Below are 57127 nucleotides of genomic sequence, written 5' to 3'. Positions count from 1 at the left end.
CACGTTGACGATTTCGCTGCCTTAAGGAACGTTAAAGGCCGTTAAGGGACCCTTTGTGCCCGGACGCGTCGGCACGCGACGTCGTTAATACACCGCTGCCCGGCGCACGGCCCTGTATGACAGGTCAATGGCTGATCATCCACGGCCGGCCGCCAGGATTGGTCTTGAGGCCGCCCGGGGCCGTCGCGCCCGCGGACGCCTTCGACCCGCATCCGCACCCCGGCCCATGACGGTGCGTGTACTCGCCCGAACGCTGCGGCGCATGCGCGGAGCGCTCGTTGATCTGGTGACCGGCACGCGCGGCCGTCGGCATCAGCGACAACGCAGGCAGGCTCAGCATGCGCTGTGCCGGTGCGGCGCAAGCAGGACACGCGCAGGCCATATCGCGCTCGGCGACACGGCGTATCGCGGCAAAGGGGCCGCAGGTATCGCAACGGTAGTCGTAAGTCGGCATGGTGCTGTCCTCTGAATATCTGTAGATCTGTATTTGCGCCGCCCGTATGCCGGGCGGCCGCCGTACCGAAGACGCGGCGGCCTCGTCACGCGCTATAGCGCCCGCTGAACCAGACACGCGTCAGACCAGATCCGGCGACAGCGGCAGATCCACCCCACCCGCAATGTGCCTGACCGGCCCAGCCGAACTCGGCCGGATATCGAAGTCGAAGATCTGCGTGGGCAACCAGAGCGTGGCGCACGCATTCGGCACATCGACCACGCCGCTGATATGCCCTTGTACAGGCGCAGTACCGAGAATCGAATAGGCCTGTGCGCGCGAATAGCCGAACTTCGTCAGATATTCGATCGCGTTCAGGCAAGCCTGCCGGTATGCGATATGCACGTCCAGGTAGTGCTGCTTGCCCTGCTCATCGACCGAGATACCTTCAAAAATCAGGTAGTCGTTGTAGTTCGGCGTGATCGGGCTCGGTTTGAAGATCGGATTCCTGATGCCGTACTTCGCCATGCCGCCCTTGATCAGCTCGACCTTCATATGCACCCAGCCGGCCATTTCGATCGCGCCGCAGAAAGTGATTTCGCCGTCGCCCTGACTGAAGTGCAGGTCGCCAACCGACAGGCCGGCACCGTCGACATACACCGGGAAGTACACCTTCGAGCCTCGCGACAAATCCTTGATGTCGCAATTGCCGCCATGCTCACGCGGTGGCACGGTGCGCGCCCCTTCGGCAGCAGCTTTGGCGTGATCGTCGCCAGCGAGTCGGCCCATGTGCGCCGTCGCCGCGAACGGCGGATTGGCGAGGCCGGGCACGCGTTGCGGGTCCGTGGCGATCAGCGCCGCCTCGCGTTCATTCCACGTCGCCAGCATCTTCGGATCGGGCAGGCACCCGATCAGCCCCGGGTGAATCAGCCCCGCGAAGTTCACGCCGGGAATATGCCGCGAACTGGTGTAGAGACCATGGAAATCCCAGATCGACTTTTGCGCCTGCGGGAAATGATCGGTCAGAAAGCCGCCGCCGTTCTTCTTCGAGAAGAAGCCGTTGAAGCCCCACTGGCTTTCCTGCTTGGCACCGATATCGAGCAGATCCACCACCAGCAGATCGCCCGGCTCCGCGCCCTTGACGCCGACCGGTCCCGACAGAAAGTGCACGATCGACAGGTCGATATCGCGCACGTCGTCAGCGCTATCGTTGTTCTTGATGAAACCGCCGGTCCAATCGTAGGTTTCGAGAATGAAATCCTCGCCGGGATTGACCCAGCAGGCCATCGGGATGTCCGGGTGCCAGCGGTTGTGGACGTTTTCGTTGTCGTAGGCCGACTGTTTCAGGTCGACCTTGATTAGCGTTTCAGCCATTGCAAACCCTCCTCCAGGAAATGACAGACAGTCGGCTCACACCGACAGATATTCGCGAATCTTTGCGGTGTCGACGGCACTGCGCGGACTCTCATGCACGAGCCGGCCGCCTTCGATGACGAACAGCCGATCCGCGACGTCGAGCGCAAAACTCAGCACCTGCTCCGACACGACGATCGTGATATCGCGCAGCTTGCGGATCTCGTTCAATGCTTTGGCAATGTCCTTGATGATCGACGGCTGGATGCCCTCGGTCGGCTCGTCAAGCAACAACACTTTGGGCCGGGTGACGAGCGCGCGGGCAATCGCCAGTTGTTGCTGCTGGCCGCCGGACAGGTTGCCGCCCTTGCGGGTGCGCATGTCGTAAAGCACTGGGAACAGTGCGTAGATCTCCTCGGGTACCGTCTTCGTGGGGGCATTCTCGAGACCGGTCTGGATATTCTCTTCGACACTCAGCGTGGCGAAAATCTGCCGGCCTTGCGGCACATAGGCGATGCCTTTGGCGACCCGTCGGAAACTCTCGTCACGCGACACCTCCTCACCGTCTACCTGCACCAAACCTGCCTTAAGCGGCAAAATGCCGATCAGCGACTTGAACAGCGTGGTTTTGCCCATACCGTTGCGCCCCATGATCGCCACAGTTTCGTTGTGGGCGGCGTTGAAGCTGATGCCATGCAGCGCTTCGCTCTGGCCGTAACTGACGAATACGTCGTCGACATTCAACATGCTGGGCTCCTCCGTGAACGACTCGATAGCCAGCTCAGTGGCCGAGATAAACGTCGATGACGCGCGGATCCGCCTGCACCTGTTCCATCGCCCCTTCGGCGAGAATCTTTCCCTGGTGCATCACGGTGACCTTGTGGGCGATCTGCGCGACGAACGCCATGTCATGCTCGATCACGATCATCGAGCGGTTCTGGCAGATCCGTTTGAGCAGCTCGGCCGTAACCTCGCGCTCGCGCACGCTCATGCCGGCAATCGGCTCGTCGAGCATCAGCAGCTCCGGCTCCTGCATCAGCAACATGCCGATTTCCAGCCACTGCTTCTGCCCGTGCGACAGCAGCCCGGCCTCGAGATCGAGCTGGTTTTCAAGGCCGATTTCGCCGGCCACGCTGCGCACGCGGTCGAGCACATCGCCGGTGCGCCGGAACGTCAGCGCGCCAAAGACGCCCCGCCCGCGCGGGAACGACACCTCGAGGTTCTGGAACACCGAGAGGTTTTCGTAGATCGACGGCGTCTGGAACTTGCGGCCAATCCCTTTGCGCACGCGGCGAAACTCCGGCAGCCGCGTCATCTCCTCGTTGCGAAACTTGATGCTGCCTTCGCTCGCCCGCGTCTTGCCGCAGATCAGATCGAGCAGCGTCGTCTTGCCCGCGCCGTTCGGTCCGATCACCACGCGCAACTCGCCGCGATCGACGTACAGGTTCAACGAATCGATGGCCTTGAAACCATCGAACGACACGCTCAGGCCTTCGACGGCCAGCACGAAATCGGTATTGCTCATGAAGCGCTCCTTGCGCCGAGGCGCGCGAGCCATGGTTTGACGTGGCTGTCGTAGAGACCCGCCAGCCCGTTCGGAAACGCCATCACGACGCCGATGAAGAGCGCGGCCATCAGGAACAGCCACAGGTTCGGGAAACTCTCGGAGAACCACGTCTTGCCGAGGTTGACGAGCACCGCGCCGTAGACCGCGCCCACCAGCGACATGCGCCCGCCCACCGCGGCGTAGATCACCATTTCGATGGACGGCACGATGCCCACGAACGACGGCGACATGAAACCAACCTGCAGCGTGAACATCGCCCCGCCGATCGCCGCAAGCACAGCGGCGATGCAAAACGCGAACACCTTGAACATGGCGACGTCGTAGCCGGAGAAGCGCACCCGGTCTTCCTTGTCGCGCATTGCGAGCAGCAAGGTGCCTAGCTTGCTGCGCTGAATCTGCCGGCAGCAGACAATGGCGACGAGCAGCAGCACCGCGTTGACGAAGTACAGGATCAGCTTTGCTCCATCGCCGCGAATATCCCAGCCGAGCAGCGTGCGCAGATCGGTGATGCCGTTCACACCGCCGGTATAGCCCTGCTGGCCGATGATCAGCACCGACAGGATCAGCGCCACCGCCTGCGTGATGATCGCGAAGTAGACGCCACCCACGCGCCGCTTGAACATCGCGAAGCCGACCACGAACCCGAGCGCGCATGGCACGGCCAGTACCGCCGCCAGCGCAAACGGCAGCGAATGAAACGGCTTCCACCAGAACGGCAAGGCGGTCAACTGATTCCAGTCCATGAAGTCGGGAATGCCCGGCGTCGACTGGATCTTTGTGCTGATCGGGTCCGAAGCTTCGAGCTTCAGGAACATCGCCATGCAGTAGCCTCCGAGGCCGAAGAACACGCCCTGCCCGAGGCTAAGCACACCGCCGTAGCCCCACGCCATCACGAGCCCAACGGCGACGAACGCGTAGGTCAGATACTTGCCCATCAGGTTCAGGCGGAACACATCGAGCGCGAGCGGAAACACCACGAGGATCAGCAGCGCCAGCACGACGATGCTGCCGTAGCCATCGCCCGTCAGCCAGCGCTTCAGCGCGGGCCGCAAGCCGGCGCGGGCTGGAGCGGGGTCCGGCGCGACGGACGCGCCGGCGGAAGGGTTTAGCTGGTCCATATTCGTTTCTCCGGGCTGAAGCGATTGAAAGGGCCGTTCAGCGACGCAGTCGATGAGTGCTCAGGCACGGCGCACCTTCGAAGCGAAGAGCCCTTGCGGCCGCAACATCAGCACAACGACGATGGTGAGCAGCGTCACCACGCGAGCGGATGAGCCGGTCATGAAGAATTCGCTGATCGACTGCATCTGCGCGATGCCGAACGCGGACGCCACCGTGCCGAGCAAACTCGCCGCGCCGCCGAACGTCACCACCAGAAACGAATCGACGATGTAGAGTGACCCACTGGTCGGTCCCGTCGAGCCGATCGCGGTGAACGCCGCGCCCGCCACACCCGCGATCCCGCAGCCGATCGCGAAGGTCAGCCGGTCGGTCTTGCGGGTATCGATGCCAGCCGCGTTCGCCATCTGCCGGTTCGCGACGGTGGCGCGCACCCGTAGTCCCCAGCGCGAGCGATACAGCGCCAGCAGTACGCCGCCGGTCATCAGCACCGCGAGGCTCATCACGAACAATCCGTTGATCGGGATGTCGAGACCCGGCTTCGGCGACCACGAACCCATCAGCCAGTCCGGCAGCGTGGGGCTCACCTCCTTCGGGCCGAACACCGAGCGAAACACCTGCTGCATTCCGAGGCTCAGGCCCCAGGTCGCCAGCAGCGTGTCGAGCGGACGCCGGTACAGATGGCGGATCAGCGCCCACTCCGCCACCCAGCCTGCCGCGAACGCCAGCACGAAGGCCGCGCAGATCGCGATCGGAAAGTACACCGGCGCGTAGCCATGCCAGTAGTTGTCGGCCAGTTGCGAGAACATGTAGATCGTGTACGCGCCAATCGTCATGAACTCACCGTGCGCCATGTTGATGACGCCCATCTGGCCGAAGATCACCGCCAGCCCCAGCCCCATCAGCAGCAGCACACTGAACAGGCTCAGGCCGGCAAAGCCCTGCATCAGCGTGACGTTAAGAATGTCCGAAGCCGACATGGCTCTCTCCTCGAAATGATCCGCGCGCTCACGTGGCGGCAACGCGCCTGATTCGCGGCTGATCCGCGTTTCACTGATAACCCTTGGGGAACGGGTTCGGTTCAATCAGATCGGGCGACTCGGCCACCACCTTGAACTGGCCGTCCGCCTGCGCCTGACCGATGCGCGTGCGGCTCCACAAGTGATGGTTCGCGTGGATCTTCACGTAGCCTTCCGGCGCGGTCTTCAGCTCGATGCCAGGCGATGCGGCGACGACCTTGTCGACGTCGAAGCTGCCGGCCTTTTCCACCGCCGCTTTCCACAGCCATGGCCCGAGATAGGCGGCCTGGGTGACGTCTCCGATCACCGACTTCGGTCCGTACTTGGCCTTAAATGCCGCGACGAATTTCTTGTTGTTGTCGTTGTCGAGCGATTCGAAATACTTCATCGCCGAATAGAATCCCGCGACGTTTTCGCCGCCGATCCCGAGCACTTCGTCCTCGGTCACCGAGATGGTCAGCAGGAACTGCTTGTCCGCAGTAATGCCGGCCGCTTTCAGTTGCTTGTAGAAAGCCACATTGGAGCCGCCGACGATGATCGCGTAGATGCAATCCGGCTTGGCGATCTTGATCTTGTTGATCAACGAGTTGAAGTTAGTGGTGCCGAGCGGGTAATACTCTTCGCCGACTACTTTGCACCCGCTCAGATGCTGCTCGATATGCTTGCGCGCAATCTTGTTCGACGTGCGCGGCCAGATGTAGTCGGAGCCAATCAGGAAGAAGCTCTTCGCCTTCTTCGTCTGGTTCGCCCAGTTCAGCCCCCAGAGAATCTGCTGGGTCGCTTCCTGGCCGGTGTAGAACACGTTCTTCGATTGCTCGAGCCCTTCGTAGAACGTCGGGTAGTACAGGAGGCCGTTATCGCGTTCGAAGATGGGCAGCACAGCCTTGCGCGACGCTGAAGTCCAGCAACCGAATACGGCCGCCACGTGATCGTTTTCGAGCAGCTTCTTCGACTTCTCCGCGAAGGTCGGCCAATCGGACGCGCCGTCTTCCTGAATGATCTTGATCTGACGGCCGAGAATGCCGCCTGCTGCGTTGATCTGTTCGATCGCGAGACGCTCCGCCTGAATCGAGCCGGTTTCGGAGATCGCCATCGTGCCGGTTGCCGAATGCAACTGACCGACCGTCACTTCCGTATCGGTCACCGCGAGGTGCGTGGTGTTGACCTTCGCGGTCGGATACTGCTGGGCCCGCGCGATACCGGAGATGGCGAGCGCGGGCGCGGCGGCGAGGCCCATCAAGAGTTTGCGGCGCAGCGCCGAAGACATGCCAGGCTCGTTCTGGTCGTCGTGTGACATCGAATTCTCCTTGTGGTCGTGGTCGGGCGACCCGCGCTGGGAACCGGCTGGCGGTGTCGACGGAACGAAAGGTAGGTAGCCAATTTGCGCGGCCCAATACGTCAGTTGACGTAGGGCGCGGTAAAAATCCGCTCCCTATAATCGCGTCGGCATGGCGCGCGAACCGTGCCGACGCCGCGCCGCCCATGGCATGACGGTGTCGCGCCGGCTTCGAATGGAATGCAATTTGCATGGCCGCACCGTTAGCCCCGGAACCCGTCGACGACAAGCCTCGATGCACCAAACAGAGTCACAGCCCCCGCGCCCCGCCGACCCGGCCACCCAAGCTGGGGCATCGCGCCCACCGTCCGGCGGCACACAGCGCATCGTCAAGATTCGCCGCGACTACAACGCATGGGTCGGCGACGAAACGCTCGAGGATTACGCGCTGCGCTTCACGCCGCGTACATTCCGGCGCTGGTCGGAGTTCCGGGTCGCGAATACGGCGATTGGTGCGGTATCGTTCCTCGTGCTGGAAGCAATCGGCGGTGCGCTGGTGGTGAACTACGGCTTTACGAACGCGGTCTACGCGATCCTCGCCGTCTCGGTCCTGATCTTTTTGACCGGCATGCCGATCAGCTACTACGCCGCGCGCAACGGCGTCGACATGGACCTGCTTACGCGCGGCGCCGGCTTCGGCTATCTGGGCTCCACACTGACGTCGCTGATCTACGCGATCTTCACCTTTGTATTCTTCGCGCTCGAAGCGGCCATCATGTCGCTCGCGCTCGAGCTCTATTTGAAGGTCCCGCTATCGGTCGCCTACGTGATCAGCGCGCTCGTCATCATTCCGGTGGTGACCTTCGGCATCACCTTCATCAACCGCTTGCAAGGCTGGACCCAGCCTGTGTGGCTCGTGCTGCTCGTCGTGCCCTACGCCGTGGTGCTGTGGCGCGAACCGCACCTGCTCGCCGAATGGGTCACCTTCGGCGGTCTTTCGGCGGACGGTCGCGAGTTCAACCTCGTCTCCTTCGGTGCCGGCTGCACGGTGGTGTTTTCTCTGATCGTGCAGATCGGCGAACAGGTCGACTATCTGCGCTTCCTGCCGCCGCGCACACGTGCAAATCGCGTGCGCTGGTGGGTCGCGCTGATTTCGGCCGGTCCTGGCTGGATCGTGCCTGGCGCTTTGAAAATGCTGGGCGGGGCGTTTCTTGCCTTCCTCGCAATCGAGCACGAAATCGACCCGGTGAAGGCCGTCGAGCCGACCCAGATGTATCTGGTCGCGTATCACTACGTGTTCCACTCGCCTGAAGGCGCACTCGCCGCGATGACGCTGCTGGTGATCGTCTCGCAACTGAAAATCAACGTCACCAACGCCTACGCCGGTTCGCTCGCGTGGTCGAACTTCTTCGCGCGGCTCACGCATAGCCACCCGGGGCGCGTGGTATGGCTGGTGTTCAATGTGCTGATCGCGCTGCTGCTCGTCGAGATGGGCGTATTTGAAGCCATCAGCAAGGTGCTCGCACTCTATGCGAACGTAGCGATTGCCTGGATTGGCGCGGTGGTCGGCGACCTTGTGATCAACAAGCCGCTCGGTTATAGCCCTCGCGGTATCGAGTTCAAGCGGGCACACCTGTACGACATCAATCCCGTCGGGGTGGGTGCCATGGTGATCGCCTCGCTGATTGCCGCGCTGTCCCATGCGGGCGTCTTCGGCGCAATCGCTGAAGCACTGGCGTCCTTTATCGCGCTGCTGGTCGCCTTCGTCTGCTCGCCGTTGCTGGCGATCGCCACACGCGGGCGCTTCTATCTGGCGCGCGACGGTCGCGACCTCGAAGCGGGCGCGGTACTGCGCTGCGTGATCTGCGAAAACAGCTTCGAGCGTGAAGATATGGCGCACTGCCCGGCCTACGCCGGGTCGATCTGCTCGCTCTGCTGCTCACTCGACTCGCGCTGCAACGACTCCTGCAAACCTCACGCGCGACTGCCGGCCCAGTTCGGCAAGTCAATGCATGCGCTGTTCCCGCGGCTCAGGCTCGGAGCCGCCGGCCTGCGGCTCGCGCAGTACGCCGGTCTGCTGATCGTCGTGCTCGCGCTGCTTGGCGGCGTGCTTGCCGTGCAGTGGTATCAGAGTGTGCGAACCCTGCCCGATCTCGACGCCACTGTCCACGACGTACTGCTGCAGGGGTATCTGAAGGCCTTTTTCGCACTCGCGCTGGTCGGCTGCATCGCCGCGTGGTGGCTGGTGCTCGCCAACGAGAACCGCAAGGTCACGCAGGAGGAATCGCAGCGGCAAGCGGAACTGCTGATGCAGGAAATCGAGGCACACCGCAAAACCGACGCCGCACTCCAGCAGGCGAGCGCCGCCGCCGAATCGGCCAACCGCGCGAAGAGCCGCTATGTGACGGGTCTCAGCCACGAGTTGCGCACACCGCTCAACAGCATCCTCGGCTACGCGCAACTGCTGCTGCAAGGCACTGATAAACTGCCTCCCGCCCGCCACCACGCAGTGGCGACTATTTATCGCAGCGGCGAGCATCTTTTGGCGCTCGTCGACGGCCTGCTCGACGTCGCCCGCATCGAGGCGGGCAAGCTGCAACTGAACGTGACGGAGATTTCGCTGCCGGACTTCGTCACGCAACTCTCGGCGATGCTCGAACCGCAGGCCACCGACAAAGGACTGCACTTCGATTTCCAGACTACCGGCCGCATTCCGGAAGTCGTACGCGTCGACGAGAAGCGGGTGCGGCAGATTCTCATCAATCTGATCGGCAATGCGATCCGCTTTACGTCGAGCGGTTCGGTGAAGGTGCGCGCCGGCTATGCGTGGGAGACCCTCACCTTCGAGATCATCGACACGGGCCCCGGCATGCCGGCTGCCGAACTGGAGCGCCTGTTCCTGCCGTTCGAGCGCGGCGCGGCGGCACGCGAACACGACCACGGTGCCGGGCTCGGCCTGACGATCTGCCGCCTCCTTACAGAGCTGATGGGCGGCAACCTGCAGGTGCAAAGCGAGGTGGGCAACGGGACCCGCTTTATCGTCAAGCTGTTCGCACCGGAAGTGCGCGCGCCGCAGTTGCTGGCAAGCGGCCCGCTCAACGTCAAGGGGTACGACGGGCCGCGCCGCACGGTGCTGGTGGTCGACGATCTCACCGAGCAGCGCCGTATCGTCACGCATACGCTTGCGCCGCTGGGCTTCCTGGTGGTCGAAGCAGCCAGCGGACCGGAAGCGTTGCAATGGCTCGGCACGGGATCGGCCGACCTCATCGTGATGGATGTGTCGATGCCGGATATGGACGGCTTCGAGGCGAGCCGCCTGATTCGCGACAACCAGTTGTCGGCGGCGCCGATCCTGATCCTGTCGGCCAACGCCTTCGCCGACGATCGAGACAAAGGGGCCGCGGCCGGTTGTGACGACTACCTCGCCAAACCGCTGCACATTCCGCTCCTGCTCGACAAACTGGCTGCATTGCTGCAACTGCAGTGGATCGTCGAGTCAACCGACACAGCGCTGCCCGCTTCCGCCGTTTCGCTGACCGAAGTGCCGGCAAGCTTGCCCGCCACCCTGCGCGAGAAACTGCATGCCCAGCTTGAAATGGGCTACGTGCAGGGCTTCATCGAACAACTCGACGCGGCAGAGAGCGGCGCGCCGGAGTTGGCTACCCTGCTCGAACCGTTGCGCACCCTCGCGCGACGATTCCGGCTGACTGAACTCGCGCAGTTGCTCGCGCCTACCCAGCAGGTCAATCCCGATGCATGGTGAATCCCTGCTCCTGCCCCCTGACACGCAACCGGAACTACCCGACGACAAGCCGGTTGTGCTGATCGTCGACGACACGCCCGACAACCTCGCGCTGTTGTCCGATACGCTACAGGCGTCCGGCTACGCGGTGCTGGTTGCGCTCGACGGACAGTCCGCCTTGCAACGCCTCGCGCGCATCACGCCGGATGCCGTGCTGCTCGACGCGTTGATGCCCGGCATGGACGGTTTCGAAACCTGCCGGCAGATCAAGGCCGATCCCCGCAACCGGCATCTGCCGGTGATCTTCATGACCGCGCTGACCGACAGCGAACACGTCGTGCAAGGCTTTCGGGTCGGCGGAATCGATTACGTGACCAAGCCCGTGAAGCCGAGCGAGGTCAGCGCGCGCATTGCCGCGCATGTGCAGCGCTCGCGCCAACAGCGTCAGGCGGACATGGTGCTCGATATCGGCATGCGCGCGGCGCTGATTGCCGCCGCGAGCGGAGAAATCAGATGGCAGAGCGACCTTGCGCGGCAGCGGCTTGCGCGTTACGGATCGAGCGATGCGCAAACTGAGGAGAGGAATGGAAGCGCGAGGGGCGACGTGAAGGACAATCTGGCGGACGACGGCGCGCGGCTACCGGCCCCTCTTGCCGAAGCCGGCCCGCGTCTGCCGCAGGTGCTGAGTCAATGGCTGGCGCGCTGGATCGAAACGGGCTGCGACCTGCAAGCCGCCTTCGAGACGGCTGCAGACGGCGCGCGCCGCGTCGCGCGGGTACTCGGCCGCGCGACGCGTGGCGACTGGGTGATCCTGCTCGAAGAATTCAACGACGCCGCGCACACCAGCGCGCTCGGCGCGCAATTCAACCTGACGGCCCGCGAAGCGGAAGTCCTGCTATGGCTTTCGCGCGGCAAGACCAATCGCGATATCGGAGACATCCTCGGCATGGCGCCGCGCACGGTCAACAAGCACCTCGAACATGTGTTCGGCAAGTTGCATGTGGAGACCCGCGCGGCGGCGGCGGCGATCGCCGCCAAGGCGAGCACGCGGTATTGAAGATCCCCGCCCTGCGTCAAGCCGCTCGACCCGCTTACTGCGACTCTTCCGCCCACACGGCGTTTTCACGCGCCATCAGCGCCGTCGACGCAGCCGGCCCAAACGTGCCTGCCGTATAACCACGCGGCTTGTCGCCCGACTTGGCCCAGCCGTCCAGAATCGGTTCGGCCCACGCCCATGCGGCTTCGAGTTCGTCACGGCGCATGAAGTGCGTGAGGCGTCCGCGAATCACGTCGATCAACAAACGCTCGTACGCTTCCGCGCGACGCTCGGTGAAGGCCTGCTGCAAGTCCAGGTTCAGATTCACCGGCAGCATGTGCATGCCGCTGCCCGGCTCCTTCGCGAGCATCTGCAACTGGATCGATTCTTCCGGCTGCAACTGGATCACGAGACGGTTGCCGTAATTGCGCCCACCGCTCGGAATGATCGAGAACGGCAATTCGGAAAACTCGATAACGATTTCCGATACCTTCTTCTGCAGACGCTTGCCGGTGCGCAGGTAAAACGGCACGTTGGCCCAGCGCCAGTTGTTGATATGCGCGCGCAACGCGACGAAAGTCTCGGCGCGGCTGCCGGCCGGCACATTGTCTTCCTCGAGGTAGCCCTTCACCGGCTCGCCGTTTACCGCGCCGGCCGTGTACTGGCCGCGCACGGTATCGCGCGCGATATCCTCGGGTGTCATGGGGCGCAGCGAGCGCAGCACCTTGAGCTTCTCGTCGCGCACCGCATCCGGATCGAGCGACACCGGCGGCTCCATGGCGACGATGCACAGCAACTGCAGCAAGTGGTTCTGCACCATGTCGCGCAGCGCGCCGGTTTTATCGTAGAAGCCCGCGCGGCTGCCCACCCCGACCTCTTCGGCCACGGTGATCTGCACGCGCTTGATATACGGCGCCTGCCACAGCGGACCGAAAATCGCGTTGCCAAAGCGCAGCACCATCAGGTTCTGCACCGTTTCCTTGCCGAGGTAATGATCGATCCGATAGATCTGCGCTTCGCTGAAATGCTTGCCGACCGCCGTGTTGATCTCCTGCGCGGACGCCAGATCGTGGCCCAGCGGTTTCTCGAGCACCACCCGCGAGTTCTCGTCGACCAATCCCGCCGCCGAAAGGTTTTCGCAGATATTCGTGAACAGATCCGGCGAGGTCGCGAGATAGAACACGCGCCGCACGCCTTCGCGCGACACTTCCTTCAGACGCTGGTAGTCCTCGACCGAATCGACGTCCATGCGCACGTACTCGAACAGCGCGAGGAATTTGTCCCAGGCGGTGGCATCGAACGCCTTCTTTTCGATGAAGGGCTTCGCCTTCGCTTCCATGAATTCGCTGATGTACTCCTCACGCGACCACGGCTTGCGGCCGATTGTGAGAATGCGGGTGTCCGGCGGCAGATTGCAGTGCAGATGCGCCATGTAGAGCGCGGGCAGCAGCTTGCGAAATGACAGGTCGCCGGTGCCGCCGAAGATGATCATGTCGAGCGGCAGGTTGGGAGTGGCTGAAGCGTGTTGGGTCGTCATAGCGCGATCGCAGCGTCGTGGTAGGCGTCAAGTCAACAGACAAAGGGCAAAAAACGCCGGCGGACCGGCGCTTTTTTCTGGCAAACGCCTATGGTGCAACGTTTTGAGATTGTTTGCACGGCAACATGTGCCGCAGGTTGGCGCAAGATGCCAACCAGGACCTGCGAACCGCAACGCGCCGGGCGCTGCGAACAGTCCGCGATCAGCCGCCTGACAAGGCTTCGCGCGCCACGCGGCAGGCCGCCAGATCCCACGCCGCGCAGCCGACACTTTTAAAAACAATCGGTTGTTTCGACGGCAACAAAGCGGCGTTGTCCACCACGGTGGCAATTCCACCGACCCGCGCCCAATCGACACCGGCCTGAATGAAATCACCGGCTTCATGCCTCGCGCCGGCTTCGTCGTCGACGAACAGCGCGCTGCCTGCGATCGTGTGCGCGCCGATCTCGACCATAGCCGGCGTGAACGCGCCGACGCCGATCACGAGCCGGTCCGCGCGCGCGGCTTCGTCGTAGACGGCCTGCTTGCTGGTGGTCAGCGCAATCACCACGTCGACCGAATCAGGGATGGCCGCGTTGGAGTCGGTCAGCGGTCGCAGTTCGCGCGCCTTGCCACCATGCGCACCCTGCGCGCCATGTGCGGCGCAAAACGCCTCGGCCCGCGCGGGCGCACTGCCCTTCACCCACACGCGAGCGCCGGGAAACAATTCGCCGATCGCTTCCAGGTGATTCACCGCCTGCGTGCCCGTGCCGATCAGCAGGAATTCGCGCGGCGTTGCCGGCGCGAAAGTGCGTACGCCGAGCATCGACATCGCCGCCGTGCGGCGCCCGGTTACCGTCGGGCCGTCGAGAATGAAGAGCGTCTCCCCGGTATCGGCGTCGAAGGCCATCACCTGACCGTGGATCGTCGGGATGCCGCGCTGCCGATTGCTCGCGCATACATTGACCAGCTTGTGGATCGCGAGATCGGGCGCGGTGGCCGGCATCGATAGCATGATGCCGCCCTCGTTGAGCGGCACGACGAGCCGTTCAGGACTCACAATGCGTTGCTGTGCGTAGTCGATGCTCGCACGCCTCAATGCGTCGACGAGCGTCGCGTACGGAATCAGCCGCGCGGTGGCGGCAGCGTCGAAAATCTGTGTGGTCGGGCGGGTCATAAGCGGGCTTTTCCTGTCCAGGCGAGTTGATGCGTTCGATTCAGCGCACCAGACACGCGGCTGTTCCGGGAATCGGGAACAAGCGATTCTACGACGCGCTGCGCGCCGTGGGGCCGGATCGCGGGCACGCGGCTGCAGCGCAGGAATGGGCCTGCCTTACCGAAAAGCAGCGGCGCGCCGCCGCTAGGGTCATTGCGAAACGGCGTCGTCTTTGGCGTCGTCTTTCTTGCCGTCCTCGAACATCGCGCGGCACGCCGGACTGAGTTCGTCGAGGTGCTGCCTCATGCAGGCGGTGATTTTTGCCTTGCTCGGGATGTGGGCGGCGCAGAAATGCATCGCGTCGCCGCGACAGGCGCGGGCCCGGTCGTCCTGGGTAGCCGCATGCGCTGCGGTGACGGCGCCGAGCGCGACGAGGCCGGCGGCAAGCACGGCATAGGTTCGCTTCATGACGGGGTCCGGTATCGCAAAAGTCGATGTGAAGCTCCTCAGCAGAAAACGGGCCCGATCATTGCGTTCGCCGTGCGGCTTGCCTGCTGCCGTGTCTAGCGCACGCTGCGGGTGAGCGTCATGCCACGCCCTGCGTAGAAACGCGCCATCGTGGCGAACGGCAAATAGACATCCGCCTGGTGAGGCGCAATGCCCGACGGATTATGAAACCATACGCCATCGCGATCGCGCCCGTGCAGCAGGATCAGATGCCCGCCCTGGCTCTGATTCGGCCGCTCCGGATAACGGATCTCAGGACTCACGGAAACGATCGCCAGCGTGTCGCCGTCGATGCGCACGGCGATCTCTTCGAGCGGCGCCTGCGGCAGCACTTCAACCTGAATACCGAATGCTTCGCCGAGCCAGGCGGCGAACGGCCGGTAGGTCAAACCGTCGACGCCACCGTCGTCACGCAGCCGGTACACGCCGTGGCGCAACGCTTCGTCCAGCAACGCGGCGCGCGGCGCGTGTTCGATGCGCCAGTAGTCGAGCGCGGATTCGAGGCAGGTCAGACCGCACAGGCGTTTCGCCCAGAAACGGTAACGCTCCGGGTCGGCAAAACCGCTCTGCTGCCAGTGTGGATCGTCGCATGGGTCGCCCTCTTGTTCGACGATGTGGCGCACCCATTCGGGGCTGCCCCATTGCGTGTGGTACGGCACGTCGGTGTGGCGTAGTGTCGGTTGGTTCATGAATCGCGCGGAGTCGGTGGAAAATATTTTCACAGCATGCTACACGGCCGGCCCAGCGGAGCGCACGCATACGGAATTTATTCGTCATGCGGATATTTGCCGTTTATTCGCCAGACAGATATTTGTCGAATATGCGTCACACGAATATTTGACAAATATCTGTGTGACGCATAAAGTGTGTTTATTCGTCTCGCGGATAATTTGCCATGATCCACCTTGTCGCCACGCCGGACCAAATGGCCCAACTGCTCGCTGCCGGCCGGCGCCAGGCCGGCCTCACCCAGGCTGACGCCGCCGCGCGCATCGGCGTGAGCCAGAGCCGCATCTCGGCGCTGGAAACCGACGCCACCGCCCTTACCCTCGCACAATTGCTGGCGCTGTGCGGCGCCTACGGCCTGCAATTGCAGGTACGCGACAAGAACCAGCCGGTGCCTGAACCGGCGCCTTTGGTCGAGTGGTAAGCATGGGCCGTCAAACGCATTCACGGGCGCTTTCGGTGTGGGCCAACGGCGAGCGCGTCGGCGTCTGGCGCCTGCCCACCCGCGGCCCCATGGAGTTCGCTTACGACCCCGCATGGGTCGCCTCGCCCGCAGGCCGGCCGCTTTCGCTCTCGCTGCCGTTCGCGCCGAGCAACTTGGCGAACAAAGGGCCACGGGTGCTCAACTATTTCGACAATCTGCTGCCCGACAGCGAGGCCATCAGAAAGCGCATCGCCCAGCGCTACCAGACCGATACGCTCGATGCATTCGATCTGCTGCAAGCCATCGGCCGCGATTGCGTGGGCGCCGTCCAGTTGCTGGCCGAAGACGACGCGCCGGCCGGCGTCGAACGCATCGAGGGCACGCCGCTCTCCGACAGCGAGATCGAGACCATGCTGGCGCGCACCGTCAGCAACCCCGCCCTCGGCGCAGCCGACGAAGCAGACGACTTCCGCATCTCGCTAGCCGGCGCGCAGGAGAAAACCGCCCTGCTGTGGCACGACGGCAAGTGGCAGCGCCCGCATGGCGCCACGCCCACCACGCACATTTTCAAGCTGCCGCTCGGGTTGGTCGGCAACAAGCTCGCCGACCTCAGCACCTCGGTCGAAAACGAATGGCTGTGTCTGCGGATTCTGCGCGCCTACGGCCTGCCGGTGGCCAACACCGAGATCATGACGTTCGGCAAGCAGCGGGTGCTGAGCGTCGAACGCTTCGACCGGCAACTGCATTCGAGCGGGCAATGGCTGCTGCGCCTGCCGCAGGAGGACTTCTGCCAGGTGTACGGCGTGCCGTCGCATCGCAAGTACGAAAACGAAGGCGGTCCGGGCGTGCTGGACCTCGCGCGGATTCTCCAGCAATCGGTGTCGGCGCAACAGGACATCGAGACGCTGCTGGCAAGCCAGATCCTGTTCTGGATGCTGGCGGCGCCGGACGGCCACGCCAAGAACTTCAGCATTCGCCTGCTGGCGGGCGGTCAGTACCGTCTCACGCCGCTTTACGACGTGATGTCGATCTGGCCGGTGGAGGGTAACGGCCCGAACCAGTGGTCATGGTTCAAGGCCAGGCTCGCCATGGCGATGTGGTCGCGCAGCAAACACGACTCCTTCCGCGACGTGCAGCGGCGCCACTTCAACACCATGGCGCCAAGGTGCTCATACGGTGCGAACGCCGAACCGTTGATCCAGCGGCTGATCGAACAGACGCCGGCGGTCATCGCGCGGGTCTCGGCCGAATTGCCCGAGCGCTTTCCGGGCAAAGTTGCCGAGCGGATTTTCAAAGGCCTGAAAAACTCGGCGGCCAAGCTCGACACAATGCCGCCGGCGTAACGGCCGGAGAGGAAAAATTCAATCGGAATTACTTACAGATTCCGCCCGGTTTAATCGGTAAAATACTTCGATGCTAAAAGCATAAACAGATCGCCGAATGTGTCCGTTCGCACCTCGCACCGACAGGTTTGGCGGCAGTCATACCAAAACACAGGCCGTGAGACTTTTTGCGGTACATTTGCTGTCCCCCGCGTAGCCGCGTCAATGCGCATCCAATGTGCGTGGCCGCGCTGCGCGTGCCGTATCGCATGCCCCCAGCCACCCTTCAAGAAGGCAGATCCTCACGCAGTATGACCAACGAAACAAACTCACCTGACTCCATTGCAGTCGCCGAGCGCGTGCGCGAGTTGATGAGCCGGCATGGAATCGGCAAACGCCAGCAGACCACTGAGCTATGCCGCATCCTCGATCTGAGTTTTTCGCAGGGACACCGCAAGCTGCGCGGCAACAGCCCGTGGACTCTCTCGCAGATCAAGAAGGTTGCCGAGGTGTTCGGCGAACCTGCCGCTCAGCTATTCGGCGCACAGTCGCTCGATCCAGGCATGGTCGGCGCCATCGCCCAGGAGGCGGTGTTCTGCGTCGGCGCGATCGAGCTGGCCTGCACCGCATGGGTCGGCGCCGCGCTCGAACCGGGCAGCCGCCCTGAATTTGTCGCGTACTCGAAGCTCGGCCAATGGCGCGTGGCGCGCCACGACGGCACGCTTTACCAAAGCGCCTACGAAGTCCACAAGATCGAGATCTATCCGCGCCGCGCCGAGACCGACAAGCCGACCATCGCCGTGGTGGACGACGATCAGGCCTCCGCCGACAACCTGCGCGACTATCTCGAGGGCAGCGGTTTCGCGGCGGTGGCGATCTACGGCCTCGCGGCGTTTGCCGAACAACTGCAAACACAGATCTTCGACGGCGTTGTGATCGATTGGCTGTTCGGCTCACAGACCTCGGCGGCAGCGATCCGCGCAGTGCGGGCATCAGAGAATCCGGACGCGCCGATTTTCGTGCTGACCGGCGAACTGCTGACCGGCAAGGCCAGCGAATCGGAGATCAGCGAGGTCATTCGCAATTACGACGTTGCGTGCTATGAAAAGCCCGCGCGCATGGCGATCCTGGTCGCCGATCTGTCCAAGCGCCTCAACCGGCCTTAATGATGCATACGCCGGCAAGCGGCTGAAGGTGCGTGCTCAGGTTGAGCCCTCCTCCAACTGCGTTTCCTCAAGGCGTCACGTCACACCGTATGCCGCGAAGCCAAAGCTCGCTGCAACGCACTGCGCAGTTCCTCGTAATGTACTGGCTTTAATAACGCTTCAAAGAACGGCTGCAAGCCGGCTTCTCCCGCTTCCCCTGCCGCCCCACCCGCACTACCTACGCTATCCGCCTCTGGCGCATACGCGCTCACCACGATCACTGGAACACCCGACGATGGCCCCCCGCGTGCCGCGAAATCCGCAAGGAACGTATAACCGTCGCGATCCGGCATATGCAGATCGAGCAACACCACGTCACAGCGACGCGCGTCGAGCCACGCGAGTGCATCGTCGGCATTGGAAACGGCGTGCGCGTCGAAATCCATGTGCGCGATCATTTCGCTGAGCGACTCGCGAATCAGCCGGTTGTCGTCGACGATCAACACGCAGGGGCGCGCGCCGCCTGGTTCGGCCTGCGCCGTCACGCCGGGCGGCACGGTTGCCGCGACCGGCGTGACCGGGATCGTCACCGTAAAGGTCGTGCCCTCGCCCACCGTGCTTGCCACGTCGACGGTGCCGCCGAACAGCCTGACCAGCCCCTGCACGATCGCGAGCCCCATCCCCGCGCCCTCGAAGCGGCGCGTGCGCGACGCGTCCAGTTGCGTGAACTCCTGGAAGATCAGCGGAATTTGCGCATGCGGCACGCCCGGCCCCGTATCGCTGACGACGAAGATCAGGACCGCCGGCCGCTGCCTCAGTTGCACGCGGACCGTGCCGGTTTCGGTGTAGCGAATCGCGTTGGTGACGAGGTTGTTGACGATCTGGCGGATGCGGTGCGGATCGGAATCGACGAGGCCGCTCATGCCGCTTGCCTCGCTTTCCAGCTTGAGCCCGCGCGCGGCGGCCGACATCGCGTGTTCGTCGACGATCGACGCCAGCAGCTCGCGCGGCTCGAAACGCTCGTGACGCAACTCGAGCTTGCCGGCGCCAAGGCGCGCGTAGTCGGTCAGGTCTTTCATCTGTGCTTCCAGATGCCGCCCCGCGGTTTCGAGACGCTGGATCACCTTGCGGTCGGCCTCGGAGTGATAGTTGAAGCCCAGCAATTCGATCGACGACACGATCGCATGCAACGGCGTGCGCAGTTCGTGGCTGATCATGCCGAGAAACGCATCCTTCGCGAGACTCGCCTCGCGTGCCGCGCGGCTCGCCTGATGCTCCGCTTCAAGCGCCGCGTGCTGCTGATGCATCAGGCGCGTGCGGCGCCGGCCGTTGAGCACCAACAGTGTGGTCGCGGCCGCTGACAGCAACAGCAGCAACAGGCCGCCTGCGAACAGCATGCGGCGCTTGTCGATGAAATCGCGGTTCATCGCCTCACGATCGGCCACGTCGGCGAAACGGCGGCTCAACGCGAGATCGTTGACCTCGTTCCAATGCTGACGCAACTCCACGACAATCTTGTCGGCGCGGCTGCGGTCCTTCGGCAACGCATCCACCTCAGGCTGAATCCCATCCAGCAAATGATCGAGCGACTGGATTTCGTCCTGTTGCCGTTGCAGCAGCGCGAGCTGCGTAGTCAGCCTGCGTGTCGAACCGGCCATCACGTGCAGCTTTGATTGCAGCAACTGGTAGCGCAGCATGAGCCGCGGATAGTCATCGTCGACACCGGATTGATACAGCAGCAACTGGTTCTCGAAACGCGCGTAGGCGATCTGCAGTTGCGCTGCGTCCCAATAGAAACCATCGTACTGACCGGTCAACTGTTCGGTGGCGCGCGGATTGAGCAGGTTCGCGTACAACAGATAGCCGATCGCGCCTGCCGGCGCCGCCAGCGCGGTCAGCCAGATCAACACATAGAGGACACGACGCAAGGGGCGGCGTGTTATTTGACGATGAGTGCCTTGATCTGCCATACGAATTTAGAATCGCCCGCCGCGCCCATGAGTTCATCGGGAAACGCGTCGCGCGGATAGATAAGAAACAGCGGCCCGAAGTCGCTGATCTTCAGGCGCCGGCCGTTCATGCTGTACGCAACGACCACGCCGTAGCGATCGCAGTCCGACACCGGAATGGTGTACGTATAGTCGTCGAGCGTATGGATCTCGACTGCGCTGCCGGATGCGCCGACTGTCTTCAGGATATCCGCGAGCAGCGGTCCTGTGAAGGTGGAACGCGGAGTCCAGGTGGTGGCGGTCGTAATCGAATGCGCTGGCAGCGCGAGCAGTTGCGCGTCGGTGAAGTGATACAACTGGTGCGTCGCATCGTTGGTCTTGCTGATCTTGCCCTTCACGTCGAGCGATAACGGCAACGACTCTGCCTGCGCCTGTGCCTGCATGCTCCACGCGGCGCAAGCGAGGAGCAGACCCAGCCCCCACCATGCGCCCCTGACCACGCCTTTCCTGCCATTCACCGCTATGCCCGCCTTGGTCATCTTCATCTGTTTGGTCATTCCATCGTTTGGTATTTTGCGGGCGGCTGCGCTGCGCCGGCTCAACCGGCCAGCGAACCTGCAGCACCCTCGCCGTTGCCCTTTTCCCGTTTTGCCGCCACGGCGGCGGTCTTTGCGACACGCCCCGTGCGGCGGCGCGCGTCACCCCGACGCGCGATCTTTGAACCGCATGCATAATATCGCCAAAATTCTTTGTCTCAAAAACGGGAACCTGCCGCCGCGCTGCGCCGCGCGCCGCTCTCCGTCTACGGGACACCTGCCCGACCCGCGCACCGCGACGCCCTGAGAGTCATGAACAAGCCGGTTTTGCCCCTGACGTACGAACAACTCGATCGCTGGATCGAATCGCTGCAACCCGCGTTGCTGGCGGAGCGTTTCACCATGGCGATCGGCATTCTGCGTGGCGGCGCGCCGCTTGCGCTGATGGTTTCGCATGCGGCCGGCACGCCCGTCGCCTTCCTTCGATACGACCGCCAGTTACGCACGGTCGCATGGGACTCGACGCTGCCGATCCCGCCCGCCGGCTCGAAAGTGCTGCTGTGCGAGGACATCGCGGGGCGTGGCTTTACGCTGACCGATTGCATCGCCTTCCTTCAGCAGCAAGGCCTCGACGTCAGGACACTGACCGCCGCGGTCGACGACCTGAGCCGCACGCAACCCGACTACGCGATCGACGCCCGCGGCTACTTCGCGCTGTTTCCGTGGGAGCGCCAGGCCTACACCGAGCGTTATCGCGAAGACTGGGAGCGCGTCGAAGCGGGCGCTGCGCCCGCCATGGCCGACGATCACGAATACGCCACCTACGCAATCGACCTCGACGGCATTCTGCTACCCGACGTGCCGCTCGCACGCTACGACGAGGATCTGGCCGCGGCGCTCGCCGAACGCGACGCGCTGCTGCCGTTCGAGGTGCTGCCGGGCATCGATCTGCAACGCGTGCGCACGATCATCACCGGCCGGCCGGAACTGGATCGCGCGCGCACCGAAGCGTGGCTCGCGCGGCACGGCTTCGGTCATATGCAACTGGTGATGCGCACGCCCGGGACGCACGACGAAAGTGCCGCCGGCGCCGCCGCTCACAAGGCTGCGGCGGCGTTGCGCGGCGGTGTCACGCATTTTGTCGAGAGCGATCCGGTGCAGGCGCTGCTGATCGCGCAGCAAGCGCCGTTACTGCGCGTGATCTGGTGGGACGCGCTTACGCAAACGGGGATGCTGGTGGGCGCGCGCGCGTGGACGTGAGTGGCGGCTAGGCTTCTTTCGTCTCTCTGAGCTCTTTACCATCCCGCAGATGCAGATGCCGCGCGGCCCGCTGCGAGGCGACGATGATCAGCTTCATCGTCGCACGCGTGGCGCCGACGAACAGCTTGCGTGCAATCCGCTCATCGAATAGTTCGAAGTCGACCTCCGTGAGAATCACGCACGGCGCCGCCTGCCCCTTGAAGCGGTAGATCGACTCGAACAGCACATCTCCTTCGCGATACTCCGGGTTGCCGAACAGATCGTATTTACCCGTAAAACTGCGCAACCGATGTGGTCCGAGATGATCCTGCGCGGTCATCGCCGAGCCTTCGCGGCCGCGAAACGACAGCACCGCAATGTCCTGTTTGCGAAAGCCGAGCGACAAAGCCTGCGTTATGGCCCGCTTGGTTGCCTCGATGCTGCCTTCGGTGGCGTTCGCTTCGTCGTAGACGGAGAGCGAAATATCGGAGCCGTCGAACGGACTGCCCGAGGCCAGACCCGCCGCGACCGGCACCGAGGCGCCGACCACGTCCCGCACATAATCGAGAATGTCACGCGGGCTGCGGTAGTTGGTAGTCTCTTTCAGCGTGGTCCAGCCGGGCAGTTCGACCGGCTCGCGCATATACAGATTCTGCAGCGGATCTTCGAGCCACCACCACGCGGCGCCCGGCCGCAACAGACGCTCGAGTGCAGCCACCCACGGCTGCTGGAAATCCTGCCCTTCGTCGACGATCAGCACGTCGAATTGCCAGCGCGCGTCGATCGGCGTTTCGGCGAAAGTCGTTTCAAGCTGTTTGAATACGTCGCCAGACTGAAAATCCGGCTCGCGGCCCGCGTCGCGCGCGATCCAGTCGCATAGCTGGTGATAGTTCGCCACCTTTGCCTCAGGCGGCGCGACCCGCGCAATGTGATCCGCGAGCGGCCGGTTGAAACACACGTACAAAGGCCGCTGACCACGCGCCGCTGCATCCTTCATCACCTGCACCGCCAGTTGCGTCTTGCCGGAGCCGGCCGTGCCGATCACGCGCAGCCGGAACGGCGAAAACTCGAGTCGTCGCGCCCAGGTCGCGAGGCCACCGGCCAGACGCGTGACGAGCGTGCCGGCCTGGCCGACGAGCGCGCTGGCGTCGGGCGTAAGCGAGAGTTCGTCGGCGAGAAAGTGATGGATTTTCGGTGCGCAGGCGAGGCGCGCTTCGTCGGCCGGCAAGGCTTCGCGAATGATCGCGGCAAGCCGGTCCTTGCGCGTCGCGTCGACGATCCGCGCGGGATTCACGCCAGCAATCGCCGCGTCCTTGACGATGTGGTCCGGGCAATACAGCAGTTCTTCGATGAAATATGTACCCGCGCCGAACGCCGCGGTGAAGCGCCGGTGCAGCGTTTCGACGGTATGCGCAAGCGCGATCGCCACATTGCGTTCCGTCTGAAGATAGACCTTGACGAGCCCCTTGGGCGTTTCGCGCAGGAAACCAGTTTTCTGTTCGACGATCATCACGCGCCCAGCCGGGCTGACGATCACGAAGTCGGCCTCGCCGAACACCGAAAAGTTCTGGTTCAGACGGGTCCAGTGCACGCCGTGATAGACGGTGTAGCCATCGGGAAGCGCTTCTTCCAGCAACGCGAGGGTCTCGCGTTCGCGTGCCGCCGCGCCGGTGGCGGCGAGGCTCTTCCAGTCGTCGGGGACAATGCGGGCCATGCGGTGTCTCGTCGTGTTCGGGTGCGCTCATTGTACGCAACGCCCGCGCGTTGCCGGCATGGCACATCGGGCGATACACGGACCTCTATGGGCAAGGTGCTTCGGACCAGGCTCCGGGCAACACTTCACGCAGCAGATTGCGGGCTGGCGGCGCGCAAACCCATCCGCATCGTGTATCGTTACTGGCTGAACGCCGCGCGCCACGCGCGGCTTGCCACCTGTCAACATAAAGAAAGGATTTACCGGATGATCACGATCTGGGGACGCGCCAACTCGGTCAACGTACAGAAAGTCTTGTGGTGTTGCGACGAACTGGTGCTGCCGTACGAACGCATCGACGCGGGCCTGCAATTCGGCCGTAACAACGAGCCCGACTATCTGGCGATGAACCCGACCGGCAAAATTCCGACGCTGGTCGACGACGGCTTCGTGCTGTGGGAATCGAACTCGATCCTGCGCTATCTGGTGCTGCAATACGGCGAATCGAGCCTCCTGTATCCGTCCGAACCGAAACTGCGCGCCAGCGTCGACCGCTGGCTCGACTGGTCGCTCACCACGCTACAGCCCGCGGAAAAACCCGTCTTCTGGACTCTCGTGCGCACGCCCGCCGCCGAGCGCGACGCCAACAAGCTCGCCACCGACTTCGGCGCGGTCACGTTGCTGTGGCGCCTGCTGGATAACCATCTGCAAGGCCGCTTCTTCCTCGAAGGCGAAAAGTTCACGCTCGCCGATATCGTGATCGGCGCTTACGCGAAACGCTGGTTCGGACTGGACGGCGTCGAACGCCCGCCGTTGCCGAATCTGGAGCGTTGGTATTCGCGGCTTGCGACACGCCCGGGTTTCAAGAAATACATCGATTTCCCGCTGACTTGAGCGATCCGGCGGCCATTGGGCGGCTTGATGGGCAACTTCATGCCCCACCGCGGCGTCCAGCCGCGACCGGCAGGTACGCCGCACACCGGCACAGTCAAGCACGATGGCCTTTATAATCCACGCATGAAGACCGCCAAGCCCGCCGCGACCGCCGACAAAACCACGCCTGCCGCCTCCGCTCATCATCATGAGCCGGGGCACACGCACATTGCGCACGGTGAATCGCAGGAAGCCGCACTAACTCTCGCGGAAGAATATTGCCGCGAACGCGGCGAAAAACTCACGCCGATCCGCCGCAAAGTGCTCGAATTGCTGTTGAATTCCGGGCGCGCCACCAAAGCTTATTCGCTGCTCGACGACATGCGCCAGATCCATCCGGGCTCGGCGCCGCCTACGGTTTACCGGGCACTGGATTTTCTGCTCTCGGCAGGGCTCGTGCACCGGATCGAATCGATTAATGCGTTTACCGTCTGCCACGACCTGACCCAATGCCAGCACGGCATTCTGGTGGTGTGCCAGCAATGCGGCAACGTCACCGAGTTGCATCAGCCGAAGCTGCGCCAGGCGCTCGTCACGCAAATCGAAGACGCGGGTTACCGCCTTGCCAGCGATGAAATCGAATTGAAGGGATTGTGTTCCGCGTGTCAGGCAGCGGAAGCGGCCAGCGCCAGCGCTGCCGCACCGGTCGCCGTCGCCAAATAACAGCGGCGCCTGCCATCAGGCTTGCAATCTGATTGCAGACCGTTTCGCCAGACGAAAGCTTGCCGCCGACGATGCGGCGGCAAGAAACCGCCCTCGGCCGCGAGGCCGCTCCTCAGCCCGCGCGGGCGTCGATCGCGTCGTGCAACAGTGTCACGAGGTCTTCCGGCAATGCCGGCTTGGTCATGAAATGCTGGAAGCCTTCGCCGATGCTGCGTAAGCGGTAAGCGTCGTCGGTATGACCCGTGAGCGCCACGGCCACCGAAGGTGCATGGTCACCGCGAATCTCGTGATCGCGCAGCCGCTGGATCAGATAAAAGCCGTCCATGGCCGGCAATTCGAGGTCGCACACCACGGCGTCAGGTAACAGCCGCAGCGCCGCTTCGACGCCCTCTTCCGCATCCGCCACTGCGACGACATGCGCACCTTCCGCCTCGAGTAACAAGGCCAGTGATTCCCGGCTATCCGGGTCGTCCTCGACGAGCACGATCGTGGCCTGATCGAGTCTCAATGCTCCGTTCATGTTCTGCTGTAGCTCTAAAAAACCGGTTAGGCCATCAGACTCGGCCAACGTATCGCCCTGCTGTTTGCTGCCGATTTGCGCGGCTGCGGTATTGCTGTCCATGGTTCCGACTCGATTTCATGCGTCGAGTTGCATGCAGGCCCGCGATTGTAAAACATGGCCCCGGCGCAACGCGTGCGCACAGTAACGCGCCAAAATTGCACGCCGATGAAAAACCGACCCTCGGCTCCACTGCCCTGGCTGACCAATGCCGACACCCGATTCGCCGTGGCGGTGGCTGCTGCAAACCCACGTCCATCGCCTTGCCCGCCTCAGCGTCTGCTCCGACATTCATGTTCTATTGCGACGCCGGCGCGGTTATGCCTCTCGCACGGCGTTCAAATCCACTCCTCAGGTAGCACGTTGCGTGCCTCGCCGGCTTCACCCGATTCGTCGTTACGTCAGCATGGTTGCGCGAGCCTGCCGCACGATCCACGGCGGCGCTATGATCGTGTGCGCGAGATCGCAGCGGCTGCGTTATGTTCTGCCGCTGCGACGCAGCACGTCATATGAGCGCCATCTCTCCGCCCCTAAAACCTGAGGCCGCCCGACACCATGTCCGATCTCGACTCCGCCACGCTCGAAGCACTCCGTCATGTCAGCACCGCCACGCTGACCACCCAGTTGTTCAAGCGCGGCTTGCGCAATACGTTCATGCAGGGCGTCGCGCCGCTCGCCGCGCACAGTGGCGCGAATCTGGTCGGGCCGGCCTTCACGCTGCGCAATATTCCCTCGCGCGAGGACATCGACGTGCTCGAACTGTTTGCTGATCCCGAGTACGCACAGCGCAAATGTGTCGAGACCATTCCGGCCGGCCATGTGCTCGTGCAGGATTGCCGCGGCGAGCGAGGCAGCGCCTCGTTCGGTTCGATCCTCTCGCAGCGGTTGCAGGTGCGCGGCGTAGCGGGCATGGTGTCCGACGGTCCGGTGCGCGACAGCACGACAATCGCCGCGCTTGGCATGCCGGTGTTTTGTGCCGGCGCAAGCGCGCCGCCGAATCTGATCCGGCATCACGCGGTGGATATCAATGTGCCGATCGGCTGCGGCGGTGTAGCGGTGTTTCCCGGCGACGTGATCGTGGGCGATGCGGACGGCGTGGTGGTAATCCCACTCAAAATGGCAGCCGAGGTTGCGCAAGCCGCCGCCGAGCAGGAGCAACTCGAAGTGTTTCTCACCGAGCGTATTCGTGAGGGCGCCGCCCTGCCCGGCACTTATCCGCCGAACGAAAAAACGAAGGCTGCGTATGAGGCGTGGCGGCAGAAACGTATTTCTGAGTGAGTCCGGCAGTGTGTCAGTCCGCTTTGCCAGGACCGACGCCCTGCACCAGCAAGGCCACCGCATGCCGGGCGATCTCCTCGCTGCCGATGTTGCACCGAGCGGGATCGTTACGCCACAGCTTCGAGGAGGCCAGCGGCAGAATCGTCATACCCAGCAGCGTGACGAATACCAGCGACGGCTCCAGCCCGGCATTCAGGCGCCCTTCCTTTTGCCAGCGCGCGATGGCTGACAGCGACGCCTTCTGATTCGCGTCGCCGAACCGTTCATGCATGCGCTGGCGCAGCAGGCCGCCGTCGCTGATCACTTCGCGCACCCACAGCGACGGAAACCACGGATTGTCGCTCGCCGTCTTCACCAAACGCTGCGCGAGTTGCGTGATGGCCGCCACCGGGTCATCGGGATTCTCCTGAAACGGCACGCCGAGCGCCGCGCGCAGCGGCGCGAAACGCTCGTCGATCAGCACGTCGAGCAATTGATCGCGCGTCTTGAAGTAGTAATGCATCATCGCCGGCGTGAAACCCGCCTCGCGGGCAATCTCCCCGAGCGTGGTGTCGACGATGCCCTGCCGCGCGAACAGGGCGAGCGCGGCGTCCAGCAGGCGGCTGCGCTGCTCCGGGCCGCGCGCCGAGCCCGAAGGCCTGCCCGGTCGCCGTGTGAGCGCGGGCGGCGGTGCGGGAATCGAAGCGTTCGCAGCATCGCCCACCGTGGCTGACGCCGGCTTCGAAAGCTTTCGCGCCTTCGCGGCGGCCGTGCTGCGCGGCGGGCGTTTCACTTCCCGGTCATCTGACGTAATCCTTGCCATTGCATTCAATTTGACGAGTGACACAATGTCGCATATATTAATCTCCGAATTAATTAATTTCAATACCGTGGCGCCATGAACCAATCGACAACGACTCAACCCGCCGGGCTAACGCGGCCAGATGCGCAGTCCGGCCCGCAGGCAAATGACCACCCGCCGATCCGCCTGCTGTTTCCGGCGCTGCTGCTGGTCATGCTGCTCGCCGCGCTCGATCAGACGATCGTCTCGACCGCGCTGCCGACCATCGTCGGCGAACTCGGCGGGCTCAACAACCTCTCGTGGGTGGTGACCGCCTACCTGCTCAGCTCGACTATCGTCGTGCCGCTGTATGGCAAATTCGGCGATCTGTTCGGCCGCAAGATCGTGCTGCAGACGGCGATTGTCGTGTTCCTCGTCGGCTCCGCGCTGTGCGGCGTCGCCCAGAACATGACCCAGTTGATCGTGCTGCGCGCACTGCACGGGCTCGGCGGCGGCGGTCTGCTAGTCGTGACGATGGCCGCCATCGCGGACGTGATTCCGCCGGCTGAGCGCGGCCGCTTCCAGGGGGTATTCGGCGGCGTGTTCGGTCTCGCGACGGTGGTCGGGCCGCTGCTCGGCGGCTTTCTCGTCGAGCACCTGTCATGGCGCTGGATTTTCTACATCAACCTGCCGCTCGGCCTCATCTCGCTGGCTGTGATCGGCGCGGTCTTCAAACCGCACGTGCGGCATGTGAAGCACACCATCGACTACATGGGCGCCGCGTTTCTCGCCGGCGCGCTCACCTGCATCATCCTGTTCACGAGCCAGGGCGGCACGATCCTGCCGTGGTCATCGCCGCAGTTGTGGTTCACGCTGGGAATGGGGCTGGTGGCGATCTGGGGCTTCATCCACGAAGAGCGCACTGCCGTCGAACCGATCATGCCGCTCGAACTCTTCAAACAGCGCACGTTTTTGCTGAGCAGTCTGATCGGCTTCATCATCGGCGTGTCGCTGTTTGGTTCGGTCACGTTCCTGCCGCTGTATCTGCAAGTGGTCAAAGGCTCGACGCCCACGGAAGCCGGCATGCAGATGCTGCCGATGATGGGCGGTCTGTTCGTGATGTCGATGGTGACCGGACGCGTAATCAGCAAGATCGGCAAGTACCGCATGTTTCCGATCGCCGGCACGTTTCTCGTGGCCGTCGCGATGGTGCTGCTCGCACGCCTGCAGATCAACACGCCCATTCGTGTGATGTATATCGACATGGGCATTCTCGGCTTCGGCCTCGGCATGGTGATGCAGGTGCTGATTCTCGCCGTGCAGAATACTGTCGAGTTCAAGCACATGGGTGTCGCCACTTCAGGCGCAACGCTGTTCCGTTCAATCGGCGGCTCGATCGGCGTGGCCGGTTTTGGCGCGGTGTTTTCGAACGGCCTCGCCGCACGTCTGGAAAAACTGATTCCGGCCGACATCGAATTGCCGCACGCGCTCGGACCGGCGGCCATCCACCAGTTGCCTGAAGCGCTGCGCAACGACTATCTGCAAGCGTTTGCCGGTGCGTTGCACACGGTGTATCTCTCGGCGGCCTGCGTCGTCGTGCTGGCCTTTGTGCTCGCGTGGCTTCTGAAAGATCATCCGCTGCGCAAGCACTGATTTCGCGTATCCCGCTTCCAGCGAGCGTTTCCTGCAAGCGCTTGATGACGAGGTCGAACGCCGTGCGCTTCGACCTCGTTCTGTTTTCATCGCCGCTATTTCGTTCTACCGATTCCGCCGGCGCGCGAGAGTGTCGACGCCTCTGCACCGTGACTGAGCAAACCGTGTGAAAAAAACCGTCAGCCTGTTCGTTCTGCCGACATATGCAGTGTTTCGTCGTACCTACAAATGTGTTTTAGCGCACATAAAGTAGGTAAGAACGTCGATTGACGTTCTCACGGAAACGCCACATATTGCAAGCAGCGGCACCGCAAGCGAGGACTTGCGTCCCAAGGTTCTCCAGAGCATGTGGATCGTGGTTTCCGCGGACGTTACTCCTGCCTCAACACGATCTGGAGCATGCCGTAACGGCACTGTTTTCCACAGGTGGGTCCACAGTATGTCCACCCAGACAATACTCGGCCATAGTTTCCCGACGCCCTGCAAACGCTGTGGCGGTGCGCTGTACCGGCAAGTCGACTATTGCCCGTATTGCGGCGCGGTGCACCCGCTTGACGCCGGCCCACACAAGCGCGTCGTGATTCCCGGCAGCCACGCCAGTGCCATCAGCAAGACAGCGCAGAAAAACGGCTTCGATCCGACACAGCCGGTTGAAACCGATCTCGCCGCGCAGACCGCGGTCACCGGCGAAGCCGCCCCTGTCGAGCCCCCGATGCCAGCGCCGGTACTCGCGTCTCCGGATACGCCGATTCCGCCGCTCGCCGATCTACCGCATTCTGCTGGCCGCAGCATGGTCCCGATGCGCCGGGTGCTGCTCGCGATCGTGGCGATTGGCGCAATCGGACTAGCGTATGTCGCCTTTACTCTATTCAGCGACAACCACGAATCGCAGAACGGCAATACTGAGCAGACGGCTGAAAATCATCAGGACGCCAGAACGGCGACCGGCACGATTGCGCTGTACGCACCGGCTCAGCCGACGAATCAGGCCGCCGCGGTTAAGCCTGCTGTCCCCAGCAATGCCGCCAATCCCGCCAAGGCCGCACCGGCAATCCTACCCACGCCCATCGCGCCGCCGTTGGCCGCAGCGCCTGTAAAACCAGCGGCGCCGCAGTTCCGCGATGCCGCGCAAGCGCTGCAGACAGCGCGTCTGGCCGTCCGCGCCAACGATCTCTCCGCGGCACAAGCGGCGCTTGGCGCGGCGCAAACGCTGCAGCCCGGCAACACCGACGCAGAAAGCCTGCTGACCGAATTGAAGCCGCTCACCGCGCGCCGCGACGCCGCGTTGCAGGCGGCACAACTGTGTGCCTCGCAGCAGTCGTGGAGTTGCGCACGCCAGCACGCCAATGAGGCGCTCGCGATCGACACCGGCAACGACGCCGCGAAAACCATCCTTGAGCGCGTGATTCGCGAGACAGGTTGGGCACCGCTCAAGCCGCATGCGTAAACCGGCATCCCGGTCAGCGAAAAAGTTTGGATACCGAATTTCTTGACCGTTCGCACGCCCGATTGCATTGGCGTTTCGCGTGCCCTCTGAGCGGCAACAGACGGACATGGCACGCGCGACGCCTTGAACATGAGATGGCAAGCCGACTCACCGGTGCTTCGCGCGCGTCGACACGAGAGGCTGTTCAACCCTGACCGATAGGTAGATAAACCATGCTGAAGAAACTTCTGGCGGGATGGCTGGGGCTGGCGCTAATGATCATGTCTTCGTTTGCTTGCGCGGAACCTGCGCACTACAAGATCGTTACCGGTCCGGAACGCGGCACGTACATTCAGATCGGCCAGGATCTGTCGAAATGGGTGGCGCAGCCGGCGGGCATCGACCTGGAAGTGATGTCGTCGAAGGGTTCGGCCGAAAACGTGCAGCGCATGCGCTTCGAGCCCGGCGTGAAGCTAGCACTGGTCCAGTCCGACGTGTATCAGGCCTACATCGACATGGCCAACGCGGGCAATGCCGACGCGGGTACGACAATCCGGCCGCTACGGCTCATCATGCCGCTCTACGACGAAGAAATTAACGTCGTCGTGCGCGCGGACTCGCCGATGAAAACCTTCGCCGACATCAAGGACAAAAGCATCAGCGTGGGCCTGCTCGGCAGCGGCACCGCTCAAACGGCCACGACCCTCTATCACCTGATGTTCGGACAGGCGATTCCCGAGCAGAACGTCCAGCACCTGAGCAACGAAGATGCGCTGGCCGCATTGATCGTCAAGAAGGTGGACGTCGCGATCATCGTGGTCGGGCAGCCGGCGAAACTGTTCAACGACATGAATCCCGAGCTGCTGCAACAGATCCGCCCTCTGAAGGTTGATCCCAACGCGCCCGAAACCGCCCGAGCGAAGCAGACTTATTTTCCCACGACACTCCGCGCGACCAGCTATCCGAACTGGCTGAAGGAAGATGTTCCCACGCTAACGGTCAAGGCCTTTCTCGTCACTTACGATTACGGTCTGCGCGATACCGTCGGCAATCTGAATCACTTTGCGGATTCGCTCTGCGCCAACTTCGACAATCTGCAGGAGCACGGGCATCCGAAGTGGAAGCAGGTGAAACTCGAATTGCCGCCTCTCGTGCGCGGATGGAAATACTACGCGCCGGTGGAAAAACATCTGCGCGCCTGTCTCGCGAACAAGAGTGCGGCGATCAGCGCGACGGCCGCGCAAGCCGCGCAGAAACCGCGCTCCCCCTGCACGGATCAGGAGCGTCTGCTGTTGCTGTGCAAGTAACGTCGTCTGGCGAGGCGAGGCGCGCGCTCAGGCGTGCGCCTTCGATGCAGCCGACACGTCCATCGCCCGTTGCAGCGCTTCGTACACCTTCGGCCGGTTGCATTGCGACACGTTAAAGCGCAGGAAGCCGGCCGCCGATTGCGACGCGCTGAACACATTGCCCGGCGCGAACACCACACTCTCGGCTAATGCGTGACGCGCGATATCGGCGGCGTCGAGCGCATCGGGTAAGCGCGCCCAAACGAATATCCCGGCGCGTGGCCGCGTCCACACTTCAAGGCCTGCGTAGCCCAGCCGCCTGATCGTCTCCCCCATGGCGTCCGCGAGCTTCGCGCGCATCGATTCCAGATGCCGCCGGTAGGTGCCGTCCACCAGCAAACGATGCACGACGCTCGCCGCGAGCTGACCGTTGCCGAACGTGGTGGCCAGCTTCAGATCGACCAGTGGCTCGATCCATTCCCTGCGCGCCGCGATGTAGCCGCAGCGCACGGCCGCGGACAAGGTCTTCGAAAAGCTGCCGATCGAGACCACCCGCGCGAGACCGTCGAACGCCGCAAGACGCGGCGCGGGTTCGTCCTCGAAGTCGGCGAAGATATCGTCTTCGACGATCAGCAGATTGTGCTCACCCGCCAGTTTCAGCAGCCGATGCGCAATGGCCGGCGCAAGCGTGGCACCGGTCGGATTGTGGATCGCGGAGTTGGTCACGTAGAGCCGCGGGCGGTGCTCGATCAGCGCCCGCTCGAATGCCGCCAGATCCGGACCGGATGGCGTATAAGGCACACCGACGATGCGGACACGATGCGCGCGCAGCAGCGCCTGAAAGTTGAAGTAGCACGGATCGTCGATCAGGACCGTGTCGCCGGGTTCGAGCAGAAAGCGGCAGACAAGATCGAGCGCATGCGTGCCGCCGTCGGTCAGCACGATCTGCTCGGGCGGCGCTTCCACGCCATGTTGCGCGAGCCGCCAGGCGAGCTGCTGACGCAGCGCGGGCAGACCGAGCGGGCTCGCATAATCGGCGAGCGGCGACTGCGGATCACGCGCCACGGCGCGCAACGCGCGGCGCACACCGTCTTCCGGCAGCCATGAAGGCGGCATCCAGCCACAGCCCGGCTTGAGCACCTTCGCACCGGCCTCCAGCGACTGCCGCGTGAGCCACAGCGGATCGACCTCGCGATCCAGCCGCGGCCCGAGATCGGCGAGCGCAAGCGGCGGCGCATGACCGGAGACGAAAAAGCCGGAACCGCGCCGCGCCACGATCACCCCTTCCGCGACCAGCCGGTCGTACGCTTCCACCACGGTCGACTTCGACACGCCGAGTGCCTCGGTCATCGTGCGGATGGACGGCACGCGCGCGCCCGGCATCAGCGAACGGCTCGCGATGCGCTCGCGCAAGCTGTCCATCACGGTGCCGACCCGCGTGCCGGTTGGCGCGCCCAAGGCCGCCCGGTTGTTATCGCTTTCCGCCATCTGTACTGCTCCATGTTCGGTACAGTTTGTACGAATTGTACTGATCCGTAGCTTACCCTTTACAGCCCGAAAGCGGATGCTATGAGTTCTGTTTTCAATGCGCATGGACTCTTTCGATGGACAAGACAACGAACGGCTGGGTGAGCGGCATGGTGGGCGTGTTGATTTTCAGCGGCTCGCTACCCGCCACCCGCATCGCCGTACAAGGCTTCGATCCGGTGTTTCTGACGATGGCCCGCGCGACCATCGCGGGCACGTTGGGGCTGTTGCTTCTGCTCGTGTTTCGCCAGGCTCGGCCCGCAAGGCGCGACCTCGTCCCGCTGGTGATCGTCGCGCTGGGCGTAGTGGTTGGCTTTCCGCTCCTGACCGCCCTCGCGCTGCGCCACGTGAGCGCCGCGCACGCCGTGGTGTTCGTCGGCCTCCTCCCGCTGTCCACCGCGATCTTCGGCGTGCTGCGCGGCGGCGAGCGCCCGCAGCCGGCGTTCTGGCTGTTCTCGGCGCTCGGCAGCGGCGCGGTGGTCGCGTTCGCCTTGCGCCACGGCCTCGACGCGTCGCCACTCGGCGATGCGCTGATGCTGGCGGCGATCGTCGCCTGCGGCCTGGGTTATGCCGAAGGCGCGCGGCTGTCGCGCCATCTCGGCGGCTGGCAGGTGATTTCGTGGGCGCTGGTGCTGTCGCTGCCGGTGATGCTGCCGCTCGCCTGGTGGGCACGGCCTGCGTCGTTTGAAGGCGTGAGCCATGCGGCGCTGTGGGGACTCGCGTACGTGTCGCTTTTCAGCATGCTAATCGGCTTCGTGTTCTGGTATCGCGGACTGGCGCTCGGCGGCATCGCGGGGGTCGGGCAACTGCAATTGCTGCAGCCGTTCTTTGGCCTGTTGCTCGCCGGTTTGCTGCTGCACGAACAGGTGCCGCCCGCAATGATCCTGGTGACCGTCGTGGTAGTCGCGTGTGTGGCGGGCGCGCGGCACTTCTCGCGAAGCGCACCGGTGCGGCCGGCAGTCTGAACGGTGTCTCGCCCGCGCATGCGTTCCCTGATTTTCGGGACCACGCGAGGTCGACTGTCGGATGAATATGTCATCATCTCGATAATCGATCCACCACTCGCGCCGCGACTACGATGCCGACCGCATTTGCACAAACCGTCGAAGCCCGCTTTGCCGAACTCACGCCGACTTCCAAGCGCGTCGCCAGTTACATGCTGGCGAATCTCGACCGGCTCGGCCTTGAAAACGCCGATCAGATCGCCCAGCAAGCCGGCACCAGCGGTATCTCCGTGGGCCGGTTCTTGCGCAGCATCGGCTACCAGAACCTGGATGATCTGAAGCGCGAGCTGCGCGGCGCGCAGGAGCGCCCGTGGCTGATCACCGACCGGCTCGACGCATTTCGCCGCGCCTCCGGCCAGCACGACGAAGCCACACCGGCCGCAAGCGAGCCCGATGCTGGCAACCCCGCTGCCAACCCCGCTCTCGCCCACTCGCTCGAACTCGAAATCGGCGCGATCCAGCATGTCTACCAGCTTGCGCAATCGCCGGTGTTTGCCCGCGTGGCCGAACGCATCTCGAACGCTGACGCCGTCTATATCCTCGGTATTCAGTCCACGCGCGGCATCAGCAACGCGTTCTACAGCTACCTGGAGTACATCCGTCCGCGCGTGTTCTATTCGGACGGCATGTCGGGCTCCTATGTCGATTCGCTGAACTCCGAGTTCAAGGCACCGTATCTGATCGTCACCGATACGCGCGCCTATTCGATGATCGCGCGCCGCTATTGCGAGGCGGCCACGCGCCGTGGGCTGCCCTTCGCGCTCGTCACCGACATTTACTGTCCGTGGGCGCGCGAATTCGACGGTGATCTTTTGCAGGTGAAGACCGATGTCGGTCAGTTCTGGGACTCGCTGGCGCCGCTCACGTGCCTGTTCAATCTGCTGATTTCGGCGATTGTCGAACGGCTCGGGCCGGGCATCGACGAGCGCGTTGCACGTAACCGCGAACTGCAGAGCGAATTCGACCAGTTCGACCTTTGAGGCCGCCTACGCGATAAGCCAAGTGATTGACGATCGGCTAATCCGGGCTCCCGCGCCACACATGGCAAGCGTGCGTGTTCCTACGCGGCGCAACGCACTGATGATCGAATCGGCAACCGCACAAACCGCCCGCTGCGCTTGATGTCCTGCATTGATCGCATCAGGACGCGGTCGTCGCCGCAGCTTCCCCGCCGAGATACGCGTCACGTATCCGCTCGTCACCGAGTAGGGACTCAGCAGTGCCCTCGAGCACGACGCGGCCGGTCTGCAACACGTAGCCGTAATGCGCGATTTCCAGGGCGAGGCTAGCGTTCTGCTCGACCATGAAGAACGTCACGCCTTGCTGGTTGATCGTGTCGATCAGTTCCAGCACTTTATCGACGTAGAGCGGTGACAAACCCATCGTGGGTTCGTCCATGCAGATCAGTTTCGGCCGGCTCATCAACGCGCGCGCCATGGCCAGCATCTGCTGTTCGCCACCCGAGAGCGTGCCGGCCTTTTGCGCCAGGCGCTCTTTCACGCGCGGGAAAAGACCCAGCACGCGCTCATAGTCTTCGTCGATGGCTACACGGTCGCGCCGTGTGTATGCGCCCATCAGCAGATTCTCACGCACCGTCATGTCGCCGAACAGCCGCCGCGCCTCGGGTACGGACCCAACACCGCGCCGCACGATCTGCGGCGTGCTGAGTCCTGTGATCGCCTCACCTTCGAACGTGACGCTGCCGGAGCGCGGCTTGTGCAGACCGAGAATCAGCTTCATGGTGGTCGATTTGCCGCTCGCGTTGCCGCCAAGCAAACTCACGATCTGCCCGCGCCGCACTTGAAAATTGACGTCGAAATGCACCTGTACGGGACCGTAAAACGTCTCGATGTGTTCGAGTTTCAGTAGAGCGTCGCTCATCGTCGATGTTCCAGAAGTTCAGGCCGCGACGCGCACAGCCGCCGCACCGCCGACATTGCGATGGCCCAGATACGCCTCGATCACACGCGGATCGTTGCGCACGTCGCGCGGCAGCCCTTCGGCGATTTTTCCGCCGTTGTCGAGCACGATCACGCGATCCGATAAGCGCATCACCATGTCGAGCTTGTGTTCGATCAGCAGAATGGTCAGCCCGCGCGCTTTCAGTTGCTGGATCAGCACCAGCATTTCGGCGGTTTCGGACTCGTTCATGCCGGCCGTCGGCTCGTCGAGCAGCAGGATGCGTGGATGCAAAGCGAGCGCGCGGGCAATCTCGACGCGTCGCCGGTTCGCATACGACAGGCTATGCGCCGGATGATCGATGCGCGGCGCGAGGCGCTCGCCGAACCCCGCGATAATCTCGCGCACTTCGTCGCGCAGCGCCGCGTCTTCACGGCGAATCGAAGCGGGTCCGGTCAGTGCGCGCGCGACTTCGGCGATGGCGCCGACAATCGGCCAACCCGTGCGGGTAGCGCGCAAACGTGCATGCGCACCGATCAACACGTTGTCGAGCACGCTCAGATTGCCGAACACGCGGCCATGCTGAAACGTGCGCGCAAGTCCGAGCGCGGCGAGCTTTTCCGGCCGCACGCCGGTGATGTCGCGGCCGTCGAATTGCACGCTGCCGGCGTCCGGCGTATCAAGCCCGGTGATCAGATTGAACAGCGTCGACTTGCCCGCGCCGTTCGGCCCGATCACGCTGACCAGTTCGCCCTCCGAAATCGAAAGATCGACGCCGTTCACCGCGGTCAGTCCGCCGAAGCGCCGTGTCACGCCGCGCACGTCGAGAAGAGTCTGTGTCATGTGCGCTCCGTCATACCGTTCCCAGCAAACCCTGTGGCCTGAACCGCACCAGCAGCAGCAACACCAGGCCGTAGATCAGCATCCGATAGTCGGCGGCCCAGCGGAAAATCTCCGGCAAGCCAATCAGCGCGACCGCGCCGACGATGCCGCCCAGCACGTTGCCGAGGCCACCGAGAATCACCATCGTCAAGGCGAGGATGGATACTTGCGAATCGAAAGTCTGATTGTTGATGTAGCTATACAGATGCGCCGCGATCCCGCCGCTGATCCCGGCAGCCAGCCCACCGAACGCAAACGCGATCGCCTTGTAGCGGTTCGGGCGAATACCGTGCGAGCGCGCGGCGACCTCGTCTTCGCGAATCGCACGCAGCGTCCGACCCAGATGCGAGCTCAACAGCCGCGTTTGCAAAAGCGCCAGCACGATCAGCACGCCCAGCGCAAACCAGTAGATCGCGCGAGCGCTATCGGGCGTCCAGCCGAACACCGACAACGGCGCAATGCCCGCGATGCCGAGCGGGCCGCGCGTCAGACTGTCCCAGTTGAGGATCACGAGGCTCACCACTTCGCCGATGCCGAGCGTCGCAATCGAAACGTAGTGACCGCGCAAACGGAACGCCGGATAGACCAGCAGCGTGCCCAACGCGGCGGTGATCAGACCGGCGCAGAAGATCGTCACGACGGGTGACCAGCCGAGATTCGTCGACAGCAACGCGGACCCGTACGCGCCGATCACCAGCAACGCAGCATGGCCTAGCGAAATCTGTCCAACCGTACCCGCCACCAGCGTCAAACTCAACGCCAACATTCCGTACAGCCAGGCATCGGTGAGTGTTTGCAGGAGATAGGACGAACTGGCAACGAACGGCAGCGCAACCGCAGCCAGTGCCAGCGCAATCACCACGGTGCGCGGCACTATCACCGCTTTGCCGGCGGACAGGAACGTGCCCGTCATCGGCTCGGGCGGCAAACGGCGGCTGCCGCTAAAGAGTCCATTGGGACGCCACACCAGAAACAGCAACAGCAAAACGAACGCAAACAGATCGCGGTAACTGGTGCCGAAGATCGCCACGCCGTAACTCTCGACCAGACCCAGCAGCAGGCTGCCGACAATCGCGCCCGGCACGTTGCCCAGACCGCCGATCAGCAACGCCACTATGCCCTTGAGCGTGGCCTGGAAGCCCATCGCCGGATCGATGCTGTTGTAGTACATGCCGACCAGCAAGCCGCTCACGCCGCCGAGCGCGCACGCGATCGCAAACACCGCCTGATTGACGCCGTTGACGTTGACACCCATCTGCTGCGCCGCGTCCCGGTCCTGCGCGGTGGCGCGTACTGCCCAACCGAGACGCGTGAAACGCAGGAACACATAGAGCACGGTAGCCGCCGTCACGCCAATGCCTGCGATCAGCAGATCCAGCGAGCCGATCGTTGCGCCGCCGAGGCGAAAGTGCCAATCCGGCAGCGTGCTAGGCACCGGCCGCGGATCGGCGCCGAACAGCAACTGCGCGCACTGATCGAGCACGAAGCTAATACCGATCGTCGCGAGCAACGGGGCGATGCGCGCCGCACCCTGCAGCGGCCGCAAGCCGACGCGCTCGATCGCGATGCCCAGCAGCCCGCAGCCGACCACCACCGCCAGCAAGGCCAGCGGCAATGGCAACCCAAGCCGCGTCAGACACAGCCAGCCGATGAAGCTGCCGATCATGTACACCGAGCCGTGCGCAAAGTTGATCAGATGCGACACGCCGAAGATCAACGCAAGACCGACCGCCAGCAATGCATAGATATTGCCGACGATCAGTCCGTTGATCGTGTAGTCGAGCCATGAAGCCATAGCATTCGGATCCGGTGAGAAGCAGACACGTGAGCGTTGCTTGTGCGTTGCCCAGGCGTTATTTGGAAGCGACCAGCGGCTTCGCGCCGTCCCATTGCGTGAACTGATTGTCCTTGACGACCAGGTACACGCTGCGCGCACCGGCCACCCGGCGCGTCTGCGGGTCGAACTGCACCTTGCCGAAGATCAGGCTCGGCACGTCCTTGATCTGCTTCAGGCCGTCGAGCACCGCCTGACGGGTCACGCCGTAGCGGCGCATGACTTCCGCCGAGATGATCATCGCGTCGTAAGCGCGCGCGGCGAAGGTATCGGGCTCGCCGTTGTACTTCGCGCGATAACGCTGCACGAAGTCCTGCACTTCAGGCCGCTTGTCGCCGGGGAAAAAATTCGATTCCGTGAATACGCCGTTCACGGCCTCGCCGCCCAGTTCGAGAAACTTCGGCGAATAGACCGAGCCCACCGCCGCGATCGGTTGCGTCAAACCCGACGAACGCGCCTGGCGCACGATCTGCGCGCCATCCGCGTAGTACGAGATCAGCACGAGCGAGTCGGGTTTCGCTTCGTTCACACGCACCAGCGTCGCGCGGAAATCTTTTTCGGTCGGCTGATAACCTTCCGCCGCGACGACCTGTGCGCCATCCTGCGCGGCGGCTTTCGCGAAGATGTCCTTGCTGGTGCGGCCCCAGTCGGTATTCAGATAGAGAACGGCAATGCGCTTGAAGCCGAGTTCTTTCGTCGCGTAGTGCGCGAGCAGCGGCTGCTCTTCGGCTTGACTCAGTGCCGTGCTCCACATGTAGTCGCCACCCTTGGTGAAGTCGGGGTGCGAGTTGGTGAAGCCGAATTGCACGAGTTGTCCGCGCTGATAAATCGGCGACGCTGCCATCGAGGTCGTGCTCGACAGGTCACCCAGCTCCAGCAGGATGCGCGGATCGCCGACGAACTTCTGCGCGATCGACACGGCCTGGCGCGGGTCGCCACGGCTGTCCTCGAAGTCATAGGCAAGCGGGCGGCCCTTGATTCCGCCCTGGCTGTTGATCTGCTCCAGCGCGAGATCGAAGCCACGCTTCCACTGCGTGCCGTATTGCGCGTCCTGTCCGGTCAATGGTCCGCTCACGCCGATGAGATACGGCTCGCCCGTTGCGGCGCCCGCATGGGCCGGCGAGGTTGCTGTGATGCCCACCACTGCTGCGAGCACCGGCAGCATTTTCAGCCAGCGTGACCAACTGGTTCGCGATGATTTGGATACGTGCTTCATGTTTGCCTCGACTGTCAGCTTCAAAGTGGGGCCATGTAACCACGGTGAATTCCGGCGAACCAACGAAGTTTTGGGAATATGGTTATCACGTTGGAGAGGATGCCTCCGCTCGCTCACGGCAACGTGACGAACCCACGTTCACGCTAATGCGCAGACACGCCGAGGCATCTCATTGACGCAATTGATTTTTCTCTCTCCCGACACGCGCCGTATCAAACGAAATCTGCGGCGCAACGCACTCGCCCGCCAATCTGCTTCGCATTTTTTCGGCTGTCGATATCGGAATTGATTATATAAATCCCGCATTCAGACGACCCTACAATGCGCAAACCGAATTGCCAGGGCGAGTCATGGAGCTGCATCAACTCGAAGCATTTTCGGCGGTTATGTCCGCCGGCAGCATCACCGGTGCGGGACGCTTGCTCGAACGCTCGCAGCCGGCCGTCACGCGTCAGATTCAGGAACTCGAGGCGGATCTCGGCTATGCGCTGTTCAATCGCAACGGTCCGCGTGTGACGCCGACGCATCGCGCGTTTCTGCTTTACGAAGAAGTCGAGCGTTCGCTGATCGGGCTGAAGACCATCGAGCAACGAGCGCGCGCCATCGGTCTCGGCGAAGCGGAACCGCTGCGCGTGGCGGCCACGCCCGCGCTGGCGGCCTCGATCGTGCCGCCCGCCATCGCCTCGTTGCCGCCGCTCGACCACGCTCCGCAATTCCAGTTACGCAGTTTGTCGGCGGAACACGTTGTGCATGAAGTCCTGACCCGTACTGCGGATATCGGTCTGGTGACGCTGCCGATTGGGTATGCGGGGCTCGACATCCACTGGATCGCCGAAGCGCCCTGCGTGGCGCTCGTGCAGAGTGGCGACCCGCTCGCCACTCAACCGCGCATTGCCCTGCGCGATCTGGCCGACCGGCGCATCGTCACCGTGGCGAACCGGTTTCGGCTGCGGCATCGGATCGACGCGGCGTTCGCGGCTGCACGCATTTCCGCCAACGTGTTTCTCGAAACCAATGCATCGTTAAACGCGGTGATGGCCGCTCGCGCGGGCGCCGGTGTCGCGATCGTGGACCCCGCCACCGGACTCGGCCTGTCGATCGAAGGCGTGACGGCACGGCCGCTCGACTGCGCGATTCCGTTCTTCTTTGGTGTCGTGACGCCGGCAGGCAAACCGCGCCGCGCCGCCGTCGACGCATTACTGCAATCCATCGAACACGCGACCCGCGAGCTGCTCGAAGGCGTGGTGCTACATCCCGCCCAGCAACACGATGCACTGCTACAGCGCGAAACGCGCGTCTCCCGTGCGCGCACCAAACATCCGGAATACATCGCATGAATCGCCTTGCCGCACTCGAAGCCCGCTTGCGTGAAGATCTGCGTTGGCTGGAATTGCCCGCGCCCTCATGGGTCCCGCCACGTTTCGCCGGTGCTGAACGCGTACTCGATGTCGCCGTGATCGGCGGCGGCATGGCGGGTCTCACCGCGGCGGCGGAACTGCGTTGGCTCGGCATCGACAATCTGCAGGTGTTCGACCGCGCGCCATCAGGACGCGAAGGCCCCTGGGTATCGTTCGCGCGGATGGAAACGCTGCGCTCGCCCAAGCAACTCACGGGGCCCGCCCTGCGCATGCCGGCCCTCACGTTTCGCGCGTGGTACGAAGCGCAATTCGGCAGCGCCGCGTGGGATGCGCTCTACAAGATTCCGCGGATACAGTGGATGGATTATTTGCGCTGGTACCGCGAGGTGCTCGATCTTCCGGTGCAAAACGACACCACGTTGACCTCACTGCGTCCGCGCGACGACGGCCTGCTTGAACTCGATCTCGCTGATGCGGGTGCACAACGCACGGTGCTCGCGCGACATGTCGTGCTCGCCGCCGGACGCGACGGTTTGGGCGGCCCATCCGTACCGGCTATCGCCAATACGGTTGCACGCCGCTACTGGGCGCACTCCGCGGATGCAATCGATTTCGCTGCGTTGGCCGGCAAGCGCGTCGGTGTCGTCGGCGCGGGTGCGTCCGCCTTCGACAATGCCGCGACCGCGCTCGAAGCGGGTGCGGCCGCCGTCGATCTGTTCATCCGCCGTGACGATATTCCGCGCGTGAACAAGCTGACGGGCATCGGCAGTCCGGGGCTTGTGCACGGTTTCGCCGATCTTGACGACACATCCAAATGGCGTTTCCTGCATTACGCACAGGCTGAGCAAACACCGCCACCAAGAGACAGCGTGCTGCGGGTTTCGCGCCATGCGGGCGCACGCTTTCACGTCGGCAGCCCGCTTGTTGCGCTCAATGAACTCGACGGCGCGCTCGCGGTAACGACGCCGAAAGGCCGCTACGTGGTCGACTTTCTGATCTTCGCGACCGGCTTTCATTCGGATATCGCCACGCGCGCCGAATTCGCGCCGTTCGCCCACTTTGTACGGCGCTGGAAAGATCGTTATCAAGCGGACCCGTCACTGCCTTCGTACGAACTGGCCGAATCGCCGGATCTCGGCGCCGCGTTCGCCTTTCAGGAGCGCGAGCCCGGCACGTGTGCCGCGCTGACGCAGATCCATTGCTTCAATCATGCAGCGAGCCTCAGCCACGGCAAGCTCTCCGGCGACATCCCCGCGATCAGCGATGGCGCGCAGCGTCTGGCGCGCGGCATCGCAAGCCGCCTGTTCGACGCGGATCGCGAGCGGCACTACCAGGCGCTGCTCGCCTTCGACACGGCTGAGCTTCGAGGGGACGAATGGACCGACGCGGATGCATCGTCCGACACTTCACGCGCTCGCCTGCAAGCAGAGAACATCGCTGAAAACGCCGCTGAAAACACCGATTAACCAGCCGGAGCAGACATGACCGACCTCGCGTCACCGACTCAACCCGCCGCGCCCTCAGGCGCTGACACCATCGATACCATCGACGCCCTCGCCGGCCTGCAAGCCGGCAGCCCGCTCGCCGCGATCCGCCATGCCCGCGACAAAGTCGCGCTGCACACGCAACGCAGCGAAGACGCGTTGTTCGATCCGGCGTTGCCCGACCTGTCGCTGCAGGAACGTTTGTTTGCCGCGTGGTATGCCGCGCGCCTCTCGCTGGCCGACGATCTCGCCGATGCCTACACGGCTAAGCTCATCGCCACTGGCGCACAGCCGACCACGCTCGATGCAATCGAAGCGGGCACACTCGACACCACCACCGACGCTCGCCTGATCGCGATCCTCTCGCACGTCAAGCTGCTGACTATTAAGCCAGTCGAAGCACGCCCCGAGCATCTGCAAACGTTGCGGCAAGCCGGTATCACAACACGCGGCATCGTCGCGTTATCGCAGCTGATTGCGTTCGTCACTTATCAATTGCGCGTGGTAGCGGGCCTGAAGGCATTGCGCGCCGCACAGGAGGCCGCATGAGTCAGGTGAACACCAGTGCATCGCCGGTTGACCGGCTCAACGGCTTCACCTTCGATACCCTCGGCTGGCGCGCCTGGCTCGACACGGCCAGCCTCGCCGGCGCCACACTGGAGCAGATCGCCGTGCTCGAAGAGAGCCATCCGCACGCCAAAACCTCCGACTACTATCTGCTGCTGGTCCAACAGGCGGAAATTCTGCGGCAGCGCTCGGGGGTCTTCAACGCGATCATGTATGCGCCAGGCGGCCTGCCGCGCGCCGAGCGTGAACTCGCCAGCACCGTCGTGTCGCGCGTGAACGGCTGCGTGTATTGCGCTTCGGTGCATGCACAACGATTCGGCCAACTCGCGAGGCGGACCGATGCGATCGAACAGGTTTTTGAAGACCCGTCGAGCGCAGGCACCACGGAGCGCGAGCGCGCGATCATCCGGTACGCAATCGAACTGACTGACCACCCTGAAGGCGTCGACGCCACCGCCATCAAGCGGCTCGAAGCAAATGGCCTGACGCACGCGGAGATCCTCGACCTGACTCACGCTATCGCTATCTTCGCGTGGGCCAACCGGCTGATGCTCACGCTTGGAGAACCGGTGTTTCCGCATGCCGAATAGGCCACCGGCCGCATTGCGGTATCCTCACGGGCTCGTTCAGAAGGAGGATGGATTCATGAAGTTTTCGATTTGCGTGGCGGTTGCCGCCCTGACGCTGTCCGCCACCGCGTACGCGCAAACCTCGCAAACCTTTCGCTTCGGCGAAGGCCAGACCTCGCTGCCGTCCGGCAATGCCCATCCGGCACCCGCACCTGGCACGCAGGCCCAACAACCGCAACCGATGCAGGCCCAGCCGCAACCGCAACCCGCGGAACAGGCTCCGGCCAAGGCCAAGCCGAAGCACAAGGCGAAGCATCACCGACATCATCGCGGGCATGTGACTCAGCCGGACACGTACTCGCATAGCTGATCGGCGAAACGCATGCCGCGCGCATGCGTCTTCGCGACGAAAATCCGTAGCGCCCGGCGCAGCCGCATGGCCGGGCGCTACGTGCCGTACCTCGCTCGCGCCGGTCACCTATGCATCCGCGGATACTGCCTATAGATCGCGGCGATTTTTGACTCGCTTCAAATTCTCGCCCGCGGCGGGCATAGTGAAACGTATCCTCAGACCCACCGGCCACGACAGGACCACGTATGAGCACCACCCGCCCCGCGCCCTCCTCGCCCCATTCAGCCGACTCCACTGCCACGCCGCTGTCCACCCCGCCCTTAATCCGCGACGCCACCGAAGCCGATCTGCCCGCGATCCAGGCGATCTACGCGCACCATGTACTGACCGGCGTCGCTTCGTTCGAAGAAATTCCGCCTTCCGTCGACGACCTGCGTACACGGCTCGCGTCGGTACGCAGTCACGGGTTACCGTACATGGTGGCCGAGATCGACGGCGAAGTCGCCGGTTATTGTTACGCGACGCCGTACCGGCCGCGCGCCGCCTATCGCAACACGATCGAAGATTCGATCTACGTCGGCGACGCCTATCGTGGGCGAGGCCTGGGACGCATGCTTTTGCAGGCGCTGATCGAACGCTGCGAAACCGGACCGTGGCGCCAGATGGTCGCCGTGATCGCCGACGGCGGCAGCGGCGGTTCGCTGTCTCTGCATGCGCAGTTGGGCTTCGAATTGACCGGCACGTTGAAGGCGGTCGGCTTCAAGCACGGCCGGTGGCTCGACACCACGCTGATGCAGCGGACGTTGGGCGTAGGCGATTCGACCGTGCCGGACGACGTGGCGCGTTAAAATCCCCCCATGCCCAAAACGCCGCCCCCCATTCCGCCCTCGCCCGACGCCCCGAGCGTCCCGGCAAGCGCCACGCCGCGCAACGAATACACGGTCGACGAACTCGCGCGCGTGTCCGACACCACCGTGCGCAACGTGCGCGCCTATCAGGACCGCGGCCTGCTCGAGCCGCCGGAAAAGCGCGGCCGCGTCGGCGTGTATGACGATACGCATGTCTCGCGTCTGAAGCTGATCAACCACCTGCTCACGCGCGGCTACACGCTTGCGAACATTCAGGATCTGATCATGGCCGTCGACGAAGGCCACGATCTGCGTTCGATCCTCGGCCTTGAAACCGCGATCGGCAGCCGCTGGTCGCGCGAACGGCCGAAAAAATACTCGCTGCTCGAACTGCTGCAAATGTTCGGCGACAAAGCCTCGCCGAGCGCCCTCGGCAAAGCGGTCGATCTGGGCTTGCTGGAGCGCGACGGCCTCTCCTTCGTGTCCGGCAGCCCGACGGCGCTGGCCGCCGGCGCGACCATGGCCAAGGAAGGCATTCCGCTCGCCGACCTGCTCGACGCCGTGGGTATCGCCAGACCGCATTTCAATGCGGTCGCCAAGGCGCTGGTCGATCTGGTGGTCCGTCAGCTGGATCGCTATGATGCCGACGCCCTGCCGCCGCCCGCCGATGTGCCCGCCCTGGTCGACGCGATCTGGCGTGTGCGGCCGCTGGCGATGGTGCTGGTGGAAAGCGAAATGAACCGTGCACTGGAAGAAGCCTCCGGCGATTATCTCGGCGACCGTGTCGCGGCGATCATGGAAAAGAAGCTGGGACATGCGCCCGAAGGTGCAGCGGCCGAGCGCGCCGCGGCAAAGAAAGATAAATCCAGGAAATAGCGTTGCACGCGGCCATTTTCTGTCGCTAGCGGTGCTGCTCACCTGCGCAAGCAGGCGCTTTCGTACCCCGGCCGTTCGCGCGCGTCATATTCAAATCTGCATTGCTTCGTTTGATCGGCGGGACGTCCATGCGACGATCTTCGACTAATCGAACGCAATGGAGATTCGCAGCATGTCCCGTCATACCCGTATTTCGCTACATGTCGCCGCCGCGTTGCTGGCGGCGCTCACCACATTCAGCGCGACCGCGCAGAGCAGCAGTAATGGCAACGGCAGCGAGCCGGCCAACGTGCTGCGCATCGGCTATCAAAAGTCGGGCTTGCTCGCGATCCTCAAGGCGCAAGGCTCACTCGACGAAAAGCTCAAGCCGCTCGGCTACAGCATCAAGTGGTTCGAATTTCCGGCCGGCCCGCAACTGCTCGAAGCGCTGAACGCGAACAGCGTCGACTTCGGCTACACCGGCGCGCCGCCGCCCGTATTCGCACAGGCTGGTGGCGTGCGCTTCGTGTATGTCGGCGCGGAGCCGTCAGGGCGTCATGCCGAAGCGATTCTGGTCCGAAGCGATTCCGCGCTGCATAGCGTGGCGGAATTGAAGGGCAAGCGCGTCGCGCTGCAGAAGGGTTCGAGCGCGAACTATCTGCTGCTCGAAGCGCTGAAAAAAGCCGGCCTGCGTTACGAAGACGTTCGCCCGGTCTATCTGGCACCCGCCGATGCGCGCGCCGCCTTCGAAAGCGGCACCGTCGATGCATGGGCGATCTGGGACCCTTACTACGCGTCCGCACAGCAGGCGCTGAAGGCGCGCACGCTGGTCGATTATTCCGAGCTCAACAGTCCCAATAATTTCTACGAGGCTACGCGCGACTTCGCGCAGCAGCATCCGGATGTGATCGGTGCGATTCTTGGACAGTTGCGCACCACCGGCCTATGGGTGAATGACCATCCGGTGGAAACTGCCGCGCTGATCGCGCCAAAGGTCGGTCTCGATCAGAAGCTGGTCGAGACCTGGGTGCGCCGCTATCCGTACGGCACCACCGCCGTGACCGACGAGATCGTGCGCTCGCAGCAGGTCGTCGCAGATGCGTTCTACGGCGCGCATCTGATTCCGCAGAAAATCACGGTGAACGACAACGTCTGGCAGAACCGCGAGATTGCAGCCAGTCTTGCGGGGAAATAGACGTCGGCGGCTCGAATAACACCGCACGACCGGTTACTTCGCCATCCATATCAAATCGAGCCATGACGCCAGATCAGCTCGATGAATAATTTCTCAGCTCGACGCCACATTTCACTGACCCCGTCATTCAATCGATGACGGGGCCATAACGACACGCTCCCCCCACGTCCTTTCGCGACGTTGCCCGCCCTTCGCATCCGGAAACTCAATCTGTCAAAAAGGTTGCACCGGTAGAACTTTCATGTTGCGAAGCGGTCCCTTCTCCGCACGCTTCAATCGCGTCATTTTCCGGATACCTGTTCGTCACTCGCGTTACGCGGAGGCGCGGTATTCACGCTTTTATGAACCATGCGGCGAACAACTCGCCGCCGCTTAATAAATCAGGACCGTCAAGGCCATGCAGAATCTACTCGCTGGGATCCACTCCAACCGGTGGGCCTTCCTTTGGGACGCACTCACCACGATCTCGATGCGCCTGTGCGCCGCCGCATTGATCTTAGTGGTGGGCTGGTGGGTCGCCCGCCGCGTCGCACGCTCGCTCAACCGGCTGCTCGCGAGCCAATCGCGCATGGACGCCACGCTGCGTCCGGTCATCTGCGACACCTGCCTGTGGAGCATTCGCGTCGTCTCGATCATCGGCGCGCTGTCGCAACTGGGTATCCAGACGGCGAGCATCGTCGCCGTGCTCGGCGCCGCCGGCCTCGCTATCGGCCTCGCGTTGCAGGGCACGATGCAAAACATCGCGGCCGGCATCATGCTGTTGCTGCTGCGGCCGTTCAAGGTGGGCGATTCAATTGAGGCCGGCACGGGCACCGTCGCGGGCACCGTCGAAGAAATCAGCCTGTTCACGACGCGCCTCACAAAATCCGACGGCATTTGCGAATACGTGCCGAACAGCGCGCTTTGGAGCAATTCAATCCGCAATTACAACCGCAATCCGACTCGCCGCCTCGACCTGGAAGTGGAAATCTCGGTGCGTGACGACGTCGACCAGGCGCTGGCCGCACTGCGCAATCTCGCCATTGCCGACCCGCGCGTGCTGCCAAAGCCCGCGCCGCAGGTGATGGTGGCCCGTTTCGACGACAGCACCGTGGTCCTGAACATCCGCGTGTGGGCCACCATCGACGCGTTCTGGGACATGCGCTGGGACCTCGCTCGCCAGGTCCGTCAAACGCTCAACGACGCGCAATGCGGCTTGCCGGTTCGCACACGTGAACTGCATATCGTGCAAAACAACGACCGGGACGAGTCTGCAGCGACTCGGGCAACTGCCGCGCCGCAGACTGCGATGCAATAACGCGTCAAAGCTGCAAACCGGGCGGGTTTCCAAAGCGAATCCGCCCGGAATTTTTCACATAACGGAACGACCCAACCTCCCGCATCAGTCTCGAAGCCTGCTCCGGCCAGCGCCGTGCCCGCCTGGGTCTTGTGCCACAACCTTCTCCACGTCATAGAGTTCCCCGTCTAACCCGCTGCTTGCGTCATCCGTTGACAGCCTCTATTGTTACATCACTCAATGTAACAGTTAAAAGAGAACAACAAGGAGACGGATCGGATGAACGCACGCATGATGCCCCCCGACGACGCGGCGCCCAACGCATCCGCGCCCGTCGATACCGATATCGCCATCATCGGCTCCGGCTTTGCCGGCCTTGGCATGGCGATCCGCCTGCGGCAAGCCGGCATGACCGATTTCATCATCGCCGAAAAGGCCGAGTCGGTCGGCGGCACCTGGCGCGACAACCACTACCCCGGTTGTGCCTGCGACGTGCAATCTCACGTCTATTCGTTCTCCTTCGCCCCGAATCCGCGCTGGACCCGCATGTTCGCGCGTCAGCCGGAAATTCGCGCATATCTGGAAGAATGCACGCAACGCTTCGGCATCCAGCGTCATCTGCGCTTCGGCCATGAACTGGCCTCCGCGATCTACGACGAAACCCGCCACCGCTGGCAACTGACGTTCGCGAACGGCCAGCAATGGTCGGCGCGGGTGCTGATCTCGGGCATGGGCGGACTGTCGCGCGCGGCCCTGCCGAACATTCCCGGCATCGAAAAATTCAAGGGTAAAGCGTTCCACTCGCAGCACTGGGACCACACGTATCCGCTCGAAGGCAAACGCGTCGCGGTGATCGGCACCGGGGCGAGCGCGATCCAGTTCGTGCCGCAGATCGCGCCGCGCGTCTCGCATCTGAACCTGTTCCAGCGCACGCCACCGTGGATCATGCCCAAGGCCGACCGCGCGGTGAAACCGTTCGAACAGTGGTTGTTCAAGCATCTGCCGTTCACGCAGAAGATCATGCGTTCGGCGCTCTACTGCATGCTCGAATCGCGCGCCTTCGGCTTCGCGATTCATCCTTCGCTGATGAAGACCGCGCAGAAAGTCGCGGAGCGGCATCTGCGCCGCCAGGTGCCCGATCCACAATTGCGCGCCACGCTCACACCGAACTACACGATGGGCTGCAAGCGCATCCTGATCTCGAACGACTACTTCCCGGCGCTGTCTCGCCAGAACGTGTCGGTGACGACCACCGGCATCGCCCGCGTCGAAGAGGATGCCGTGATCACGTCCGACGGTGCACGTCATCCGGCCGATTGCCTGATCTTCGGCACTGGCTTTCAGGTGGCCGATCCGTTTCCGGCGGGCGTGGTGCGTGGCCGTGGCGGCGTCGATATCGTCGATACGTGGCGCGACGGCGCGCATGCGTATCTCGGTACGACACTGCCTGGTTATCCGAACTTCTTCATGATCGTCGGACCGAACACCGGTCTCGGTCACAACTCGATGGTGTTCATGATCGAGTCGCAGGTCGAGTACGTGCTGCGAGCGCTGAAGACGATGAACGCGGAACGCGCCGATGCGATCGAAGTGCGTCCGCATGTCGAGCGTGCCTATAACGAACAGATCCAGCAGAAACTCGGCCGCGCGATCTGGTCGACGGGCGGCTGCAAGAGCTGGTATCTCGATCCGAAGACCGGCAAGAACACCACGCTGTGGCCAGGATTCGCCTACAAATTCCGCCAGGCGACCAGCACCTTCAGCATGGACGATTACCTCGCGTATTCGCCCGCGGTGCAAGCGCTGAGTGGACATGGGAGTTCACAACAACAGTCTGTGCATGCGCATGGGAATGTGGCCACCAGGGCACCCACGACATCCGCGGAAGCAACCTGATAAAAGCACGACCCGAATAAACATAACGACAAGGCACCGTTCAGAGAGGACAGGAGATAAGCCAATGAAGAACTTCACCGACAGAGTAGCCGCGATCACCGGCGCAGGCTCGGGCATGGGCCGTTCGCTCGCGATCCGGCTGGCGCGCGAAGGCTGCCACCTCGCGCTCGCCGATCGCAATGCCGCGAGCCTCGCCGAAACCGCGCAACTCGCTCAGGCTGCCGCGCCGCATATCGTCGGTTCGCCGCTGCGCATCACCACGCGTGTGCTCGACGTGTCGGACCGCGCCGCGATGTTCGAATGGGCCGCCGAAACGGCCGCGCAGCATCAGCGCGTGAACCTCGTGTTCAACAACGCGGGCGTGGCATTGTCGAGCACCATCGAAGGCATGGAGTACGCCGACCTGGAGTGGATCGTCGGCATCAATTTCTGGGGCGTGGTGCACGGCACGAAGGCGTTTCTGCCGTATATCAAGGCATCCGGTGCGGGACACATCGTCAATACATCGAGTGTGTTTGGCCTCTTCTCGCAGCCCGGCATGAGCGGCTACAACGCGACCAAGTTCGCCGTGCGCGGCTTTACCGAAGCATTGCGCCAGGAACTCGATCTGATGAAGTGCGGGGTGTCGGCCACCTGCGTGCATCCGGGCGGCATTCGCACAAGCATCGCGCAGTCGAGCCGGATCTCGTCGAACATGGTCGGCTTCATGCTGGAAAACGAACAGCAAGGCAAGGACGACTTCGAGAAGTTTTTCATTACCACCGCCGACGAAGCCGCACGCGTAATTCTCGACGGCGTGCGCAAGAACAAGCGGCGCGTACTGATCGGCCGCGATGCGCGCGCCGCCGACTGGCTGGCGCGTACGTTGCCGGCCGCCTATCAGGCGCTGGTCGTGATGCAGACGCGCCGCATGAAACGCATTGCGGAAAAGCGCGCACGCCGCGCCGCGCAGGTGGACGGCCGGCGTGCGTAATGCGTTGCCCGCCACACGACGAGCACGATCAACAGGACATAAAGGATTACAAGGAGAATGGTCATGATGCCGGTTCGCCGCGACCTCCGCTTCAACTTGCCGCCCGAACGTGCCTCCGATTGGCACGTGCAGGGCTCGCATGTGACACACTTCTTCAATGCGCTTTCGCTGCTATTCCCTGCCGGCGAACGTTTCTTCATGGACAGCGTGCGCAACTACCGCGACCAGATCGACGACCCCGTGCTGAAGAAGCAGGTACTCGGCTTCATCGGCCAGGAGGCGATGCATACGCGCGAGCACATCGAATACAACGATCTGTTGCAGGAAGCGGGTTTGCCCGCGCATAAGCTCGACAAACGCCTGTGGGCGATTCTCAACTTCGGCCGCAAGATCCTGCCGCATTCGTATCAACTCGCGGTCACGGTCTGCCTCGAGCATTACACGGCGATGCTGGCGGGCCTGCTGCTGGAGGACGCATCGCGTATCGGTGGTTCGGTCGAAGGCTATACGCAGATGTGGACGTGGCATGCGCTCGAAGAAACCGAACACAAATCGGTTTCGTACGACGTGTGGAATGCGGTACTGAAGCCCGGCCTCGGACGCTATCTGCTGCGCACCGGCACGATGCTCGCCACTACGCTGACCTTCTGGCTGATCGTGTTCGACTTCCACGTGCGCCTGCTAATCGCCGATCGCAAACGCGGCGGCCATATCCGCGGCATGTGGCGCGTCGTGAAGTATCTGTACGGCCCGCGTCATGGCGTGTTTCCGCGTATTGCCGGTGAATGGCTGAGCTTTTTCCGGCCGGGCTTCCATCCGTGGGATCACGACAATCGCGCGCAACTGTCGCGCATCGACGGGCTCATCGCCGCGGTCGACGCCACCAACGCGACCACGCCAAGCGCACGCAAGGCCGCGCGACGCGGCGTGCAGGCGGCCGCGTGATACGCGACACGCTGTCGGTCGAGGCCGGCGACGTGCGGCTCGCGGTCTATGTGAGTGGGCCGCGCGACGCGCCGCCGATCGTGCTGGTGCACGGTTATCCGGATTCGGCGGCGGTGTGGGAACCGGTGCGCGCGCAACTCGACGCACGCTACCGCGTCATCAGTTATGACGTGCGCGGCGCCGGGGCATCCGACGCACCCGAGTCGCGCGCGGCTTACCGGCTCGAACGACTGGCCGCCGATCTCGCGGCCGTCGCCGATGCAACGTGCGGCGCGCGGCCGTTTCACCTGGTCGGCCACGACTGGGGTTCGATTCAAAGCTGGGAAGCGGTCACTGATCCTGTCTTCAAAGGCCGCGTTGCGTCGTACACATCGATCTCCGGGCCGTGCCTCGATCATGCGTCTTTCGGCTTACGCGGCGCCGGCGCCGGCGCCGATCGTGCGGAACAGTCCGATGCACATCACGCAGCAAAGCGCCCGTTCGGCAGCGGCCTTCGGCAAACACTCAAATCCTGGTACATCTTCTTCTTTCACCTGCCGTTGCTGCCGGAGTTGGTATGGCGCGCGGGCGGTGCACGCATGTGGCCGTTATGGCTGCGCCTGACCGAACGGGTGCGCCTTGAACGCGATCCTGCGCAGATGCGCAATGCGATCAACGGCCTGAATCTTTATCGCGCCAATTTCATCGACAAATTGCTGCGCCCGCGTGCGCGCCATGCGCATGCGCCGGTGCAATTCATCGTGCCGCTGCGCGATCGCTACGTCGGGCCCGAACTCTCAATTGGACTCGAAGGCTGGCTCGGCCCGTATAGCCGCACTGAAATCGATGCCGGCCATTGGGTCGTATTGCGCGAACCCGAGCGTATCGCGACGGCCATTGAGCGCTTTGTCGAGCAGCACCGAGTACAGCAGCCGGCAGACAACGGCGGCCCCGGCGCCTCGACGGTCAACGCCCGCGCGGCAGGCGCGTGAACAGCGTCGGATAGTCGATCACGAGGCCGTCTTCATCCACCGTCAGGTCGGCGGTGAAATTGCGGAAGATGCCCTCATAGCGATACACGCGATTCAACTCGATGCATGAATACGCCTGCTCGGCACGCGTGACCTGTAAATCCGGCGTCGAAATATAGGCCACGGAAATCGGCTGACGCTCGCCTTCGGCCAGTTGCAACCGGCGGCTCGGCAACGTGTTCGTATAGGGCGTGGCGGCGATATCGATATCGATGCACCCTTCAATCGCGCTCAGTACGAGGCCATGACCATCGTGCCAATGGCCGGCTCCGTCACCGTGCAATTCCAGCTCAGCGCCGCCGACGATCTTCAGCCACGCATACGTGGTGCGCCATTGCGCATCGCAGCGCACCTTATAGTGCAAGCCATATTCCTTGCCGTAGCGCTGCCCGACCAGGACGCTTTCCACTGCAAAGCCGTCCGCGCGCGCGTCGAACGCCAGATGTTCGAAGCCATCGCCCTCTTCCGATGCCCACCTTAATTCACGCATCAGCCTGTCTCCTTGTGGAACGGCGCGGCAAACGCGCCGGGTTTCTATCGTAGCGCGAAAGTTTTCGGTTCGCCGACGCATCGTTTTTCGGCTTTCGGCTCTCTGGCGCGCAAGTGTCGCAAATAGCCACTATCAACGGCGGCGATGCCCGGCGCGGCGCCAGTAGCCTATGCTCGCGGTTTATTCTCAACCTGACCCGCTGCGCGCGCCTTACCTGCCCGCAGCACAGTCGCGCGCATCGAATTCGCCACCCTCAAACCATGCACGCCGCCGCAACCGAAGCACAATCTGCCGCCTTGCGCACCTTGCTGCGCAGTTTCGGCCAGATCGTGCTGCAACCGAACGCCTTCACCGGCGCGTGCCTGCTCGGCGCGTGGCTGCTATGCGATCCGCGCCTCGCCTGCGCAGCGCTGATCGGCGCGATTGCGGCCAACGTGAGCGCAGTACTGGCCGGCTATCGCGAGCACGACACTCGCGCGGGCCTGCACGGCTTCAATGGCGCGCTGGCCGGTCTCGCCGCGTTCAGCTTCATCGCCGAAAACGCGACGGCCGCCGCCGTGGCCATTCTAGCTGCGACAGGCACGGCATGGCTGCTGGAACCGTGGTCGCGCTGGTTGCGCGCGCGTGGTCTCGGCTATTTCTCCAGCCCCTGTTTGATCGTCACGTGGCTTTGGCTGCCGCTGGTGACTCGCGTCGCCGAGCAAACAAGCCTCGCCACTGAGCCCACGCTCAGCGCGGTGCAATTGGGCAGCGGCTTATTCGCCGGATTCGCGCAAACCGGCTTTGCGTCCGGCGCGTTGCCAGGTTTGCTTGTATTGATCGGCATTGCGGCTGCGTCAAGACGGCACGCGCTGTGGGCGTTGGTCGGCGCGGGCCTCGCGAGCGTCATGCACGTGCTGCTCGGCGCGAGTGCAAGCTCGTTCGACGCAGGCCTGTTAGGATTCAACGGCGCGCTGACCGCGATCGCGCTGGCCGATTGCGGCATTGCGATGACGCTTGGGGGTGTTGTGCTTTCGGTCGTGCTGCAGATGGCGACGGCTTACTATGCGTTGCCGGCCATGACCGCGCCGTTCGTACTCGCAACGTGGAGCATGCAGTGGCTCACTGGCCGTTTTACGCGCGGTACGGCCATGGTCGAAGCGGCGAAGCGTGTCGAAGCCGGAAGGCGTGTGACGTTGCCGGAATCGGTCAGGCGCCCGAGTTAGCGCTGCGGGTTTGGGGGCGGGTTTAGCCCATGGACCCAAGCCGCAACCACAGCCCATCAAGCAATCTCAGGAGACAGACATGTCGTTCACCCACACACCCACTGGCCGTGTCACCGAGGCGGGGCCAAGATCCGAAGCGGAACAGCAGACCCGTGTCGACCTGGCCGCCGCCTATCGCCTCGCGGCGCTCAACGGCTGGGACGATCTGGTCTACACGCATATCTCGGCCAGCGTTCCCGGCGAACCCGGCCACTTCCTGATCAACCCGTTCGGCCTCGCGTTCGACGAAGTGTGCGCATCGAACCTGGTGAAGATCGATATCAAAGGCAACATCGTCGGCGCGAGCGAGCATCCGGTCAACGCCACGGGCTTCGCGCTGCACGCCGCTGTGCACGCGGCACGTGCCGATGCTTTCTGCGTGATGCATTTGCACAATACGGCAGGCGTGGCAGTTTCCGCACAACCCGCCGGCTTGCTGCCGGCGTCGCAACATGCGCTGCGTTTTTATGGCCACCTCGCGTATCACGATTACGAAGGCCTCGCCTTCACGCCGACCGAAGGCGAACGCCTCGTCGCGCATCTCGCCAACAAACCGGCCATGCTGTTGCGCAATCACGGCACACTGACCGCCGGCCGAACCGTCGCCGAAGCCTATGTACTGATGGCGACACTGATCAAGGCCTGCGAAATACAGCTGCAGGCGCAAGCATGCGGCAGCGAGCTTGTCGTGCCGAGCGATGACGTAGCCGCACGCACTGCCGATCAACTGTACGACGGCGGTGCGATCGAAGGTGCGCTGGAATGGCCTGCGTTGCTACGCAAGCTAGACCGGATCGATCGCACGTACCGCGATTAAACTCACTTCTCAACATCACTTATCACGGAGCCACGCAATGCCCACGTTTCATATCGAACTCTTCGAAGGCCGCTCGGTGGAACAGAAACGCCAGTTCGTCGAAGCCATTACCAAAGCGACCTGCGAATCGCTCGGCGTCGAACCGAACTCGGTGGACATTATCCTCACCGACGTCAAACGCGAAAACTGGGCAACGGGTGGACGTTTGTGGTCCGACGCGGACGCGTGATTGTCCGTATTGGCCATCTGGCGTCTTAATTCTGTCCGATTGTCACAACAGATTTGCACCGGTGAGCTGGAATGCCGTCACGGGGTTTATCGGTGCGCAGTAGCGCGACACGGGCCGCTTCACGACTGAACCGAAGTCCGTGCGCCGCAGAGAATGCTGCGCGCGTTGCGCGCGCAGCAGGTACTTCTGAGCGACGCGTATCTGAAACGCGTCGCCGTGGCAGCGTCGACAGACGCCGCCACGCCACCTGGGCAATTAGAACCGGTGGATGATACCCACGCCTGCCGCGAACTGGCTGCGTGACGAGGACGGCGCGCTGTTCTGGCCGTCGCCGATATCGGCCG

53 protein-coding genes (1 of these 53 cut by a window edge) are annotated in these 57127 nt (G+C 63.3%); 31 read left to right on the top strand and 22 right to left on the bottom strand.

Translation table 11 applies throughout. From position 1 onward, the window contains the following. A protein-coding gene (icmH, locus tag M0D64_RS18390; RefSeq protein ID WP_093638426.1) for a type IVB secretion system protein IcmH/DotU crosses the window boundary here: on the top strand, positions 1–25 show its end. It extends 755 nt beyond the left edge of the window; 25 of the gene's 780 nt are visible here — the last part of the coding sequence; its start codon lies beyond the left edge, outside the window; its stop codon occupies positions 23–25. A 99-nt stretch (positions 26–124) separates the two neighbouring features. Here the strand turns inward: icmH and M0D64_RS18385 are convergent, their stop codons facing one another. The 7 genes from M0D64_RS18385 to urtA all read right to left on the bottom strand — a co-directional run bounded on the left by M0D64_RS18385 (position 125) and on the right by urtA (position 6785). Then, positions 125–454, bottom strand: coding sequence for an FmdB family zinc ribbon protein (locus M0D64_RS18385; RefSeq protein WP_266258777.1), 330 nt, complete (start codon positions 452–454; stop codon positions 125–127). A gap of 120 nt (positions 455–574) precedes the next feature. Next, complete coding sequence (gene fmdA / locus M0D64_RS18380; RefSeq protein WP_266258776.1) at positions 575–1807, bottom strand: formamidase; 1233 nt, start codon at positions 1805–1807, stop codon at positions 575–577. A gap of 36 nt (positions 1808–1843) precedes the next feature. After that, a complete protein-coding gene (gene urtE / locus M0D64_RS18375) occupies positions 1844–2533 on the bottom strand; it encodes an urea ABC transporter ATP-binding subunit UrtE (RefSeq protein WP_266258775.1) in 690 nt (229 codons plus the stop codon). A gap of 34 nt (positions 2534–2567) precedes the next feature. Continuing rightward, positions 2568–3311, bottom strand: coding sequence for an urea ABC transporter ATP-binding protein UrtD (gene urtD, locus M0D64_RS18370; RefSeq protein ID WP_266258774.1), 744 nt, complete (start codon positions 3309–3311; stop codon positions 2568–2570). Then, entirely contained in the window at positions 3308–4471 is a 1164-nt protein-coding gene (gene urtC / locus M0D64_RS18365; RefSeq protein WP_266258773.1) for an urea ABC transporter permease subunit UrtC, read from the bottom strand. Before urtC ends, urtD begins: the two co-directional genes overlap by 4 nt. A 60-nt stretch (positions 4472–4531) precedes the next feature. After that, positions 4532–5449 (bottom strand): urea ABC transporter permease subunit UrtB, encoded by a 918-nt coding sequence (gene urtB / locus M0D64_RS18360; protein ID WP_093638411.1) that lies wholly within the window; start codon positions 5447–5449, stop codon positions 4532–4534. Between the two features lie 70 nt (positions 5450–5519). Then, the gene (urtA, locus tag M0D64_RS18355) at positions 5520–6785 is read right to left on the bottom strand and encodes an urea ABC transporter substrate-binding protein (RefSeq protein ID WP_266258772.1); all 1266 of its coding nucleotides are present in this window, start codon (positions 6783–6785) and stop codon (positions 5520–5522) included. 214 nt (positions 6786–6999) lie between these two features. Here urtA and M0D64_RS18350 point away from each other — a divergent pair, with 214 nt between their 5' ends. Together M0D64_RS18350 and M0D64_RS18345 are read left to right on the top strand one after the other, a co-directional pair. Beyond that, positions 7000–10527, top strand: a complete 3528-nt coding sequence (locus tag M0D64_RS18350) for an ATP-binding protein (protein ID WP_266258771.1) — start codon at positions 7000–7002, stop codon at positions 10525–10527. Then, positions 10517–11563 carry a response regulator transcription factor gene (locus M0D64_RS18345; RefSeq protein ID WP_266258770.1) on the top strand — a complete coding sequence of 349 codons (1047 nt, stop codon included), beginning with the start codon at positions 10517–10519 and terminating at the stop codon, positions 11561–11563. The genes M0D64_RS18350 and M0D64_RS18345 overlap by 11 nt, the downstream gene beginning before the upstream one ends. A 34-nt stretch (positions 11564–11597) precedes the next feature. Here the strand turns inward: M0D64_RS18345 and zwf are convergent, their stop codons facing one another. From zwf to M0D64_RS18325, 4 genes are all read right to left on the bottom strand, one after another. Further along, on the bottom strand, positions 11598–13079 hold the full coding sequence (gene zwf, locus M0D64_RS18340) for a glucose-6-phosphate dehydrogenase (protein WP_154561534.1): 1482 nt from the start codon (positions 13077–13079) through the stop codon (positions 11598–11600). 202 nt (positions 13080–13281) lie between these two features. After that, positions 13282–14235, bottom strand: a complete 954-nt coding sequence (gene lhpI / locus M0D64_RS18335) for a bifunctional Delta(1)-pyrroline-2-carboxylate/Delta(1)-piperideine-2-carboxylate reductase (RefSeq protein ID WP_266258769.1) — start codon at positions 14233–14235, stop codon at positions 13282–13284. Positions 14236–14424: 189 nt separating this feature from the next. Further along, positions 14425–14682, bottom strand: coding sequence for a hypothetical protein (locus M0D64_RS18330; protein WP_266258768.1), 258 nt, complete (start codon positions 14680–14682; stop codon positions 14425–14427). 95 nt (positions 14683–14777) lie between these two features. Next, complete coding sequence (locus M0D64_RS18325) at positions 14778–15410, bottom strand: C39 family peptidase (RefSeq protein ID WP_266258767.1); 633 nt, start codon at positions 15408–15410, stop codon at positions 14778–14780. Between the two features lie 206 nt (positions 15411–15616). Here M0D64_RS18325 and M0D64_RS18320 point away from each other — a divergent pair, with 206 nt between their 5' ends. The 3 genes from M0D64_RS18320 (at position 15617) to M0D64_RS18310 (ending at position 18359) form a co-directional block, all read left to right on the top strand. After that, positions 15617–15871, top strand: coding sequence for a helix-turn-helix transcriptional regulator (locus tag M0D64_RS18320; RefSeq protein WP_054036490.1), 255 nt, complete (start codon positions 15617–15619; stop codon positions 15869–15871). A 2-nt stretch (positions 15872–15873) separates the two neighbouring features. After that, positions 15874–17214 carry a type II toxin-antitoxin system HipA family toxin gene (locus M0D64_RS18315; protein WP_266258766.1) on the top strand — a complete coding sequence of 447 codons (1341 nt, stop codon included), beginning with the start codon at positions 15874–15876 and terminating at the stop codon, positions 17212–17214. Between the two features lie 290 nt (positions 17215–17504). Further along, positions 17505–18359 (top strand): helix-turn-helix domain-containing protein, encoded by an 855-nt coding sequence (locus tag M0D64_RS18310; protein ID WP_266239161.1) that lies wholly within the window; start codon positions 17505–17507, stop codon positions 18357–18359. 80 nt (positions 18360–18439) lie between these two features. Here the strand turns inward: M0D64_RS18310 and M0D64_RS18305 are convergent, their stop codons facing one another. Both M0D64_RS18305 and M0D64_RS18300 read right to left on the bottom strand, forming a co-directional pair. After that, positions 18440–20308 carry an ATP-binding protein gene (locus M0D64_RS18305; protein ID WP_266258765.1) on the bottom strand — a complete coding sequence of 623 codons (1869 nt, stop codon included), beginning with the start codon at positions 20306–20308 and terminating at the stop codon, positions 18440–18442. Then, positions 20278–20826, bottom strand: a complete 549-nt coding sequence (locus M0D64_RS18300; protein ID WP_266258846.1) for a molybdopterin-dependent oxidoreductase — start codon at positions 20824–20826, stop codon at positions 20278–20280. The genes M0D64_RS18305 and M0D64_RS18300 overlap by 31 nt, the downstream gene beginning before the upstream one ends. A gap of 309 nt (positions 20827–21135) precedes the next feature. Between M0D64_RS18300 and M0D64_RS18295 the strand changes: the two genes are divergently transcribed. Next, positions 21136–22083 (top strand): phosphoribosyltransferase, encoded by a 948-nt coding sequence (locus M0D64_RS18295; protein ID WP_266258764.1) that lies wholly within the window; start codon positions 21136–21138, stop codon positions 22081–22083. A 7-nt stretch (positions 22084–22090) separates the two neighbouring features. Here the strand turns inward: M0D64_RS18295 and M0D64_RS18290 are convergent, their stop codons facing one another. Next, the gene (locus M0D64_RS18290; RefSeq protein WP_266258763.1) at positions 22091–23776 is read right to left on the bottom strand and encodes an ATP-binding domain-containing protein; all 1686 of its coding nucleotides are present in this window, start codon (positions 23774–23776) and stop codon (positions 22091–22093) included. A gap of 246 nt (positions 23777–24022) precedes the next feature. Between M0D64_RS18290 and M0D64_RS18285 the strand changes: the two genes are divergently transcribed. Both M0D64_RS18285 and M0D64_RS18280 read left to right on the top strand, forming a co-directional pair. Next, on the top strand, positions 24023–24649 hold the full coding sequence (locus M0D64_RS18285) for a glutathione S-transferase family protein (RefSeq protein WP_266258762.1): 627 nt from the start codon (positions 24023–24025) through the stop codon (positions 24647–24649). A gap of 123 nt (positions 24650–24772) precedes the next feature. Beyond that, positions 24773–25351 carry a Fur family transcriptional regulator gene (locus M0D64_RS18280; protein WP_154561556.1) on the top strand — a complete coding sequence of 193 codons (579 nt, stop codon included), beginning with the start codon at positions 24773–24775 and terminating at the stop codon, positions 25349–25351. Positions 25352–25463: 112 nt separating this feature from the next. Here M0D64_RS18280 and M0D64_RS18275 read toward each other — a convergent pair whose 3' ends face one another. After that, positions 25464–25973, bottom strand: a complete 510-nt coding sequence (locus M0D64_RS18275; protein WP_154561558.1) for a response regulator — start codon at positions 25971–25973, stop codon at positions 25464–25466. 492 nt (positions 25974–26465) lie between these two features. Here M0D64_RS18275 and M0D64_RS18270 point away from each other — a divergent pair, with 492 nt between their 5' ends. Further along, positions 26466–27188, top strand: a complete 723-nt coding sequence (locus tag M0D64_RS18270; protein ID WP_266258761.1) for a ribonuclease activity regulator RraA — start codon at positions 26466–26468, stop codon at positions 27186–27188. Positions 27189–27201: 13 nt separating this feature from the next. On the opposite strand, the gene M0D64_RS18265 is transcribed toward M0D64_RS18270, so the two are convergent. Continuing rightward, positions 27202–27990 (bottom strand): TetR/AcrR family transcriptional regulator, encoded by a 789-nt coding sequence (locus M0D64_RS18265; RefSeq protein ID WP_266258759.1) that lies wholly within the window; start codon positions 27988–27990, stop codon positions 27202–27204. A 75-nt stretch (positions 27991–28065) separates the two neighbouring features. On the opposite strand from M0D64_RS18265, the gene M0D64_RS18260 reads away from it, so the two are divergent. The 3 genes from M0D64_RS18260 to M0D64_RS18250 all read left to right on the top strand — a co-directional run bounded on the left by M0D64_RS18260 (position 28066) and on the right by M0D64_RS18250 (position 32334). Further along, positions 28066–29601 carry an MDR family MFS transporter gene (locus M0D64_RS18260; RefSeq protein ID WP_266258758.1) on the top strand — a complete coding sequence of 512 codons (1536 nt, stop codon included), beginning with the start codon at positions 28066–28068 and terminating at the stop codon, positions 29599–29601. A gap of 439 nt (positions 29602–30040) precedes the next feature. After that, on the top strand, positions 30041–31048 hold the full coding sequence (locus M0D64_RS18255) for a hypothetical protein (RefSeq protein ID WP_266258757.1): 1008 nt from the start codon (positions 30041–30043) through the stop codon (positions 31046–31048). Positions 31049–31260: 212 nt separating this feature from the next. Next, positions 31261–32334, top strand: coding sequence for a TAXI family TRAP transporter solute-binding subunit (locus M0D64_RS18250; protein ID WP_154561568.1), 1074 nt, complete (start codon positions 31261–31263; stop codon positions 32332–32334). Between the two features lie 27 nt (positions 32335–32361). On the opposite strand, the gene M0D64_RS18245 is transcribed toward M0D64_RS18250, so the two are convergent. Then, positions 32362–33801, bottom strand: coding sequence for a PLP-dependent aminotransferase family protein (locus tag M0D64_RS18245; RefSeq protein ID WP_266258755.1), 1440 nt, complete (start codon positions 33799–33801; stop codon positions 32362–32364). Positions 33802–33917: 116 nt separating this feature from the next. Here M0D64_RS18245 and M0D64_RS18240 point away from each other — a divergent pair, with 116 nt between their 5' ends. Both M0D64_RS18240 and sapR read left to right on the top strand, forming a co-directional pair. Next, positions 33918–34805, top strand: a complete 888-nt coding sequence (locus M0D64_RS18240; protein WP_154561572.1) for a DMT family transporter — start codon at positions 33918–33920, stop codon at positions 34803–34805. 113 nt (positions 34806–34918) lie between these two features. Continuing rightward, a complete protein-coding gene (gene sapR, locus M0D64_RS18235) occupies positions 34919–35824 on the top strand; it encodes a sap1 transcriptional regulator SapR (RefSeq protein WP_266258754.1) in 906 nt (301 codons plus the stop codon). 160 nt (positions 35825–35984) lie between these two features. Here the strand turns inward: sapR and M0D64_RS18230 are convergent, their stop codons facing one another. Genes M0D64_RS18230 through M0D64_RS18215 form a run of 4 tightly spaced genes read right to left on the bottom strand, consistent with a single transcriptional unit; the run spans position 35985 to position 40675 of the window. After that, positions 35985–36725 (bottom strand): ABC transporter ATP-binding protein, encoded by a 741-nt coding sequence (locus tag M0D64_RS18230; RefSeq protein ID WP_097396882.1) that lies wholly within the window; start codon positions 36723–36725, stop codon positions 35985–35987. A gap of 18 nt (positions 36726–36743) precedes the next feature. Then, complete coding sequence (locus tag M0D64_RS18225; protein WP_154561576.1) at positions 36744–37586, bottom strand: ABC transporter ATP-binding protein; 843 nt, start codon at positions 37584–37586, stop codon at positions 36744–36746. Between the two features lie 10 nt (positions 37587–37596). Beyond that, positions 37597–39420 (bottom strand): ABC transporter permease, encoded by a 1824-nt coding sequence (locus M0D64_RS18220; protein ID WP_266258753.1) that lies wholly within the window; start codon positions 39418–39420, stop codon positions 37597–37599. 58 nt (positions 39421–39478) lie between these two features. Next, positions 39479–40675 (bottom strand): ABC transporter substrate-binding protein, encoded by a 1197-nt coding sequence (locus tag M0D64_RS18215; RefSeq protein WP_266258752.1) that lies wholly within the window; start codon positions 40673–40675, stop codon positions 39479–39481. 350 nt (positions 40676–41025) lie between these two features. On the opposite strand from M0D64_RS18215, the gene M0D64_RS18210 reads away from it, so the two are divergent. The 13 genes from M0D64_RS18210 (at position 41026) to M0D64_RS18150 (ending at position 53964) form a co-directional block, all read left to right on the top strand. Next, complete coding sequence (locus M0D64_RS18210; protein ID WP_266258751.1) at positions 41026–42012, top strand: LysR family transcriptional regulator; 987 nt, start codon at positions 41026–41028, stop codon at positions 42010–42012. Next, positions 42009–43499 (top strand): NAD(P)-binding domain-containing protein, encoded by a 1491-nt coding sequence (locus M0D64_RS18205; RefSeq protein ID WP_266258750.1) that lies wholly within the window; start codon positions 42009–42011, stop codon positions 43497–43499. The genes M0D64_RS18210 and M0D64_RS18205 overlap by 4 nt, the downstream gene beginning before the upstream one ends. Positions 43500–43514: 15 nt before the next feature. Beyond that, positions 43515–44066, top strand: coding sequence for a CMD domain protein (locus tag M0D64_RS18200; RefSeq protein WP_266258749.1), 552 nt, complete (start codon positions 43515–43517; stop codon positions 44064–44066). Continuing rightward, entirely contained in the window at positions 44063–44674 is a 612-nt protein-coding gene (locus M0D64_RS18195; protein WP_266258748.1) for a peroxidase-related enzyme, read from the top strand. The genes M0D64_RS18200 and M0D64_RS18195 overlap by 4 nt, the downstream gene beginning before the upstream one ends. A 55-nt stretch (positions 44675–44729) precedes the next feature. Then, positions 44730–45023, top strand: a complete 294-nt coding sequence (locus tag M0D64_RS18190) for a hypothetical protein (RefSeq protein WP_171929464.1) — start codon at positions 44730–44732, stop codon at positions 45021–45023. A 227-nt stretch (positions 45024–45250) separates the two neighbouring features. Further along, the gene (locus M0D64_RS18185; protein WP_266258746.1) at positions 45251–45853 is read left to right on the top strand and encodes a GNAT family N-acetyltransferase; all 603 of its coding nucleotides are present in this window, start codon (positions 45251–45253) and stop codon (positions 45851–45853) included. A gap of 9 nt (positions 45854–45862) precedes the next feature. Continuing rightward, complete coding sequence (locus tag M0D64_RS18180) at positions 45863–46729, top strand: MerR family transcriptional regulator (protein ID WP_266258745.1); 867 nt, start codon at positions 45863–45865, stop codon at positions 46727–46729. Positions 46730–46901: 172 nt separating this feature from the next. Further along, on the top strand, positions 46902–47903 hold the full coding sequence (locus tag M0D64_RS18175; RefSeq protein WP_266258744.1) for a sulfonate ABC transporter substrate-binding protein: 1002 nt from the start codon (positions 46902–46904) through the stop codon (positions 47901–47903). Positions 47904–48300: 397 nt separating this feature from the next. Continuing rightward, entirely contained in the window at positions 48301–49200 is a 900-nt protein-coding gene (locus M0D64_RS18170; protein ID WP_266258743.1) for a mechanosensitive ion channel family protein, read from the top strand. Between the two features lie 258 nt (positions 49201–49458). Beyond that, positions 49459–51075: an NAD(P)/FAD-dependent oxidoreductase gene (locus M0D64_RS18165; protein ID WP_266258742.1), complete on the top strand. Its 1617-nt coding sequence runs from the start codon at positions 49459–49461 to the stop codon at positions 51073–51075. A gap of 64 nt (positions 51076–51139) precedes the next feature. Then, the gene (locus tag M0D64_RS18160; RefSeq protein ID WP_171929437.1) at positions 51140–52048 is read left to right on the top strand and encodes an SDR family oxidoreductase; all 909 of its coding nucleotides are present in this window, start codon (positions 51140–51142) and stop codon (positions 52046–52048) included. A 63-nt stretch (positions 52049–52111) separates the two neighbouring features. Continuing rightward, on the top strand, positions 52112–52993 hold the full coding sequence (locus tag M0D64_RS18155; protein WP_266258741.1) for a metal-dependent hydrolase: 882 nt from the start codon (positions 52112–52114) through the stop codon (positions 52991–52993). Next, the gene (locus M0D64_RS18150) at positions 52990–53964 is read left to right on the top strand and encodes an alpha/beta fold hydrolase (RefSeq protein ID WP_266258740.1); all 975 of its coding nucleotides are present in this window, start codon (positions 52990–52992) and stop codon (positions 53962–53964) included. Before M0D64_RS18155 ends, M0D64_RS18150 begins: the two co-directional genes overlap by 4 nt. Here M0D64_RS18150 and M0D64_RS18145 read toward each other — a convergent pair. Beyond that, positions 53939–54493, bottom strand: a complete 555-nt coding sequence (locus M0D64_RS18145) for a putative glycolipid-binding domain-containing protein (RefSeq protein ID WP_266258739.1) — start codon at positions 54491–54493, stop codon at positions 53939–53941. The two genes, M0D64_RS18150 and M0D64_RS18145, sit on opposite strands and share 26 nt — an antisense overlap. 260 nt (positions 54494–54753) lie before the next feature. Here M0D64_RS18145 and M0D64_RS18140 point away from each other — a divergent pair, with 260 nt between their 5' ends. The 3 genes from M0D64_RS18140 to M0D64_RS18130 all read left to right on the top strand — a co-directional run bounded on the left by M0D64_RS18140 (position 54754) and on the right by M0D64_RS18130 (position 56783). After that, positions 54754–55698, top strand: coding sequence for an urea transporter (locus M0D64_RS18140; protein ID WP_266258738.1), 945 nt, complete (start codon positions 54754–54756; stop codon positions 55696–55698). 79 nt (positions 55699–55777) lie between these two features. Further along, entirely contained in the window at positions 55778–56554 is a 777-nt protein-coding gene (locus M0D64_RS18135) for a class II aldolase/adducin family protein (RefSeq protein WP_266258737.1), read from the top strand. Beyond that, a complete protein-coding gene (locus tag M0D64_RS18130) occupies positions 56550–56783 on the top strand; it encodes a 4-oxalocrotonate tautomerase (RefSeq protein ID WP_266258845.1) in 234 nt (77 codons plus the stop codon). Before M0D64_RS18135 ends, M0D64_RS18130 begins: the two co-directional genes overlap by 5 nt. Positions 56784–57127: the final 344 nt, after the last annotated feature.

The organism is Paraburkholderia sp. WS6 (assembly GCF_030464835.1).
GTDB classification, from domain to species: Bacteria; Pseudomonadota; Gammaproteobacteria; order Burkholderiales; family Burkholderiaceae; genus Paraburkholderia; species Paraburkholderia madseniana.
This window is presented reverse-complemented; position numbering and strand designations above follow the sequence as displayed.

Coding starts and splice junctions, on each gene's coding strand:
- M0D64_RS18270 (WP_266258761.1), top strand. CDS start 26,466: ATGTCCGATCTCGACTCCGCCACGCTCGAAGCACTCCGTCATGTCAGC.
- M0D64_RS18155 (WP_266258741.1), top strand. CDS start 52,112: ATGATGCCGGTTCGCCGCGACCTCCGCTTCAACTTGCCGCCCGAACGT.
- M0D64_RS18295 (WP_266258764.1), top strand. CDS start 21,136: ATGAACAAGCCGGTTTTGCCCCTGACGTACGAACAACTCGATCGCTGG.
- M0D64_RS18290 (WP_266258763.1), bottom strand. CDS start 23,776: ATGGCCCGCATTGTCCCCGACGACTGGAAGAGCCTCGCCGCCACCGGC.
- M0D64_RS18160 (WP_171929437.1), top strand. CDS start 51,140: ATGAAGAACTTCACCGACAGAGTAGCCGCGATCACCGGCGCAGGCTCG.
- M0D64_RS18385 (WP_266258777.1), bottom strand. CDS start 454: ATGCCGACTTACGACTACCGTTGCGATACCTGCGGCCCCTTTGCCGCG.
- M0D64_RS18200 (WP_266258749.1), top strand. CDS start 43,515: ATGACCGACCTCGCGTCACCGACTCAACCCGCCGCGCCCTCAGGCGCT.
- M0D64_RS18240 (WP_154561572.1), top strand. CDS start 33,918: ATGGACAAGACAACGAACGGCTGGGTGAGCGGCATGGTGGGCGTGTTG.
- M0D64_RS18310 (WP_266239161.1), top strand. CDS start 17,505: ATGACCAACGAAACAAACTCACCTGACTCCATTGCAGTCGCCGAGCGC.
- M0D64_RS18185 (WP_266258746.1), top strand. CDS start 45,251: ATGAGCACCACCCGCCCCGCGCCCTCCTCGCCCCATTCAGCCGACTCC.
- M0D64_RS18170 (WP_266258743.1), top strand. CDS start 48,301: ATGCAGAATCTACTCGCTGGGATCCACTCCAACCGGTGGGCCTTCCTT.
- M0D64_RS18225 (WP_154561576.1), bottom strand. CDS start 37,586: ATGACACAGACTCTTCTCGACGTGCGCGGCGTGACACGGCGCTTCGGC.
- M0D64_RS18345 (WP_266258770.1), top strand. CDS start 10,517: ATGCATGGTGAATCCCTGCTCCTGCCCCCTGACACGCAACCGGAACTA.
- M0D64_RS18305 (WP_266258765.1), bottom strand. CDS start 20,308: ATGGCAGATCAAGGCACTCATCGTCAAATAACACGCCGCCCCTTGCGT.
- urtA (WP_266258772.1), bottom strand. CDS start 6,785: ATGTCACACGACGACCAGAACGAGCCTGGCATGTCTTCGGCGCTGCGC.
- M0D64_RS18260 (WP_266258758.1), top strand. CDS start 28,066: ATGAACCAATCGACAACGACTCAACCCGCCGGGCTAACGCGGCCAGAT.
- urtD (WP_266258774.1), bottom strand. CDS start 3,311: ATGAGCAATACCGATTTCGTGCTGGCCGTCGAAGGCCTGAGCGTGTCG.
- M0D64_RS18280 (WP_154561556.1), top strand. CDS start 24,773: ATGAAGACCGCCAAGCCCGCCGCGACCGCCGACAAAACCACGCCTGCC.
- M0D64_RS18350 (WP_266258771.1), top strand. CDS start 7,000: ATGGAATGCAATTTGCATGGCCGCACCGTTAGCCCCGGAACCCGTCGA.
- M0D64_RS18220 (WP_266258753.1), bottom strand. CDS start 39,420: ATGGCTTCATGGCTCGACTACACGATCAACGGACTGATCGTCGGCAAT.
- M0D64_RS18325 (WP_266258767.1), bottom strand. CDS start 15,410: ATGAACCAACCGACACTACGCCACACCGACGTGCCGTACCACACGCAA.
- M0D64_RS18285 (WP_266258762.1), top strand. CDS start 24,023: ATGATCACGATCTGGGGACGCGCCAACTCGGTCAACGTACAGAAAGTC.
- M0D64_RS18135 (WP_266258737.1), top strand. CDS start 55,778: ATGTCGTTCACCCACACACCCACTGGCCGTGTCACCGAGGCGGGGCCA.
- M0D64_RS18320 (WP_054036490.1), top strand. CDS start 15,617: ATGATCCACCTTGTCGCCACGCCGGACCAAATGGCCCAACTGCTCGCT.
- M0D64_RS18265 (WP_266258759.1), bottom strand. CDS start 27,990: ATGGCAAGGATTACGTCAGATGACCGGGAAGTGAAACGCCCGCCGCGC.
- urtE (WP_266258775.1), bottom strand. CDS start 2,533: ATGTTGAATGTCGACGACGTATTCGTCAGTTACGGCCAGAGCGAAGCG.
- M0D64_RS18205 (WP_266258750.1), top strand. CDS start 42,009: ATGAATCGCCTTGCCGCACTCGAAGCCCGCTTGCGTGAAGATCTGCGT.
- zwf (WP_154561534.1), bottom strand. CDS start 13,079: ATGACGACCCAACACGCTTCAGCCACTCCCAACCTGCCGCTCGACATG.
- M0D64_RS18145 (WP_266258739.1), bottom strand. CDS start 54,493: ATGCGTGAATTAAGGTGGGCATCGGAAGAGGGCGATGGCTTCGAACAT.
- M0D64_RS18315 (WP_266258766.1), top strand. CDS start 15,874: ATGGGCCGTCAAACGCATTCACGGGCGCTTTCGGTGTGGGCCAACGGC.
- M0D64_RS18210 (WP_266258751.1), top strand. CDS start 41,026: ATGGAGCTGCATCAACTCGAAGCATTTTCGGCGGTTATGTCCGCCGGC.
- M0D64_RS18255 (WP_266258757.1), top strand. CDS start 30,041: ATGTCCACCCAGACAATACTCGGCCATAGTTTCCCGACGCCCTGCAAA.
- urtC (WP_266258773.1), bottom strand. CDS start 4,471: ATGGACCAGCTAAACCCTTCCGCCGGCGCGTCCGTCGCGCCGGACCCC.
- M0D64_RS18195 (WP_266258748.1), top strand. CDS start 44,063: ATGAGTCAGGTGAACACCAGTGCATCGCCGGTTGACCGGCTCAACGGC.
- sapR (WP_266258754.1), top strand. CDS start 34,919: ATGCCGACCGCATTTGCACAAACCGTCGAAGCCCGCTTTGCCGAACTC.
- M0D64_RS18230 (WP_097396882.1), bottom strand. CDS start 36,725: ATGAGCGACGCTCTACTGAAACTCGAACACATCGAGACGTTTTACGGT.
- M0D64_RS18175 (WP_266258744.1), top strand. CDS start 46,902: ATGTCCCGTCATACCCGTATTTCGCTACATGTCGCCGCCGCGTTGCTG.
- urtB (WP_093638411.1), bottom strand. CDS start 5,449: ATGTCGGCTTCGGACATTCTTAACGTCACGCTGATGCAGGGCTTTGCC.
- M0D64_RS18330 (WP_266258768.1), bottom strand. CDS start 14,682: ATGAAGCGAACCTATGCCGTGCTTGCCGCCGGCCTCGTCGCGCTCGGC.
- M0D64_RS18190 (WP_171929464.1), top strand. CDS start 44,730: ATGAAGTTTTCGATTTGCGTGGCGGTTGCCGCCCTGACGCTGTCCGCC.
- M0D64_RS18250 (WP_154561568.1), top strand. CDS start 31,261: ATGCTGAAGAAACTTCTGGCGGGATGGCTGGGGCTGGCGCTAATGATC.
- M0D64_RS18215 (WP_266258752.1), bottom strand. CDS start 40,675: ATGAAGCACGTATCCAAATCATCGCGAACCAGTTGGTCACGCTGGCTG.
- M0D64_RS18165 (WP_266258742.1), top strand. CDS start 49,459: ATGAACGCACGCATGATGCCCCCCGACGACGCGGCGCCCAACGCATCC.
- M0D64_RS18300 (WP_266258846.1), bottom strand. CDS start 20,826: ATGACCAAGGCGGGCATAGCGGTGAATGGCAGGAAAGGCGTGGTCAGG.
- M0D64_RS18245 (WP_266258755.1), bottom strand. CDS start 33,801: ATGGCGGAAAGCGATAACAACCGGGCGGCCTTGGGCGCGCCAACCGGC.
- M0D64_RS18180 (WP_266258745.1), top strand. CDS start 45,863: ATGCCCAAAACGCCGCCCCCCATTCCGCCCTCGCCCGACGCCCCGAGC.
- fmdA (WP_266258776.1), bottom strand. CDS start 1,807: ATGGCTGAAACGCTAATCAAGGTCGACCTGAAACAGTCGGCCTACGAC.
- lhpI (WP_266258769.1), bottom strand. CDS start 14,235: ATGACCCGCCCGACCACACAGATTTTCGACGCTGCCGCCACCGCGCGG.
- M0D64_RS18275 (WP_154561558.1), bottom strand. CDS start 25,973: ATGGACAGCAATACCGCAGCCGCGCAAATCGGCAGCAAACAGCAGGGC.
- M0D64_RS18140 (WP_266258738.1), top strand. CDS start 54,754: ATGCACGCCGCCGCAACCGAAGCACAATCTGCCGCCTTGCGCACCTTG.